The 57,671-nt window shown below is 42.1% G+C and carries 47 protein-coding genes and 1 riboswitch (2 of these 48 running past the window's edge); of the genes, 27 read left to right on the top strand and 20 right to left on the bottom strand.

Features of this window, described 5'->3' with window-relative positions:
- From PSH54_RS09630 to PSH54_RS09620, 3 genes are all read right to left on the bottom strand, one after another.
- On the bottom strand, window positions 1-1,137 hold the 5' portion of the coding sequence (locus PSH54_RS09630) for a TolC family protein (protein ID WP_273606028.1). 126 nt of this gene lie to the left of the window's left edge; only the first 1,137 of its 1,263 coding nucleotides appear in the window; its start codon is at window positions 1,135-1,137; its stop codon lies beyond the left edge, outside the window.
- 148 nt (window positions 1,138-1,285) lie between these two features.
- On the bottom strand, window positions 1,286-1,594 hold the full coding sequence (locus tag PSH54_RS09625; RefSeq protein WP_004586064.1) for a hypothetical protein: 309 nt from the start codon (window positions 1,592-1,594) through the stop codon (window positions 1,286-1,288).
- Between the two features lie 116 nt (window positions 1,595-1,710).
- Entirely contained in the window at window positions 1,711-2,004 is a 294-nt protein-coding gene (locus PSH54_RS09620; protein WP_024033207.1) for an ArsR/SmtB family transcription factor, read from the bottom strand.
- 242 nt (window positions 2,005-2,246) lie between these two features.
- On the opposite strand from PSH54_RS09620, the gene PSH54_RS09615 reads away from it, so the two are divergent.
- A complete protein-coding gene (locus tag PSH54_RS09615; RefSeq protein WP_273606027.1) occupies window positions 2,247-3,233 on the top strand; it encodes a permease in 987 nt (328 codons plus the stop codon).
- Here PSH54_RS09615 and PSH54_RS09610 read toward each other — a convergent pair.
- Window positions 3,230-4,057: an AraC family transcriptional regulator gene (locus tag PSH54_RS09610; protein ID WP_273606026.1), complete on the bottom strand. Its 828-nt coding sequence runs from the start codon at window positions 4,055-4,057 to the stop codon at window positions 3,230-3,232. The two genes, PSH54_RS09615 and PSH54_RS09610, sit on opposite strands and share 4 nt — an antisense overlap.
- Before the next feature lie 112 nt (window positions 4,058-4,169).
- Between PSH54_RS09610 and PSH54_RS09605 the strand changes: the two genes are divergently transcribed.
- Window positions 4,170-7,268 (top strand): beta-galactosidase, encoded by a 3,099-nt coding sequence (locus PSH54_RS09605; protein WP_273606025.1) that lies wholly within the window; start codon window positions 4,170-4,172, stop codon window positions 7,266-7,268.
- Window positions 7,269-7,342: 74 nt separating this feature from the next.
- Here PSH54_RS09605 and PSH54_RS09600 read toward each other — a convergent pair whose 3' ends face one another.
- Window positions 7,343-7,801 (bottom strand): DoxX family protein, encoded by a 459-nt coding sequence (locus PSH54_RS09600; RefSeq protein WP_273606024.1) that lies wholly within the window; start codon window positions 7,799-7,801, stop codon window positions 7,343-7,345.
- Window positions 7,802-8,074: 273 nt separating this feature from the next.
- On the opposite strand from PSH54_RS09600, the gene PSH54_RS09595 reads away from it, so the two are divergent.
- Window positions 8,075-9,682 (top strand): sensor domain-containing diguanylate cyclase, encoded by a 1,608-nt coding sequence (locus tag PSH54_RS09595; protein ID WP_273606023.1) that lies wholly within the window; start codon window positions 8,075-8,077, stop codon window positions 9,680-9,682.
- A gap of 25 nt (window positions 9,683-9,707) precedes the next feature.
- Here PSH54_RS09595 and PSH54_RS09590 read toward each other — a convergent pair whose 3' ends face one another.
- Together PSH54_RS09590 and PSH54_RS09585 are read right to left on the bottom strand one after the other, a co-directional pair.
- A complete protein-coding gene (locus tag PSH54_RS09590; protein ID WP_273606022.1) occupies window positions 9,708-10,493 on the bottom strand; it encodes a hypothetical protein in 786 nt (261 codons plus the stop codon).
- A gap of 153 nt (window positions 10,494-10,646) precedes the next feature.
- A complete protein-coding gene (locus PSH54_RS09585; protein WP_024033213.1) occupies window positions 10,647-11,066 on the bottom strand; it encodes a VOC family protein in 420 nt (139 codons plus the stop codon).
- 271 nt (window positions 11,067-11,337) lie between these two features.
- Here PSH54_RS09585 and PSH54_RS09580 point away from each other — a divergent pair, with 271 nt between their 5' ends.
- Window positions 11,338-11,643 (top strand): hypothetical protein, encoded by a 306-nt coding sequence (locus PSH54_RS09580; RefSeq protein ID WP_036963831.1) that lies wholly within the window; start codon window positions 11,338-11,340, stop codon window positions 11,641-11,643.
- Complete coding sequence (locus PSH54_RS09575; protein ID WP_004586056.1) at window positions 11,640-12,023, top strand: hypothetical protein; 384 nt, start codon at window positions 11,640-11,642, stop codon at window positions 12,021-12,023. Before PSH54_RS09580 ends, PSH54_RS09575 begins: the two co-directional genes overlap by 4 nt.
- Before the next feature lies 1 nt (window position 12,024).
- Here the strand turns inward: PSH54_RS09575 and PSH54_RS09570 are convergent, their stop codons facing one another.
- Together PSH54_RS09570 and PSH54_RS09565 are read right to left on the bottom strand one after the other, a co-directional pair.
- Window positions 12,025-12,852: a sterol desaturase family protein gene (locus tag PSH54_RS09570; RefSeq protein WP_273606021.1), complete on the bottom strand. Its 828-nt coding sequence runs from the start codon at window positions 12,850-12,852 to the stop codon at window positions 12,025-12,027.
- Window positions 12,849-13,295, bottom strand: coding sequence for an SRPBCC family protein (locus tag PSH54_RS09565; protein ID WP_273606020.1), 447 nt, complete (start codon window positions 13,293-13,295; stop codon window positions 12,849-12,851). Before PSH54_RS09565 ends, PSH54_RS09570 begins: the two co-directional genes overlap by 4 nt.
- 97 nt (window positions 13,296-13,392) lie before the next feature.
- On the opposite strand from PSH54_RS09565, the gene PSH54_RS09560 reads away from it, so the two are divergent.
- The 4 genes from PSH54_RS09560 (at window position 13,393) to PSH54_RS09545 (ending at window position 17,467) form a co-directional block, all read left to right on the top strand.
- Window positions 13,393-14,388 (top strand): AraC family transcriptional regulator, encoded by a 996-nt coding sequence (locus PSH54_RS09560; protein WP_273606019.1) that lies wholly within the window; start codon window positions 13,393-13,395, stop codon window positions 14,386-14,388.
- 94 nt (window positions 14,389-14,482) lie between these two features.
- Window positions 14,483-15,253: a substrate-binding periplasmic protein gene (locus PSH54_RS09555; protein ID WP_273606032.1), complete on the top strand. Its 771-nt coding sequence runs from the start codon at window positions 14,483-14,485 to the stop codon at window positions 15,251-15,253.
- Window positions 15,254-15,299: 46 nt separating this feature from the next.
- Window positions 15,300-16,250, top strand: coding sequence for an alpha/beta fold hydrolase (locus tag PSH54_RS09550; protein ID WP_273606018.1), 951 nt, complete (start codon window positions 15,300-15,302; stop codon window positions 16,248-16,250).
- 128 nt (window positions 16,251-16,378) lie between these two features.
- Window positions 16,379-17,467 carry a polysaccharide lyase family 7 protein gene (locus PSH54_RS09545; RefSeq protein WP_029772936.1) on the top strand — a complete coding sequence of 363 codons (1,089 nt, stop codon included), beginning with the start codon at window positions 16,379-16,381 and terminating at the stop codon, window positions 17,465-17,467.
- Here the strand turns inward: PSH54_RS09545 and PSH54_RS09540 are convergent.
- Complete coding sequence (locus tag PSH54_RS09540) at window positions 17,457-17,861, bottom strand: nucleotide triphosphate diphosphatase NUDT15 (RefSeq protein WP_029772935.1); 405 nt, start codon at window positions 17,859-17,861, stop codon at window positions 17,457-17,459. The two genes, PSH54_RS09545 and PSH54_RS09540, sit on opposite strands and share 11 nt — an antisense overlap.
- A 184-nt stretch (window positions 17,862-18,045) precedes the next feature.
- Here PSH54_RS09540 and PSH54_RS09535 point away from each other — a divergent pair, with 184 nt between their 5' ends.
- The 3 genes from PSH54_RS09535 (at window position 18,046) to PSH54_RS09525 (ending at window position 22,271) form a co-directional block, all read left to right on the top strand.
- The gene (locus tag PSH54_RS09535; RefSeq protein ID WP_138611454.1) at window positions 18,046-19,929 is read left to right on the top strand and encodes an AMP-binding protein; all 1,884 of its coding nucleotides are present in this window, start codon (window positions 18,046-18,048) and stop codon (window positions 19,927-19,929) included.
- Window positions 19,930-20,358: 429 nt separating this feature from the next.
- On the top strand, window positions 20,359-21,216 hold the full coding sequence (locus PSH54_RS09530) for an MBL fold metallo-hydrolase (RefSeq protein WP_029772934.1): 858 nt from the start codon (window positions 20,359-20,361) through the stop codon (window positions 21,214-21,216).
- 107 nt (window positions 21,217-21,323) lie between these two features.
- On the top strand, window positions 21,324-22,271 hold the full coding sequence (locus tag PSH54_RS09525; protein WP_273606017.1) for an alpha/beta hydrolase: 948 nt from the start codon (window positions 21,324-21,326) through the stop codon (window positions 22,269-22,271).
- A gap of 104 nt (window positions 22,272-22,375) precedes the next feature.
- Here the strand turns inward: PSH54_RS09525 and PSH54_RS09520 are convergent, their stop codons facing one another.
- Genes PSH54_RS09520 through PSH54_RS09500 form a run of 5 tightly spaced genes read right to left on the bottom strand, consistent with a single transcriptional unit; the run spans window position 22,376 to window position 30,030 of the window.
- Window positions 22,376-23,662, bottom strand: coding sequence for a sensor histidine kinase (locus tag PSH54_RS09520; protein WP_029772932.1), 1,287 nt, complete (start codon window positions 23,660-23,662; stop codon window positions 22,376-22,378).
- Window positions 23,659-24,342, bottom strand: a complete 684-nt coding sequence (locus tag PSH54_RS09515; RefSeq protein WP_273606016.1) for a response regulator transcription factor — start codon at window positions 24,340-24,342, stop codon at window positions 23,659-23,661. The genes PSH54_RS09520 and PSH54_RS09515 overlap by 4 nt, the downstream gene beginning before the upstream one ends.
- Window positions 24,342-27,527, bottom strand: coding sequence for an efflux RND transporter permease subunit (locus PSH54_RS09510; RefSeq protein WP_273606015.1), 3,186 nt, complete (start codon window positions 27,525-27,527; stop codon window positions 24,342-24,344). The genes PSH54_RS09515 and PSH54_RS09510 overlap by 1 nt, the downstream gene beginning before the upstream one ends.
- Complete coding sequence (locus PSH54_RS09505; RefSeq protein WP_248451231.1) at window positions 27,527-28,672, bottom strand: efflux RND transporter periplasmic adaptor subunit; 1,146 nt, start codon at window positions 28,670-28,672, stop codon at window positions 27,527-27,529. Before PSH54_RS09505 ends, PSH54_RS09510 begins: the two co-directional genes overlap by 1 nt.
- Window positions 28,669-30,030: a TolC family protein gene (locus PSH54_RS09500; protein ID WP_273606014.1), complete on the bottom strand. Its 1,362-nt coding sequence runs from the start codon at window positions 30,028-30,030 to the stop codon at window positions 28,669-28,671. The genes PSH54_RS09505 and PSH54_RS09500 overlap by 4 nt, the downstream gene beginning before the upstream one ends.
- A 153-nt stretch (window positions 30,031-30,183) precedes the next feature.
- On the opposite strand from PSH54_RS09500, the gene PSH54_RS09495 reads away from it, so the two are divergent.
- The 11 genes from PSH54_RS09495 (at window position 30,184) to atzF (ending at window position 47,526) form a co-directional block, all read left to right on the top strand.
- Entirely contained in the window at window positions 30,184-30,876 is a 693-nt protein-coding gene (locus PSH54_RS09495; protein ID WP_273606013.1) for a hypothetical protein, read from the top strand.
- A gap of 194 nt (window positions 30,877-31,070) precedes the next feature.
- Window positions 31,071-33,815 (top strand): Ig-like domain-containing protein, encoded by a 2,745-nt coding sequence (locus tag PSH54_RS09490; protein ID WP_273606012.1) that lies wholly within the window; start codon window positions 31,071-31,073, stop codon window positions 33,813-33,815.
- Between the two features lie 16 nt (window positions 33,816-33,831).
- Entirely contained in the window at window positions 33,832-36,510 is a 2,679-nt protein-coding gene (locus PSH54_RS09485) for a porin (protein ID WP_273606011.1), read from the top strand.
- Window positions 36,503-37,570, top strand: coding sequence for a cytochrome-c peroxidase (locus PSH54_RS09480; protein WP_273606010.1), 1,068 nt, complete (start codon window positions 36,503-36,505; stop codon window positions 37,568-37,570). The genes PSH54_RS09485 and PSH54_RS09480 overlap by 8 nt, the downstream gene beginning before the upstream one ends.
- Window positions 37,571-37,805: 235 nt before the next feature.
- Window positions 37,806-37,969: riboswitch (guanidine-I (ykkC/yxkD leader) on the top strand.
- Window positions 37,970-38,025: 56 nt separating this feature from the next.
- Window positions 38,026-39,060, top strand: a complete 1,035-nt coding sequence (locus PSH54_RS09475) for a putative urea ABC transporter substrate-binding protein (RefSeq protein WP_054982803.1) — start codon at window positions 38,026-38,028, stop codon at window positions 39,058-39,060.
- A 69-nt stretch (window positions 39,061-39,129) separates the two neighbouring features.
- Window positions 39,130-39,897 (top strand): ABC transporter permease, encoded by a 768-nt coding sequence (locus PSH54_RS09470; protein ID WP_273606009.1) that lies wholly within the window; start codon window positions 39,130-39,132, stop codon window positions 39,895-39,897.
- Window positions 39,894-40,673 (top strand): ABC transporter ATP-binding protein, encoded by a 780-nt coding sequence (locus PSH54_RS09465; protein WP_024033241.1) that lies wholly within the window; start codon window positions 39,894-39,896, stop codon window positions 40,671-40,673. The genes PSH54_RS09470 and PSH54_RS09465 overlap by 4 nt, the downstream gene beginning before the upstream one ends.
- Complete coding sequence (locus tag PSH54_RS09460; RefSeq protein ID WP_031289807.1) at window positions 40,670-41,389, top strand: urea amidolyase associated protein UAAP1; 720 nt, start codon at window positions 40,670-40,672, stop codon at window positions 41,387-41,389. Before PSH54_RS09465 ends, PSH54_RS09460 begins: the two co-directional genes overlap by 4 nt.
- Before the next feature lie 2 nt (window positions 41,390-41,391).
- On the top strand, window positions 41,392-42,030 hold the full coding sequence (locus PSH54_RS09455; RefSeq protein WP_138684867.1) for an urea amidolyase associated protein UAAP2: 639 nt from the start codon (window positions 41,392-41,394) through the stop codon (window positions 42,028-42,030).
- Window positions 42,031-42,131: 101 nt separating this feature from the next.
- Window positions 42,132-45,734, top strand: a complete 3,603-nt coding sequence (uca, locus tag PSH54_RS09450) for an urea carboxylase (protein WP_273606008.1) — start codon at window positions 42,132-42,134, stop codon at window positions 45,732-45,734.
- A gap of 4 nt (window positions 45,735-45,738) precedes the next feature.
- A complete protein-coding gene (atzF, locus tag PSH54_RS09445) occupies window positions 45,739-47,526 on the top strand; it encodes an allophanate hydrolase (protein WP_273606007.1) in 1,788 nt (595 codons plus the stop codon).
- A gap of 37 nt (window positions 47,527-47,563) precedes the next feature.
- On the opposite strand, the gene PSH54_RS09440 is transcribed toward atzF, so the two are convergent.
- Together PSH54_RS09440 and PSH54_RS09435 are read right to left on the bottom strand one after the other, a co-directional pair.
- Window positions 47,564-48,091 (bottom strand): acyloxyacyl hydrolase, encoded by a 528-nt coding sequence (locus PSH54_RS09440; protein ID WP_024033246.1) that lies wholly within the window; start codon window positions 48,089-48,091, stop codon window positions 47,564-47,566.
- Window positions 48,092-48,258: 167 nt separating this feature from the next.
- Window positions 48,259-49,596, bottom strand: a complete 1,338-nt coding sequence (locus tag PSH54_RS09435; protein ID WP_273606006.1) for an MATE family efflux transporter — start codon at window positions 49,594-49,596, stop codon at window positions 48,259-48,261.
- Window positions 49,597-49,768: 172 nt separating this feature from the next.
- Here PSH54_RS09435 and PSH54_RS09430 point away from each other — a divergent pair, with 172 nt between their 5' ends.
- From PSH54_RS09430 to PSH54_RS09420, 3 genes are all read left to right on the top strand, one after another.
- Window positions 49,769-50,665 (top strand): LysR family transcriptional regulator, encoded by an 897-nt coding sequence (locus tag PSH54_RS09430; RefSeq protein WP_039972407.1) that lies wholly within the window; start codon window positions 49,769-49,771, stop codon window positions 50,663-50,665.
- Between the two features lie 306 nt (window positions 50,666-50,971).
- Window positions 50,972-52,267, top strand: coding sequence for a YHYH protein (locus PSH54_RS09425; protein WP_273606005.1), 1,296 nt, complete (start codon window positions 50,972-50,974; stop codon window positions 52,265-52,267).
- A 437-nt stretch (window positions 52,268-52,704) separates the two neighbouring features.
- Entirely contained in the window at window positions 52,705-53,472 is a 768-nt protein-coding gene (locus PSH54_RS09420; RefSeq protein ID WP_273606004.1) for a DUF6515 family protein, read from the top strand.
- Window positions 53,473-53,503: 31 nt separating this feature from the next.
- Here the strand turns inward: PSH54_RS09420 and PSH54_RS09415 are convergent, their stop codons facing one another.
- Window positions 53,504-53,977, bottom strand: a complete 474-nt coding sequence (locus tag PSH54_RS09415) for a VOC family protein (protein ID WP_004588872.1) — start codon at window positions 53,975-53,977, stop codon at window positions 53,504-53,506.
- A gap of 169 nt (window positions 53,978-54,146) precedes the next feature.
- Here PSH54_RS09415 and PSH54_RS09410 point away from each other — a divergent pair, with 169 nt between their 5' ends.
- Window positions 54,147-55,163, top strand: a complete 1,017-nt coding sequence (locus tag PSH54_RS09410) for a substrate-binding domain-containing protein (RefSeq protein ID WP_096042272.1) — start codon at window positions 54,147-54,149, stop codon at window positions 55,161-55,163.
- A gap of 66 nt (window positions 55,164-55,229) precedes the next feature.
- Here PSH54_RS09410 and PSH54_RS09405 read toward each other — a convergent pair whose 3' ends face one another.
- Together PSH54_RS09405 and PSH54_RS09400 are read right to left on the bottom strand one after the other, a co-directional pair.
- Window positions 55,230-55,700, bottom strand: a complete 471-nt coding sequence (locus PSH54_RS09405) for a GFA family protein (RefSeq protein WP_273606003.1) — start codon at window positions 55,698-55,700, stop codon at window positions 55,230-55,232.
- A gap of 106 nt (window positions 55,701-55,806) precedes the next feature.
- Window positions 55,807-57,671, bottom strand: the 3' portion of a protein-coding gene (locus PSH54_RS09400; protein WP_004589491.1) for a catalase. Its footprint extends 208 nt past the window's final position; 1,865 of the gene's 2,073 nt are visible here — the last part of the coding sequence; the start codon falls outside the window, past its right edge; its stop codon occupies window positions 55,807-55,809.

The following is a 57,671-nucleotide window of genomic DNA, read 5'->3' as shown; positions in this document are numbered from 1 at the left end:
GAGTAATTGCAATACCGATATTTGCCCTTGTTGATAGCTTTTTAAACTTTGCTTTATAAGCGTTTGCGCTTGTGGAATAACGCGCTGTGTTAAAAGCTGTGCTTGCGCCGCTTTACCTTGGTAATACGCATAGAGCGTGCGTATTTGCTTACGTAACTGAATACGTAATTGCCCTTGTTGCTCATTAAGTAGCGTAAGTTGATGCTGTGCCGCCTCAATATTACCGCCATTAGCGTTACTTAATTGCAGCGGCATTGAAAACGAAAACACTAACGAGCTGGCATCAGTTTGCTGGTTATATCGCACACCACCACCAAGGGTTAAATCACTTTGACCCGTTGATTTTTGCAGTACTAAGTTGGCAGTTTGTTGCATGTATTGCTGCTGTAGTAGTGCAAATTCTGGTGCTGTATTTACCATATCAAGTAACGCTGCCTCACTTTTAATAGCAGCTATTTTTGATAAATCTCCCGCATAGTAATCACTCACTTGCTCCTCTTGCCAAAGCTCATTGAGTGCTAAGCGAGAGCGCTCAAATTCACTTTGTAGCATGGCCGTGTTTAAATCTACTTGGCTTAACGCATAGCGCATGCGGGTTACATCAGCACTTGAGACCGCACCGGCTTTAGCGCGTTTTTCAATTGCGTTGAGTGCCTGCTTAACAGTGTTTTTACGCTCACTGTTTAGTGCAATTAACGCCTGAAATTTTAATACTTGGTAATAACGCTCAGCGGTGGTTGCTAAAAGTGCTAACCGAGTATTTTTATACTCAATTGTTTGCGCTTTTATATTTGCAGTAGCGTAATTAATACGATTTTGGCGTTTATCTCCAAGCTCAATTAACTGGCTCAAAGCCAGCGTGTACTGCGCCCCCGAAAACGCATGAGAGCCATGAGTTCCTAAAAAGTTTTCAGCTTCAAAGCTCAGCTCAGGGTTAGGTGAAAGCGCGGCTTGGCTTTTAAGCGCGGTTAATATTTTTTGATGGTACGGGTAGCGTTTAAGCTGTAAGTTTTGCTGCTCGGTATTTTTAAGCGCTTGCTTTAGCGTTAATACGTTTTGAGGCTCGCTTTTTGCCAAAGCGCTCAGTGTTGGTAATGCACACAGTAGCGCTACCAGCATAAGTAGTTTTTTGTTCATATAGCATATCCGTTTTAACAAACAGAGTTGGCTTAATCACTATGCCTATTTTAAAAACAAGCGCGATTAAGCAACCTAAATATGTACATAATTAGCCTTGTAGCGCACAGGCGCAGGCAGTTATATACAAAGTGTTTAAAATTAAAAACTAACTATAAAAATTGGGTGGCGGAACATCCGGTGGGTAATTTAAACCATTGTAACAAGCATTGTTTGTGGCCTGGCTTTGTTCAGGGCTTATTGAATGATTTATCGTACTGTAGTAACCACAGTGGCAATGCTGATGGGCATGAATTTCGGTAGGTGGTTGCGCGTCTTCATCGTTTGTATCGGCCACAGACTGAATGTGCGAGGCATGATCGACTTCTTCTTGTAAATGATACGCGGCAGCATCACAGCTAATAAAGCTGTGTACAAGCACAAGAAGTATCACGACTAAAAAGTAGTTTGAGCGCATCCATTACCTAATTAAATTTAAAGTAGGTTCCTATTTTACAAACTAGGAACAGCGGCATATTAAACCCGCACGCGTCTTGAGGTCAATAAACAACGCGCAAAACCGTTGATAAAAGTTTACTGCCCTTCGTCTACACAACATTCGTTTTGTAAAAAACCAATTACATCGTCTAAGCGCTGGTACATAGCCACGCAATAAAGCGTGCGCCCTTCGCGCCTTTGGCTAATTAGCCCAGCGTTAACTAAGCCCGATATATGGTGCGAAAGTGTAGAGCCCGCCATGCTTAGCTCTTCTTGTATATTGCCAACACTAATTCCAGTGTGCCCTGCTTTAACTACACGCTTATATATAGTTAAACGCGTAGGATGGCCTAATTCTTTTAATGCTTTTGCAACGTCGATAATTTCCATTACAACCTCGTAATTTCTAAATTATTAGAAATAATAACAATTTGAATCTTTAAATACAGCTTTATTAGCAAGTTACCTTAAAAGTTAAAAAATAAAACATTTAGAAACAAGGGCATAAAAATTACTTCTATATATCTAGAAATAAAGTATTGACGATATTATTGCCCATTAATATACTTCCATAAAATTCGAAATATAACTTACTTAACGTAAGTTATACCTTGTGTACTTTGGAGTGCGTTATGAGTAATGAAATGCTAGCAATGGCAAAAGAGGCGTTAGGCATGTTTGCCTTTTTAGCTACAGAGTTAACTATTTTATTTATTGTTATTAGTTATTTAGTGGGTGTCTTACAGCTATTTATAACACCCGAAAAAATTCAATCTATTTTAAGTTCAAAAAACGGTAAGGGCTACGTTGTTGCTGCTTTATTGGGGGCTATTACACCATTTTGTTCGTGCTCAACCATTCCGTTTTTAAAAGGATTATTAAGAGCGAGAGCGGGCTTTGGCCCTATGATGGTATTTTTATTTGGCAGCCCGCTACTTAACCCGGTGATCATTGGGTTATTTGTAATTACCTTTGGCTGGCAGGTCGCTTTATTTTACTTTTTAGTGGCTGTGGTGGTGTCGGTTGTAGCAGGCTATACCCTTGAAAAGCTAGGCTTTGAAAGGTATGTAAAACCAGAAGCTTACAGCAAAGAATCTACTAGTAGCTGCGTAAAACCAAGCTGTAGTGAGCCTAAAGAAGTTGAGCCAAGCTGTGCAACCACAAACTGCGGCGAACCTAAAGCAATAGAGCCTACTAAAAAAGCGCAGCCTAATCGCTGGATAAAAGTGTGGCATGCAACCTTTAAAGACTTTAAACAGGTGTTTCCGTACTTAATGCTAGGGGTAGCAATAGGCTCGTTTATTTATGGCTTTATTCCTACCGAGCTAATTGCTAAATATGCGGGCGATGGTATGTGGTATGCCATTCCTATTGCAGCCATTATTGGTATTCCACTTTATATTAGAGCCGAAGCCGTTATTCCGCTAAGTGCCGCATTGGTCAAAAAAGGCATGGCGCTTGGCTCGGTAATGGCATTAATAATTGGCAGCGCGGGCGCAAGCTTAACAGAAGTTATTTTGCTTAAATCAATTTTTAAAAACCAAATGATAGCCGCCTTTTTGTTTGTCATTATTACTATGGCTATTGGTGCAGGCTTTTTATACCAAGCTATTTTTTAAATGCTCATTTTTCTAAACTCAGTGGGTGACACGCCCACTGATTTTTTAAACCGTTTTGAAAAATTAAATATATTAGGGTACCCCACGTAAGCGGCAATATGGGCAACCGGCCAGCGGGTATTTAGTAGCAAGTTTTTAGCCCGTTTAATACGTAAATAAATAAGCTGCTGCATTGGGCTTTTACCAAATTGTGCCTGGCATAACCTGTGTAAATGCGGTGCTGAGTAATGTACTTGTTCGCACATAGCCTCTATTGTCCAATCAAACTGCAGGCGCTCTTCTACTTCTAAAAACAAGCTGGTTAATCTGTTTTGCCCGCCTATTTGCGGCTCGCTTTGAAGCGTAGTGTTTAAATAGTGGCTTAAAATAGGCATTACGCCTTCGCGCAAAGTAGCGTTTGCCTCGCTGTATAAAAGCTCCATAGCTAAATGTAATGGCGCTAACTGCTGATTAGTTAATACTTTAGCCTGCGCTAAATTTAAATGCTGCCAACGCTTGGTATTTGCAAGGTTTAGCCAAATCACATCCCACTTTTCGCTCGCTATTTCAACCTCAAAACTTTGCCTTGCAGGCAATATAGCTAAGCTATTTTCGGCAAGTGTATATTGGTTATTAATGGTTTTTAGCGTGCCCTGGCCACCCAAAGTATAAAACAGAGTGTGTTCAAGCGGGTTAGTACGTGCAACACAATAATCACCCAATAAATTTGAGCAACCAGCCAGCTCTATTTCAAGGCTTGGCATTTGCGAAAGCGTGGCTAAATCAATAAACCGCTCTGTACACTCTGGGCCAATATCGAGTAAATCTACAATGGTGTTGCGCATAATTTAAAATGATAGTTTTGGATAAATAAAAGAGAGCTTTAAGCATAACCGCAACGCGCTATTTTAGCTATATTTAAGCCACTATAATTGCCACACATGCAATAGGACACGAATGAACTCACTACAGCACATAATTAACCGCCGCGATTGGGAAAACCCTATTTCGGTGCAAGTTAATCAAATAAAAGCGCACAGCCCACTTAATGGTTTTAAAAGCGTTGACCATGCCCTTACCAACACACAATCACAAAAACAAAGTTTAAACGGCCAGTGGGATTTTAAATTATTTGATAAGCCCGAAGCGGTTGATGAGTCATTGCTAAGTGAGGCACTCGCCAGCGACTGGCAAAGTATTCCAGTGCCTTCTAACTGGCAACTACACGGCTTTGATAAACCTATTTATTGTAATGTTAAATACCCCTTTGCAGTTAATCCGCCTTTTGTACCAAGCGATAACCCAACTGGCTGTTACCGTACTGAGTTTACTATTACGGCGGATCAATTAGCGCAACGTAACCATATTATTTTTGAAGGCGTTAACTCGGCGTTTCACCTTTGGTGTAACGGTCAATGGGTGGGCTACTCGCAAGATAGCCGCTTACCCAGCGAATTTGATTTAAGCAAACTGTTAGTGGCTGGTACTAATCGCATTGCGGTTATGGTTATTCGCTGGAGCGATGGCAGTTACCTAGAAGATCAAGACATGTGGTGGCTAAGTGGCATATTTCGCGATGTTAATTTACTTACTAAACCGCAGCACCAAATACGCGATGTATTTATAACCCCAGATTTAGATGCCTGCTACCGCGATGCAACGCTACATGTAAAAACCGCAATAGATGCGCCAAATAACTACCAAGTAGCCGTACAGGTTTTTGATGGTGAACAAGCGCTATGTGAGCCACAGATTCAAAGCACTAACAATAAACGCGTTGATGAAAAAGGCGGTTGGAGCGATGTCGTATTTCAAACAATTGATATACAAAACCCTAAAAAATGGACCGCCGAAACCCCGACCTTATACCGCTGTGTTGTAAGCTTACTAGATGAGCAAGGCAACACTGTAGATGTAGAAGCCTACAACATTGGCTTTAGAAAAGTAGAAATGCTTAACGGGCAGCTTTGCTTAAACGGCAAACCGCTGCTTATTCGCGGTGTTAACCGCCACGAGCATCACCCAGAAAACGGCCACACGGTGAGTACTGCCGACATGATTGAAGATATTAAGCTGATGAAGCAAAATAACTTTAATGCTGTACGTACCGCTCACTACCCTAACCACCCTCGTTTTTACGAGCTGTGTGACGAGCTAGGTTTATACGTAGTAGACGAAGCCAATATAGAAACTCACGGTATGTTTCCTATGGGTAGGCTTACAAGCGATCCGCAGTGGGCTGGCGCATTTATGTCGCGCTATACGCAAATGGTTGAGCGCGATAAAAACCACCCCTCTATTATTATTTGGTCACTGGGTAACGAATGCGGGCACGGTGCCAACCACGATGCGATGTACGGCTGGTCTAAAAGCTTTGACCCATCGCGCCCAGTGCAATACGAAGGTGGCGGCGCAAATACCACCGCAACCGATATTATTTGCCCTATGTATGCCCGTGTAGATACCCATGTTGCCGACGACGCCGTACCTAAATACTCTATTAAAAAGTGGTTAAGCCTACCGGGTGAAACGCGTCCACTTATTTTATGTGAATACGCCCATGCAATGGGTAACAGCCTAGGTAGCTTTGACGATTACTGGCAAGCATTTAGAGAATATCCGCGTTTGCAAGGCGGCTTTATTTGGGATTGGGTAGACCAAGGTTTATCTAAAACAGATAAAAACGGCAAGCATTACTGGGCTTACGGTGGCGACTTTGGTGATGAGCTAAACGACCGCCAATTTTGTATAAACGGCTTATTATTTCCAGACCGTACACCGCACCCAAGCCTGTTTGAAGCTAAATACAGTCAGCAACATTTACAATTTACGCTGCGAGAGCAAACTCAAAACCAATACACCGTTGATGTATTTAGCGATTATGTATTTAGAGCAACCGATAACGAAAAGCTTATTTGGCAGTTAATAGAAAATGGCCAATGTGTAGAGCAAGGCGAGCAGGTTATTAATATTTCTCCGCAAAGCACGCAAACGCTAACGATTAATACAAAGACGGTGTTTAAAGTAGGTGCGCAATATCACCTTAATTTAGATGTTGCACTGATTAACGACTCAAGCTTTGCAAGTGCCGAGCATGTATTAAACACCGAGCAATTTAAGCTTATAAATAGCCAAAGTTTAAGCGCTGATACATTTTCGCCTGCTTTAGCAAACGCCTCAACGCACGGCGCACTAAATATAAGCGAAACCAACACACAGCTAAATATTGAAGGCGATAGCTTTAAACTTGTCTTTAATAGCCAATCAGGCCTTATTGAGCAGTGGCTGCACAATCAAACCCAAGTTATTAAAAGCCCATTGGTTGATAATTTTTACCGCGCCCCGCTTGATAACGACATAGGCGTAAGCGAAGTAGACAACCTAGACCCTAACGCGTGGGAAGCACGCTGGTTAAGAGCAGGTATTGGGCAGTGGCAGCGTACATGTCGCTCGTTTGAAGTAGTGCAATCAACCTTAGATATACGTATTACCTGTGTATTTAGTTATGAATTTAATGGCGCAGTACAAGCAAAAACAACTTGGCTTTATACACTTTATAATACCGGTGAAATTAGCTTAAATGTTGATGTACAACTAAACGATACTCTCCCGCCCATGCCACGCTTAGGGTTAAGCACAACGCTTAATAAACCAAGCGATACACAAGTAAATTGGCTTGGTTTAGGCCCATTTGAAAACTATCCAGATCGTAAAGCGGCTGCGCGCTTAGGGTTTTACAGCGCACAATATAATGAGCTACATACACCGTATATATTCCCAACCGATAATGGCGTACGTAGTGATTGCCAATTACTTAGCATTAATAATTTAACCGTAACTGGTGCGTTTTTGTTTGCCGCCAGTGAGTACTCACAAAGCATGTTAACGCAAGCAAAGCACACCAATGAGCTGGTAGCTGATGATTGCTTACATGTACATATTGACCATCAACATATGGGTGTTGGCGGCGATGACTCGTGGAGCCCTAGTACCCATAAAGAGTATTTACTAGAGCAAAAGCAATACAACTACTCTTTAAAATTCAGTGCTAAATAAAACAGCGCTTAACCCATACAAAAATAGCGGCTAATTTAGCCGCTATTTTTTTAACACTGAATTGTTATTTATTACTACTGAGGCAGCGATTTATTCGCTAACTTTTTAGCAATTACGTTATCAACCGATAAGCTACCTGCCCCTTGTATAGCCAGTGCAGCCGTTGCAACTAACAAAATAAGTGCGAACTCATAGCCGTTGTTTGCTACAAATAAACCATGACTAATGTGCACGCTAAATATCGCAATCAGCATAGTAAACGCCGTAACTACAGCTGCTGGGCGCGTTAATAAACCAATGGCTAAGGCAATGCCGCCAAAAAATTCAGCGCTGCCTGCCATCATTGCAAGCCAGTAGCCAGGCTCAAGGCCAATGCTTGCCATCCACTGCCCTGTACCTTCAAGGCCGTAGCCGCCAAACCAAGCAAATAATTTTTGTGCGCCGTGCGCTGCTAAAATTAAACCAACGGGTACACGTAAAATAAGTGCTGCCATGCCTGCGTTAGAGCTTAATAATGAGTGTAAGTATTTCATAGTGTGATCCTGTTTTATTGTTAATAAGGCTAGTAACCAATGAGTACAGTTTACTATCATCATTTAAAACAATTAATACGAATATTATTGCCAAATTATCAACATGGTGTTTTTAATTACTTAGTTAAGCTGCGCCTATTTTGTACCTGGCGGGCATAAACACCTCAGGAGCTAATTTAATAGCGCACTTTTAAGCGTTATTAAACAGTAAACTAATAGCTAAATAGTCCGGCTCTGCTAGTATAAAAAAAGTAGTAAAAATTGGATCCGCTTATGAGCTATACAGGTAATAGATTGACGTTTTTGCCACCTAAAAATAAGGGGGCGCTCTTTTTTGTTTTTATTACTTTGCTCACGTTATTTATTACTTTTGATTCTCATGCTGCCGATACATGTAAAATAAAGCACTTAAACTCATCCACGCCTGTCTCTGTGCTAAAGGTAAATACTCCTTCTGAACTCACTGCTCAACGCGGTGTTAATCAATATCAAATAAGTTGCTCTGTTAAAAATGGTGGCGTACTAAGCTTTTTACGCCCGGGGCTAGATAGCTTTACTTGGCAGCAAAACAACACTGTAAAAGCGCCCTTAAAAGCAGGGCAAGTAGCCTACTTAATGGACTCGAGGGCTTTTACAGCCACAATAACATTAGAATCAAAGCTTAATTACACACCGCGGTTTAAATGGCAGCCAACTCATATTTATTTTAAAAAAGCACAGCAACATTCGCTGATTATGGGCTCATTTTATGGGTTGTGCATTACACTTATTTTTTATGTATTAATAATGGGACATAGACTTAACGAAAGTGTATTTAAGCTCTACAGCATTTACATTTTTTGTATTGGCAGCTTTATTTTACTCCAAGAAGGGCAACTGTATTTATTTGTAACGCAGCATGTATCTGGCGTTATTTTTAACTTATACCTACTTAGCATTGGCTTAACCGTACTAAGTGCCACGTGGTTTATGCTTGCGTTACTCGAGACTAATAAACGCTGGCCTAAATTAACTAAGCTGCTCAAAACATTGGCCTGTACTGTAATGCTATGCGCGGTACTTAAAATGCTCGTTACCGACCTGTTATTTTGGACAATAGCAGGGCATATAATGGCTTATTCTTCGCTGTTTATTGTGGCTGTTATTTTTACTTTAGCAGCAATGCAAGCCCTCAAAGGTGTACGCGAGGCAACACTCGTATTTGTAGCGCTTAGCTTTGTATTAGTAAGTATGATTTTTAGGGTGCTGCTTATTAACCAAAGCCCGTTTATGCAGCGTTATGGGTTTGTGTTAGCGTTTGCGGTTGAATCATTTTTATTAGCTGTTGCGGTTTCAAGGCGCATAAGCCGAATGCGAATTGCACAAAAGCGCGCCGAAACCGAAGCAGACTACGACCCCCTTTGTGGTATTTTAAACCGCAGGGGCTGGGCTAAAAAATCATCCGCGCTTATCAATATGCACGCCAAAAAAGGCGGCGTATTATGCTTGATGTATATAGATTTAGACGACTTTAAACAAATAAACGATAGCTACGGCCATGCTGTAGGCGATGACGCTTTATGCAACGTTGCCCGTTGCTTAAAAAGCAGTGTTCGCAGCAGCGATGCTGTAGGGCGCTTAGGCGGTGATGAATTTGTCGTACTTGCACATTTTTATACTAATGCGCAGGTAAATCCTAAAACTCATCATTTAAAAACCGCCTTAAATAGGCTCACAATAAATCACAACAACGACCCTATAGCCATTAAAGCCAGTATGGGTACTACCGTATTTAGTGAACCGCCCCACTCTATTGATGAAATTTTAAAAGCGGGCGACACCGCCATGTACCACGAAAAAATACAACGAAAGGTTAAACCGCTCACGTTAGTAGATGGCTAAATTTAAGCAATACTGCTTATTGCTATTAAACCGTAGCCGCCTTGGCAAATTGTTTACGGTTTACATAGTGGCTCATAATAATGGTAAATAAAGTTGAGCACACTGCAGCCGCTGCATATACCTGCCAAATCACAAATTCAAACTTAAGCGCGAGTGCAATCACAGCAAAAAACACACAGCCCCCTAACGAGCCAATAATGCCGCCGTTAAGCACCTTATACGCCGAGTATTTTTTATCACTTGCATGCGCAATACTGCCCATAACCGCCAAAATTACCGGAAAAGTAGAAAGTAACCCGCTCCACATCGCCCCTATTTTTGCCGATATAAACGTAACTAACATAATAAAGCAGCTGACCAATAACATTTTTAGCGGCAGCTCCCACGCAGCGGTAAAAGGTTTGGCATCGGGCGCAAATTTTAACTTACTCGATGCCAGTGCAAGCACCAATAAAGTACTGAGCGAGAGCACCGATGCAAAGGCAATATTCACCGGCAATAACAAGGTAAATGCACTAAAAGCGCACCATAGTGTTAATGCAGCAAACAACGCTTTAACTACCCCATATTTTGCAAGCATGGCAGCATAACAAAAACAAAATAAGCCTATACCGCTCATGCCATACAACGACGCCACAGCCGAGTTACTCGCAAATAACTTACCTTGCTCAAGCGCAATAAAGTACGAAATAGGGCCCGATGTAATAGGCAAGCCCGGAATAATACCGCTCACAAAACTGCCAAAGCGTTTTTGAGCAAAGTGAATAAATAATAAAAGTAATGGCGCAATGGTGAGTTTTAACAGCAACATAAATAACTATAAAGTATGAGAGTTGCGCGTTAGTCTACGTTTAAAATTCCGTACTGTAGAGTGAATAAATATCACTCATACGGTGTAATTATTTTCATCTATAGGTACAAAAAAGGCCACTACAAAAGTGGCCTATTCTTTAATAAATATTGCTTACGCTTTTTTAAATAAAACCTCAGGGTTTACCATAGTTTTCATTTCAAGCACGTTGCCGTTTGGATCTTCAATAAAAAAGGTTTCTTGTTCAAACTCATCACCAACAAAACGGCGATACGGTTTATCTAGGTATTCAAGCCCCGCATCTTCTATACGTTTTTTTAAACCGTTAAATTCATCTTCAGATAAATGAATACCAAAATGCGGTACCGCCACTGCGCCCATATCTACATCGTGGCGAACAGTGGGTAAGCGCTCTTCGCTTTGGTGTAATGTGAGCTCATTACCCCAAAAGTCTATGTCTACCCAGCGCCCTTCTTCGCTGTTCCCTGTTTTACAGCCAAGCACATCACAGTAAAACGTTTTCGCTACTTTTAAATCGCCAGCGGGTATAGCCAAGTGCAAACAGTTAGACATAAATTACCTTTAATCTTTTAAATTTGTATATTAATAACCCCTATTATACATAAAATATAATTTATGAAACATTAACAGCCACAAATAAGCATAGTTAATACCAATCCAGCTTAAAAAGTAGCCTTAATAACATTTAACGCTAACACCCACATTTTATTTATTAGAGATAGTTAGAAAGCGTAAAAGGATTAGTTTAAAATGCGCTGCTATGATTAAATTCTTATTTTTAAAGTTTATAACCTTCTTTTTAGGCTTTGTAGCCTGCTTTGCCATGCACACAACTTTTGCATTGCCCTTAGTTATTTCGGCGGCGCTTACAGGGCTAATTGGCTCGTTTATTCCTTTTCCTGCTCGGTTTAAAAACCATCCCTATGCGGCTATTTACGCAGGTAGTTTTGCCGGCATGTGCTCTACACACTTAATTACAAGTTATTGGGAAATAGCCATAATTTCTGTTATTGGCGCCAGTTTATATGTGCTTACCATAAATATGTTTACCGGATTTGGCGGTAAGCTTGGCAGTGTTGCCTTTGCCAGCGTGGCTTTATTTATGTTGGCCAAAGGAATGGTTTTATGAATTTAGAATACCCATTTATAGCCTTATTAGGTGCGTTTTTAACGTTTTACTTAGCCAAACATAATCGTTTTGATGGCATACGTGCATCGGCCTCGCTTTCTATTATTGCTTACTTACTATTAAGTGCTTTAAACCTAAACCCCGACTTATACTCAGTCGTGTTTTTTGGCGGCACATTTATAGGCATGAGCGCCCCACACCGATTTGGTATTTATACCGTGGCCAGCTCATCTATTTTATTTTCGTTTTTATTTGAATACCTAGTACCAAAGCTTGATGGTTATGGCGGTGCCTTAGGTGTGAGTGCGTTTTTATCTATTTGTATTTGCCACATGTTTATTTTACTTGGAGCGCCAAGAAGTAAAAAGCCACTTGGCTAAATTACTCGTTTTTAACTTTAACACTACTGGTTGGGTAGCCAAATAGCACTTTGCATTTAGCTTTTAATCCTTTCGCCGTATAGGTACTTTTTAATAAATAAGCCCACTGATGAAACGTTATTATTAGTGGGTTATTACTATTTAGCTGCCCTACTATGCCGTATTTACAGGGCTGATTTTTGTCTTCTTCTACAAATGTGCCAAATAATTTATCCCAAATAATAAGCACACCGGCAAAGTTTTTATCAAGGTAGCGTTTATTAATTGCATGATGAACCCTGTGGTGCGATGGCGTATTAAATACGCTTTCAAACCAGCCTAATTTAGCCACTATTTGCGTGTGCACAAAAAATTGATATGCCAAATTAAGTGCCACTACGCTAAATACGGTTAAAGGGTCAAACCCTAGCAGTATCATAGGTAGCCAAAATACCCACATGCCGGCTACTGGGTACATTATGCTTTGCCTAAACGCAGTGGTAAAATTCATTTTAGTGGAGCTGTGGTGAACCACATGCGCAGCCCACAACCAATGAATATGATGCGACGCACGATGAAACCAATAGTACAAAAAATCTTGCAGTAAAAATGCAAAAGCAACGCTTAATACACTTAGCTTTATATCAAATAAGCGGTACTCGTAAAGCATGTAAAAAAATGGCATAAGTAGCAGCAGTGCCATTGCATCTGCGCCTTGGTGCAACAAGGCTAAAACGGTGTTTGCTAGGCTGTCTTTTATATTGTAATAGCGCTTAAATTTTACAAATTCAAAGCATACAAACACTAAAAAAACAGGGCTTAGGGCAAGTAAAATAATTTCTGAGTTCATACTTTGCCCGCCATAAAGTAATGCTGCAGTTTATTTAATGCCTGGGTTATATCTTTACTAATTAGGTGTTTTAGCAAAGCATTTGGCAGCCACCACGGCGCTTTGCAGCGTATACAATAATTAAGCTCAGTAGTGATACTTTTAGCGCCTTTATTAGCAACTAAATAAATATCACCTTGATGGTGTGCCACAGGCTTATTGCCTACTATTTGGTAGCAAATGTGGCTGGGGTTAGCCATTATTATACGCTCATTAAACGTGGCATTTGCCATTTTCACTTGCCTAATAGCGCCTTTACCACCTTTTAGCTCACCGCTATTTGCTGTTTTTATTAGCTCAAACTTGGCATTAAAAAAACGATCTAACTGCTGATGATCCAACAAGATGATTATTATTTGCAAAGGATCTGCATTAAGCGTTTGTTTTATTGATATAAAGATCATTGTTTACAGCGAAGATAATTACTCATGTAACTAGCATATAAAAATTGAACATGGCAAGCTTGCTCATACACGACCATTTTTTAGCTTTAGACGACAAATGCATACACTGGCTGATCATTACTTTTCGAGCATTTTAGATTACTTGCAAACCCAAGGGATTGATTCTAATACGGCTCTTAAGGCAATCGGGTTTACTGAATTTAGTCGCCAGCATAGTCAGCAATTAGCACCCCGTATTAGTTTACAAAGTTACAATGCGCTGCTTGTGTATGGCCAAAAAGCGCTAAACGATCCGCTGTTTGGTTTTACTTTAGGTATGCACATTCGTCCCGCAGATTACGGTATATTGGGCTATTTAATAGAATCGAGCGATACCCTAAGTAGCGCTATAAAGGCACTGTTAAATTACGACAGCTTAGTGGCAGATATTGGTAAAGCGCAGTTTTTGCAAACTGCAGACACCGCTACGGTGCGCTGGCATGCTCATCCTCATTGTAATGAACAAGTAGTATTACGAAACATGACTGCGTGGGTAAGCGTTATTCGCCAATTAATAAACGCATCGCTTTGCCCAAGCAGTATCAGCTTTATACATAATTGGCCTAAAAGGCACACACAACAGTTAGAGGCCTGGTTTAAATGCCCCGTTATAAGCGGCGCAGCGCATAACCAAATAAATTTTCCGAGCAGTTATTTAAACCTTGCCTTTAAAACCGACAACGCCATTGTAAATGCTACATTTAAGCAGCTTTCACAACAGCAGCTATCGCGTTTTAAAAGTCAGCAGTGCCTAACAGAAAAAGTTAAACAGCTACTTATTGCAAAAACAACATTACAAAATTGCCAGCTTATTGCAGTTGCAAGCGCACTAAACGTAACACCGCGCACGCTACAGCGACATTTAAAAAAACAACATGTAACCTTTGCGCAATTGCTCGAACAAGAAAGAAAAAGCCGCTCCCGCACGTTAATTGGTACGCTCCCACTTAGCGAACTAGCTAACCTGTTAGGCTTTAAAGATCAGAGCTCGTTTAATCGTGCTTTTTTACGATGGCACCATTGCACACCCACACAATTTTTAAAACGTAAATGAACCGCAGTGTTATTCACATTAAATAAACATTTATGGTATACCTTTTAATCAACACTCTTTAAACTAGAGCGCATAATAATTAAAAATGTGGGTTATATTTGTGCGTGTAGTATTAAGTATTTGTGTGTTTATGCTTTATAGCGCCATGTGCAACGCACAAACCATTACCTTTGTAGCAGAAGATCTCCCGCCTTATCATTTTATAAATGAAAATAACGAACCCGACGGCGCATTAGTCGATTTAGCCAAAGCCACCATTAAACATACAAAGCTATCCGCCAAGTTTGAAATAATTCCTATGGCGCGTATTTTTACAATGCTTGAAAACAACCCAAATGCAATTGCGTTGTCTCTTTTAAAAACCCCCATCAGAGCAAGGCAATACACCTGGCTAGGTGAGTCATACTTTGCCGATGCTTATTTAGTTAGCTTAAAAAACCGTACTGATGAAGTTACCCACCTTAATCACGCAAAATTTTACCAAGTGGCCACAATACGTGGCTATTCAAGTGCCACCTATTTAAAAAACGCCGGTTTTACTGAAGACAAAAACCTAGTTCTTGTAAGCTACTATCAGCAACTGTGGCAAATGCTTTATAAAAAACGCATCGACTTTGTACTAACCAACACACTTACGTTAAATAACGAGCTAAAGCGCTCAGGCCTAAATCCCAATTTAATAACTAAGCGAATTCATTTAACCGACTACCCTTCAAAATTATATTTTAGTGCCAACAAAACCCTAGATAAACACACCGCAAGCGCTATTAGCCATGCACTTAACACGCTAAAAGAAAACGGCGAATATCAGGCTATTTTAAACAAGTGGCAACTACCGCTTCCGGCTACTGCCAACAAGTTGTAATAAACAGGGTCTATAATTTTAGCAACGCAAACACTGCTAGTTGGCTATGCGAACAATTAAAACACCTCAGGGTATAAAACTCAGTTACCAAGACGAAGGCGATAAAAAAGCCCCCGCAATTATACTTATTATGGGTTTAGGCGCACAAATGACCGTGTGGCCGGACTCGCTTTACTACACCTTAGTAAAAAAAGGCTTTAGGGTTATACGCTTTGATAACCGCGACACTGGCCTTTCTACCCATTTAGAGCACCACCCTAGCCCGAGTTTATTTAAATCGTGGTTAAGTAAACGCCTGCCCATACGCACGCAAACCCCCTATTTACTTGATGATATGGCAAACGATGTATTGGCGCTTATGGCGGCGCTTAAAATAAAAAAAGCGCATTTTGTAGGTGCTTCTATGGGCGGTATGATTGCTCAGCTAATTGCAGCTCAACATAAAAAAAAGGTGCTAAGTTTAACCACTATTATGTCAAGCTCTAGCCTGCCAAGGCTGAGTGCCAAAAGCATTGGCGTATTTATAAAGCTTGCCAAATTAAAGCCCAAAACATCCAGCCGTGATGAGGCAATAAACTACAACATTAAACTTAACCAACTTATTGGCAGCCCCGCTTACCCTCAATCAGAAGACGCACTTCGCCATCATGCAACGCAAATTGTAGAGCGCTCGCATAATCCAAGTGGCTACAAACGCCAACTTATTGCTATGGCCGCGAGTAAAGATAGGCAACATTTAATTCGTAAAATTAAAACGCCTACTTTAGTAATTCACGGCAGCGACGATGTGGTAATACCCGTAAGTGCAGGCAAAAAAACGGCAAGCCTTATAAAAAAAGCCAAGCTAAGAGTAGTCCCTGGTATGGGCCATAACTTTGCGCCAGAACTTATGCCCCTTATGACAAAGTGGATAGTTAAGCATGTAAAAAAAGCGCAGCGCAAACACCTAAATAAAAAACGCAAAAAACAACAACAACAAAAAACCGCATTGGTATAACCAAAAAGGCACTACAAAAACTACACAAACAAAAAATTGGTAATGTTGATATTTTAAATTGGTATGTTAGATTAAAGTTAAGCGAAGTTAATATCGCTCATTTTTAATATCATCACACAGAGACAACAATGAAAAATCTAACATCTACCTTTAAACTCACAGCACTGGCTGCTGTTACCCCTTTGCTATTTATGGGCTGTGCCAGCACAAGTACACCTGTTGATAGTAATGTCGCAGTACCTGCGTCAAAATTTGATTTATCGCAATGGAAAATAAACGTACCTGTAGATCTCAATAACGATGGAAAAATAGATACCGTAGACGTAGAAGAAATTCAAACCTACGCGCACCCTGATTTTTTCTACCTTGATGATCAAGGTTATATGGTATTTACCTCGCCAAACAAAGCGCTTACCAGTGCCAATTCAACCAATACCCGCAGTGAACTAAGACAAATGATCCGCGGCACCAATACCAAAATAAAAACTAAAAATTCAAAGAATAACTTTGCCCTAGCTGTACACCCGCTATCGGAGCGCTTTGGCTCGGTAGGCGGAAAAATGGAAGCCACCCTCAAGGTGGATCATGTTGCACTTCGCGCTAACGATCCTAATAAAAAAGCCGCTTACTCTGTGGTGGTAGGGCAAATTCACGCAGGTAAAGATCAAGCCTTAATAGATACAAAACTGGGTTTTGGCTGGGGTAACGAACCACTTAAAATTTATTATAAAAAATGGCCTGGCCATAAAACCGGATCTGTTTTTTGGAATTACGAACGTAACTTACCAAAAAAAGATCCTAACCGAACCGACATTACATACCCTGTGTGGGGTAATACCTGGGAAAACTCGGACGATCCCGGTGTGGCGGGCATAGCGCTTGGCGAAGACTTTAGTTACACGGTAAACGTGCATAAAAACATGATGTACTTAACCTTTAGCGCCCAAGGCAAAAAAGACGTTAACTACGCAATTAACTTAGGCAATAACGTAGATGCCTATGGCAAGGTAGATGAAAAAGATCACCCTAATGGCTATGCTGCCGATTGGCATTACTTTAAAGCGGGTGCTTATAACCAATGTAGCACTAAAAGCGCTAAAGGCATTTGGTACCCAGGTTGTTTAGGCACTGGCGATTGGGCCACCGACAAACAAAATGGTGATTACGCCCAAGTGAGCTTTAAAAAATTAGTATTAAGCCCATCAACTAAGCCGTAAGCGTTGTTGTAGTTAAGTAGTTTTTAAGTGATGTAAACAGTGGCGATGGTAAATTATTAATGTCGCACCAGCGCCACTGCATACATTTATTTGGCTCGTTTAGCACAGGCTCGCCGCCCTCGTAATCGGCTTTTACATATAAAGTAATGTAGTGTTTATTCTCAGCACTAAAAATATCGTTAGTAAAATCAAGCTTAGTAATTTTACTCACATTTAGCCCTGTTTCCTCAAATACCTCGCGTATTGCGCACTGCTCAACACTTTCACCAAATTCTAAATGTCCACCAGGCGTTGCCCATGTATTTGCACCATGCGACCCTATTCGCTCACCTAATAAAATAGTGTTTTGGCGCATTATAATAACCGCAACCCCTACTCTTACTACGTTACTCATATTGCGTATTCTCTTATTTTAATTGCTCGCCATGCTGAGCCACACGCTTTGTATTGTCAATTTTGTATTTTAAAACCCAAAGTGTTGCTTAACTTTTAGCCGACCATAGTCGAATACCTATCGGTTAAAAAAAAGCCTACCTTTTGTAAGGTCTCTCACACACATTTAGTATTAGGAGCCCACTATGTTAGGCCCATATAAACAACAATACGAAAGCTTTAAACAAAACCCAGCACAATTTTGGCTTGAACAAGCAAAGCGCTTACCTTGGTATAAAAAGCCTGAACACGCCTACACACAAGACACTGACGGCCTTTACCATTGGTTTGATGATGGCCAACTAAACACCAGTTTTTTAGCGCTCGACCAACACGTTATTGCCGGTTTTGGCGAGCAAACCGCGCTTATTTACGACTCCCCCGTAACCAATACGCAGCAGAAGTATAGCTACTACCAGCTACAGCAAGAGGTAGCTAAATTTGCCGGTGTAATGCAATCGTTAGGCGTTAGTAAAGGCGACCGCGTTGTTATTTATATGCCCATGATCCCCCAAGCTGTAATAGGCATGCTGGCCTGCGCCCGATTAGGCGCTATACACTCTGTGGTATTTGGTGGTTTTGCAGCGCATGAACTCGCCGTACGTATAGACGATGCAAAACCTAAACTCATACTGAGCGCTTCGTGCGGTGTAGAGGTAGATAGCGTAATAGAATATAAACCGCTGATTGATCACGCCATAGATCTTGCCAATCATAAAATAGATCACTGTGTTATTTACCAGCGCGAACAAGTAGCTGCCACGCTTATCCCCTCAAGAGATATTAACTGGGATGAGGCAATGCAAACAGCCACTGCAGTAGAGCCAGTACCTGTAAGTGGGCGTGATCCTCTTTATATTTTATATACCTCAGGCACCACAGGCACGCCTAAAGGCGTAGTACGTGAAAACGGCGGCCATGGCGTTGCTATGCACTACAGCATGGAAACCGTTTACGGCATGCAGCCCGGCGAGGTGTTTTGGGCTGCCTCAGATATAGGCTGGGTCGTTGGGCACTCCTACATAGTGTATGCCCCGCTAATTTATCGCTGTACAACAGTATTATTTGAAGGCAAACCAGTTCGCACACCTGATGCCAGTGCATTTTGGCGAGTAGTAGAGCAATACCAAGTAAATGCATTATTTACAGCGCCCACTGCGTTTAGAGCCATCAAAAAAGAAGACCCAAATGCAGAGGGCTTTAAGCAGTACAACACCAGTAGTTTAAAACGACTATTTTTAGCGGGAGAGCGGCTCGACCCGCCAACGTACAACTGGCTAAAAGAAAAAACCAACCTGCCAATACTCGATCACTGGTGGCAAACAGAAACCGGCTGGGCCATTGCCTGTAACCCCGTAGGCATAGAAGAATTAGTAACAAAACCAGGTAGCTCTACCGTGCCAACACCTGGGTTTGATGTGCAAATATTGAATATGCAAGGCGGGCAATGCGCACCAAACGAGCAAGGCGTGGTGGCTATAAAATTGCCGCTGCCGCCAGGTTGCTTACCCACCATTTGGCAAAACACAGCGCGCTTTAAAACCGGTTATTTAACTCAGTACCCGGGGTATTATCTTTCCGGCGATGGTGGTTACATAGATGATGATGGTTACCTATTTATAATGGGCCGCACAGACGATGTTATAAACGTAGCAGGCCATAGGCTTTCAACTGGCGAAATGGAAGAAATAGTCGCATCCCACCCTGCCGTTGCAGAGTGCGCGGTGTTTGGGGTTACCGATACACTAAAAGGCCAATTACCGATGGCCATGATCGTACTTAAAAACGATTTTACCGGCTCCCCTACCGATGTAGAGCAAGAGCTTGTGCAAACAGTACGCAACCAAATAGGCGCTATAGCGTGCCTTAAAACGATAGTAAGCGTAGAGCGATTACCAAAAACTCGTTCAGGTAAAATACTACGCAAAAATTTACGTCAACTGGTCGATGGCGACGAACTACAAATTCCTTCAACCATAGACGATGCCGGTATTTTTGAAGAAATAAACCAGCAGCTCACCCTGCGTTAAATCCAACCTAACAAAGCCATTTTATATTTAAAATAAAATGGCTTTTACTTTGACTGAAATTTTATACTCATTAGCACTTTCCTACTTAATGCTAGGGTCTGTTGATCTTTTAAGGTTAAATTTGCAGCTGTCTGTTTGGTATTTAGGCAAGGCAGAGCCTATATAGTGTGGTTGTTCCCCACAAATAGGCGATAACGTAGCATTAATGCCAAACAGGCGCTGCCCAAAGGGTTCTTCCTAGGGGCTATTTACTCTTTGTTGCCTACATGGATGTAGGTAAAGGGCGTGAGCAGGACGCGGAAGCTTTGCTCGGCTTTTACTTAGCCCACTAGGTTACAAACCTCGCGCCGCGATTAAATAGCCCCTAGTTTGAACAAATTTTAATCCGCAAAGGTCAACAGACCCTTAGAACATTAAACAGGATTGTGCATGCTTCGCTTATTACAAACACTACTTGCCACCAGCCTACTATTTACAGGTTTTATGGCGCAAAGTTACGAAATTGAAGATTTAGGCGATGGCCTCCACCGCTTTATTGACGACAGACACCGCTCGGTATTTTTAATCACCCCACAAGGTGCAATAGTTACCGACCCACTTAATAAAAAAGCCGCCACTTGGTTAAAGGAGCAAATTAAAACTCGCTATAACGTACCCGTTAAATACGTTGTATACAGCCATAATCACAGCGACCATATTTACGGCGCAGAGGTATTTAAAAGCCCGCACACAACCTTTGTTGCGCACAAACTTACCGCGCAAGATATTAAAAACACGAAAATAAAAACGGTTATGCCTAACCTTACTTTTGATGATGAACTAATACTTAGCCTTGGCGGCTCAACCTTAAAACTTAACTACCACGGCCCTAACGATGGCCGAGGCTCAGTAAGTATGCTGTTCGAAAAACAAAAAACACTATTTGTGGTCGACTGGATAGTCATTGGCAGAATGCCATGGCAAAAACTGTGGAGCTACGATATTCAAGGTATGATTAATTCAACCCAAGCGGTATTAAATTACGACTTTAATACCTTTGTGGGCGGCCATGCCGATATGGGTAATAAAGCCGATGTAGCACGTTACTTACGCTATATAGAGAAGCTTTACAGCCAAGTAACCGCAGGCGCACTTGCAGGGCAAAGCCTAGAGCAAATAAAACAAAACGTTAAGCTCGATGAATTTTCAGATTTAAAGCAATATAAAGCATGGCTGCCACTTAATATTGAGGGCGTATACGAGCGCCTTATGGAAGAGTCGGGCATGGGCTGGCGCAGCGATTTATAAATTGTATGTGTATGCATTTATAGCTTAAATACAAGTGCATACGTATTCACATTGAATTAACAACGCAAGCTTGTGATAGTGCACTTTTTGTATGCTAAGGCGCCACCATGAAATTAGTTGCTTTACTGTTTAGCTTATCAATATTTGTAGTGCATACCAGCTATGCAAATACGCCCACAGTGCAAGTAAGCAAGGGCCACATTGAGGTGATCGACAATATAGAATCACAGTTTGTAAAAAACCGTTTTTTAAATGTATGGCTACCGCCAGGTTACAACAAAAACACCACCTACGATGTACTTTACATGCACGATGGCCGCATGCTGTTTGACGCCAATAGCACATGGAACAAACAAGAATGGCGCGTAGATGAAGTAGCCGGCTCATTAATAGAGCAAGGCAAAGTACGCCCATTTATTGTGGTAGGCATTCCAAACGCCGTTGAAAACCGCCACAGCGAATACTACCCACAACAACCGTTTGAGGCCTTGAGCAAACAAAAGCAAAATGCCCTATACCAGTTAGAAAAATACCCAGGCCACAAATTATTTGCCTCTAAGGTGTACTCAGACAACTACTCACGCTTTTTAGTTAAAGAAGTTATTCCTTATATAGAGTCTAACTACAACGTAAATAAAGGCGCGCAGCATCGCTATATTGGTGGCTCTAGCATGGGTGGGCTTATATCGTGGTATACACTACTTAATTATCCTAACGAATTTGCAGGCGCTATTTGTATGTCGACCCACTGGCCAGGTATTTTTAGCCACGACGACGAAGTATTTGCCGAGTTTAAAAATTACATTGCCAACAACATCGAAAAGCTGAGTAACCAAAAAGTGTATTTTGATTATGGCGACAGCACTTTAGATGCCATGTATCCTAGGCTACAAGCGCAAATTGATGATTTATTTATGGCGCAACAATACCCAGCAAAGCTATGGCAAAGCCAGTATTTCCCGGGGGAAGATCACACCGAAAACGCGTGGGCAAAACGCTTACACATTCCCCTTGAGTTTATGTTTAGAAAAACCAAGCAAGCTGCCCCCGAATAATCATTTACAAGTATTATCCTATCAGCAATCACAAAAAAGCGGCTTAACGTTTACTACGTTAAGCCGCTTTTTTAATAGACTTTTAAACCTAATTAACCTAATAACTAACTAAAATCAACCACCACTTCATAGCGCCCTGGCATGTCGTTTACATCGTAAACCCAGCCGTGGCGTTTAATTATTTTTTCGCTTAATTGCAAGCCTAGTCCGTACCCTATGCTGGCGTGTTTTGCTGAAGGCGAGCTCGCTTTAGGGGCATCGTCTTGCTTACTACAATTAACAATAGTCACTTTACTGCCTTGCTGCGTAATATGTACTTGGCCAAATTGGGTATGTTGGTAGGCATTACGAATTAAATTAGTCAGTACTATGTGGCACGCAGTAGCATCGGTGGTAATAACGCTCTCTTGCTGGGTGTTTAAAACCACCTCAACGTGCTTAGCATTAAGCAAGTAGTTAAGCTCATTACTCAGGGTCGTTATTTTATCACTAAGGTTTACAGGTTCTGGACTACTTTGCTGATCTTCGTTGCGGCTTAGCCATAATAACGTATCGGTTAAATCGCTCATGGTTAAACCGGCGCGCTCTATACGCTCAAGTGTAAGCTGTTGTTTATCACTTAACGGGGCTTTTTCGCTCAGCCGATTGAGTAACTCAACGTTACTGCGAATAACCGAAATTGGCGTACGCAGCTCGTGGCTGGCATAGCTTAAAAAGCGCTGTTCACGCTCTACGCTTTCATTTGCCGAAAGTAAGCTGCTGCGTATTAATGTGGCTAAAGTGTTTAGTTCGTTATATGTAAAATCGGGCGGTGTTTGCTGCAGATTTGTTTGGTTTAACGATTTAGCCCAACCCCTTAACGACTCCACTGGCTTGGCTATTTTTTTCATTACCATAAACAAAAAAAACGCAAATAATACAATGGCAGCAATGCCTGTAATGGCAATCCATAGCATGCGTTGTTCGGGCTCTATATTAGCGAGCAATTTTGGTTTGTCTTTTTCGAGCATAATGCGCGATATATAACGCGGCTCGCCTTCGGGGTTTGGATAATACACCACAAAAAATAAATTTTGCGGCATAGAAAACATCGATGGCCTGTCTTTTGTTTTATGTAAAAGCCCCACCTCTGTTGGTTTTTTAAAACGCTGCTGAATTGACGCAGGCATGTCTTCCCAGCGACTTGCTATATTAAAACCCACCAGCTCTTTTGTTTCCCCAGGCTTTACTTCTGTGGTTTGCGAAAGCTTTAACATAACTCCGTTTAAGCCTTTATCTAGCCCATCAATAAAGTAATTTACACTTAAAAACGAAAAGCCAATGGCCATAGCAGAGCTAAGCACCACCATACTGGCAAAAAAGTAGAGCCTTAAACTAGGCCTTATTTTCATTGTGGTTGCCCTTCATTTGCTGTTATTGCAAAGCCCACACTAGGAATGGTTTCAAGTGTAACTTGGTGTGTGGTGGCTTCTAATTGCTTACGTAAATGATGCACATGCACTTTTAAACTGTTGCTGTCGGGCTGCTCTTCGCCCCATATAGCTTGCATAATGCTACTGCGCGTAACAGGCTGCGGCGCATGGCGTACTAAGGTTTCTAGCAATTTAAATGCAATGGGCGATAACTTTAATGTTTGCCCCTCTACATCGGCACTGCGCTTTGCTAAATCTAAATTTAAATTAGCTAAAGTGAGGCGTTTTGCCTCACCACTTTTGCGCTTTGCCAGCACTTGTACCCGCGCTACTAGCTCTTTCATGGCGAAGGGTTTTACTAAATAGTCGTCGCTACCGGCGGCAAAGCCCTCAAGTTTATTATCGAGGCTATCGCGTGCGGTCAACATTAATACCGGAATATCTTTACCTTGTTCACGCAATGTTTTGCACATTGTTAAGCCGTCCATTTTGGGCATGTTTACATCTAAAATAATCATTTGATAATCATTAACTTGCAGTAAATTTAAGCCCAAAACGCCGTTGCTTGCATGGTCACACTCAATGTCTTCTATATCAAGGTAATCAACAATTGTTGTTGCCAGGTCTATGTCGTCTTCAACCAGTAGTACGTTTATCATTAAGAGGCAGCTCCTTCGGTGCGTTTACCACTTAAAAAGTCTAACACATTGGCAAGTAAGCGCTTAATGTCTATTTGAATCATTAATAATGCCGGAATAAGGATTAATGTAATAACCGTGGCAAACAAAATACCATAACCAAGTGATGCCGCAGCAGGGATTAAAAACTGTGCCTGCATTGAGGTTTCGCTTAATAACGGCACTAAGCCCGCATAGGTGGTAATTGAGGTAAGCATTACCGCGCGCAGGCGGCTTGTACACGACTCTACAATGGCATCGTGCGTGCTCATGCCTTCATCTTTTACCAGCTCGTTAAAGCGCGATACCAATAATAGGCTGTCGTTTACAACCACCCCACTGAGCGCCAAAATTCCATTTAAAGAAAGTATGCTGATGGTTAAGTCGTTCCACCAATGGCCTAAAATAGCCCCCACAATACCAAAGGGAATCGCCACCATAATCAACATAGGTTGAATGTACGATTTAAGCGGAATCGCCAGCAATACGTAAATAACTAATAACGCGGCTATAAACATAGTGGCCATTGAGCCTGTTGTTTCGTCTTGCTCTTCGGCTTCTCCGGCAAAGTGAATACTTAAGTTAGGAAATTGCGCGTTAAGCTCAGGTACTAAATCGCGGCTTAAGTTAGCAACTAATTCGTTAGATGCCACAATGTTTTTATCTACTTGTGCGCTTAAGTAAATTGCACGTAGGCCATCAATGCGGGTTATTTCATCTTGCTGATATTCGCTACTTATATTGGCTACGTTAACCAAAGGTACTACGGTGCCATCGGGTAACCTAATACGCGATTGCATAATATCGGCTGGCGTTTTACGGGCGTTTTCTGGGTAACGCACACGTACTTTTACTTCGTCTTTATCGCGCTGGTAACGCTGTACAATTGCTCCACCAAAAGCTTGTAAAACCTGCTCTGATAGGCTCGCCGTATCCATACCTAAAGCGCGCCCTTGTGCATTCAAGGTAAATTTAAGCTGTGGCTGACCTGGGTTTAAATTATCATCTATGCCATTAACACCAGCAGTATTTTGTAAGCGCTCTTTAAACAGTGCGCCTGCGGCCATTACGGTTTCGTCATCCCAGGCTTTTAGCTCCACTTTAAAGTTATCGACCATTTTACGTGTAGCCAATACTTGTAGCTTTTTACTGCCCTCTGGCATACCGGCAAGGCGCTGCCATTCTTGTGCAAATTCGCTTGCAGTAAAGTCGCCCTCGTTTAATAGCTCAACACTTACCGTACCGCTAGTATCGCTACTGCTCACTAATTGTAAGCTCGTTATTTCGCTCTCTTGCGAGTCAAACTTATCCATTAAATTTTGCTGGGCTTGTAGTGCACTTTGCTCAAGCGCTAACAAGTTTTTATTAGTTTGCCCATACGCTGCATCGTTTTGCATAACAAGCTCAGCGGTTACGGTATCGCCGGCAATACTTGGGAAAAAACCTACTTTTACTGCACCGGTCATAGGCATACCAACAACCAGAATAAAAAAGGCCACAAATGCAGCAACAATGGCGTATCTAAATCGTAACGAGTATTCAATAACGCGGCGGTACACTTTATCGCTAAACCAAGTTAGACCGCTGTCGGCGCCGTGCTGCACCTTTGACCACAAGCCACTAAGACCCGACTTTAACTGGCGTTTAGTGCTTACGTGGGCTAAATGCGACGGTAAAATAAGTTTTGATTCAACAACCGAAAGCAGTAAACAAATCGTCACTACGGTCGCAAACTGTGAGTAAATTTTACCTAAGTTGCCAGATACATTCGAAAGCGCAACAAACGCCGCTACCGTGGTTAATACCCCAAATATGGTGGGTACAGCCACCTTCATGGTGCCTAAAATCGTGTTATTAAGGGTGTCGCCGTGTTTTTTGCGAGTGGTGTAAATACTCTCCCCCACAACCACGGCATCGTCGACCACGATCCCCAACGCCATAATAAAACCAAAGGTGGTCATTTCATTTATGGTCAGCGCGGTGTAGCTGTCGGTCATAAAGTACAGTGTGCCAAAAAATACAAATGGCAAGCCACCTGCAACCCATAGCGCAACGCGTACATTTAAAAATATCGCTAAAATAACAAACACCATAATAATACCGGTTACGGCATTTTTAGTAAGCAGCGATAGGCGCTCGGTGATCATGGTGCTTTTGTCGTGCCAGCTTTCAAGCTCTACATTTTGCGGTAATAAGCCGCGCTCGTGCCATGTATCAATTACGCTTTGTGCTTGCTCAACTATGGTGGTTATATCGCTATTTTCATCCATTAAAATTTCAATGCCTACGGCATTTTGTTGGTTATAACGACTTAGTGAGTTGGTATCTTCTGCGAATGTGTCGGTAACGGTTGCTACATCACCTAATTTAATTTGTGTGCCTGATTGCGTTGTAAATAACACAATATTGGCAAAGTCGCGCTGCCAGTAAGCTTGGTCTGCCGCTTTTAGGCGCATAATTTTATTGCTATCGCGCAAGCTAGTAGAAAGCGGGCTCGATGATTCGTTGTTAATCACCTCACTTACATCGCTAATAGTTAAACCGTAGGCTTGTAGTTTGCCTTCGTCGATTTCTACCGACATCATAGGGTCAAGCACGCCCGATTGCTCTACATCGCTAATGCCCGATTTAGCTAATAAATCTGCTTTTAGTTTTTCACCTAGGTTTTGCAACGTATGGCGGTCGGCATCACCAAATAATTGTAAGGTTAATGCGTGATCTTGCCTGCGCGCTTTGTCGATCACCGGTTCTTCGGCATCTGCCGGAAAGTTATTTATGGCATCAACTTGGTTTTTAACATCGGTGAGTAGCTCATCAAGCGAGTAATCGGTTTTTTTCTCAATGCTTACATGACTGCCGCTGGCATCGGATGTAGAGGTAATGCGCTTAATACCCGGTACGGTTTCAAGGGCTTCTTCTACTTTTAGGGCGATGCCTTCTTCTGCTTGTAAGGCATCGCCACTGTCGTAAACCACCGATACCGAAATAGTATCTGGCTCAAGGCTTGGAAACGCCTCTTTACGCAAAGTAGAAAGCGACATTATGCCCATTACTATTACGCTAATGAGTAATAAATTGGCGGCCACTGAGTTGTTAGCAAACCAGCTAATAATGCCGTGCAAAGGGTTAGTATTATTAGGTAATTGCGGTGCTTGATGCGGGCTCATTATGGCATCTCCTCAACAATTGGGTTTACTAACATATCGTTTAAGTAGCTTACGAGTGGGCGAGCCACCACACGTAAATTAGTGTGCCCTTCAATAGGAGAGATATAAACGTAATCACCGCGCTCAAATAGTTTTTGCGCTTGAATGCTCATTAACGTGTTTTGATCGTTTACGTACCAAATTAAGCCTTCTTGCGATACTGCTGAGGCGGGTAATTTAATTACGTTGTTAAGCGCTTTACCGGCAATTTGTACCGCTAAAAATGTACCTGGTAACAATGGTGTAGCTTGCTCAAAAGGTTTGTCTAGCGCAACCACTACACTGCGCTGGCGAGAGCTATCGTCAAGATGCTGCTCAAAACGAGCAATGTAACCTTGCCACTGATTCTGTGTTGTTACATCACTTAAAATAACCTCGCCCGACTTATCGCTTGCCAGGTTTTGCCATTGGCTTAATGAAAGCGGTACGCTAATTTCTACTTTGTCGGTGCTGTTTAATGTAGCAAGTGTATCGCCGATGCTTACGTAAGTGCCTAAATCTACATCGCGCGATAAAATAACAGCATCAAACGGCGCACTTATATGGGTGTTTTTTTCATCACGCTGCGCAGTTTGTAGTGCGTATTGGGCGTTATCGGCCGTTGCTTGGGCGGCTTCTAGCTGTAGCGTTCTAAATACTAAAGGTGAGCTTGGCGCTTGTGTTACACCCGAGCGCTGCCATTCGCGCTTTGCTTGGTTTCCTAAGTCTTGCTCTTCTTGTAGGGCAAGTTTGGCATCTGCTAATGTGGCTTTAGCGCTCGCAACTGCTTGTAAGTATTCGGTGTTATCTATTTGTGCAAGCACTTGGCCCTTTTTAACTACATTACCGGTAGCAAATTGCTCGCTCATATTCGTTATTTCGCCCTTAACTTGTGCTTTTAAGCTAAGCGCCCAGTGCGCTTTAGCCTCACCGTGGCCACTAACATAGGCTTGATACGTACTTGGCACAGCGTTAATAACCGATACATTGGGTGCCACAGATTTAGCCGGCTCTGGCTTTGGGCCATTTGCTTGCTGCGCCATTTTTTGGCCGTTATATGAAATAGCAAGCCCTATACAAACAATGGCAACAAGAGTTACAACAACAGGTACTGGCGAAATTTTCATGACGATACTCCAAGGCCCAAGGCAAGGCCTAAATCTATACGGTTAGTTAAAAGGGTGTAATTTATTTGGCTAAGCTGAGCTTGTAGGTCGTACACCTGCTGCTGCACGGTTAGTAAGTCTAAAATATCAACCAAACCTTGCTGGTATTTGCTTTGGTAGTTGCTATAACTGCGCTTAGCACTGGCAAGTGCTTTACTAATTTGTAGCTGCTGCTGTGTTAATGATTGCTCTTGGCCTAGTGCGTTTTCTACTTCGTTTACGGCGCTAAGTAGCGTGTCTTGGTATTCCCAAAACGCCTGTTCGGCATTTAATTTTGCAATATCAACTTGTGCACGAAGTGCCCCGCCTTGAAACAACGGCGCACTTAAACTGCCTAGTAAGTTCCATACTGGGTTGGTTAATAATGCTTGGCTGGGTGTAGTTGCTAAATCGCTAAGCGATGCCGAAAGCGTAATGCTTGGCAGTAAATCTTTGTAAGCTACATCCACTAAATAACGTTTAGATTGAATATTGTAATAGGCACTTTGTAAATCGGGGCGACGCGCTAAATCTTGCTCTGGTAGCGCGCTTAGCGGCTCAATAACCTCAGGTAAAACAGAGGTAGTAGGTAAGTTTTCAAGTTTATCTACACCCACTAATAATACTAAAGCGCGTTTAGCTTGTGCTATTTGCTCTTGGTAATCGGCAATAGTGGCTCGGGTAGAAGCGGTATTTGAACGCGCGGTATCAAGGGCTTCTAAATCACCTAAGCCGTATTGGTAACGCTCAACAATGCTTTGCTCGTTATTTTCTAAAACCGTTAAGCGCTGCTGCTCAATGTTAAGTAAATCTTGCTGCAAAATAATGTTTAAATACGTGCGCATCACGCTGGCTACTAAGGTGTCTTTAGCGCCTTGGTAAGTGGCCAGATTACTGGCTATGGTCATGTCTTGCGCGGCTACGTTATCAGCAATTTTTTGCCATACGTCGGCCTCCCAGCTAACCCCTAGTGATGAGCTGTACTGTGTGCCAGTTGTTTCGTTGCGCTGAGCGTCAAAATCGGCATCTACACTAAACCACTGGCTTGCTGCGGTAACATCGCGCTGCGCATAAGCAAGTTTTAGCGCCACATGCACCTGGTTAAATGAAGGATTATTTGCAACGGCTTGGTTAATAAGCGAATCAAGCCCCGCTATATTCACTAAATCGGTGATATAACTTACCTCGGTTGCATCATCTTGTGTGTATTGCCAATTTGCATGCTGCTTTAGCGATTGCTCGGTGCTATTACCTGTATAGCTTGGCTGGCTACTACACGCAGCAAGCGTGCAGCTAAGTGCAAGCAATAAAACCGTTGAGCGCTTTTTAAAATAAACCATTTAACTGTGCCTAATTTACATCATTACACACAGTTTATTAGGGCAAGGGTTAAGGATGGGTTAAAAGGGGTTAACTTACTTTAGACAAATTAGTATTTGCCTCGTTTAGCCAAATTACGTAGCCTTTGGCAAAAGTACTCACTTAAAACTCATATGCATAAATTAATTTTTACCCTTTTTTTAATACTCCCCACGTTATTGCAGGCTCAAGTAACCTTAAGTGATAAAACCATTATATACAGTGGCCAAATCAACAAACAAAATAACAATACGGCAGCTGAGCTTTTAAAAACTAACCCTACAATTAATACATTTACGATTACCAGCGGCGGCGGAAACATAGATTTAGGGATGGACTTAGCCGAATTAATTTTGGCGCATAAGCTAACGGTAAACATAAAGCAGTTTTGCTTTTCGTCGTGTGCAAATTATGTGTTGCTTGCTGGCCACCCTACTACAATTGAGCCCAATACAATTATTGGCTGGCATGGGGATGCAGCCTCAGCTAAGTGGTTAGATAGTGATATTGATGCCATGGTAAAGCACTTAAAAGAGCCACAAAAAAGCCAAAAGTGGCAGACATTACGCGCCCATTACGATGAGGTAATTGCTAAAGCAAGCTTGCGCGAAAAAGCCTTTTACACAAAGCTAAATGTAAATCACGACCTACTCACAGTAGGGCTAAAACCCGGTTTACGCAGCGCCGCCATAAAGCAACGTGCACGTGGCTGGACGTACTCACCTAAGGTGCTTAACTATTTTGGAATTAGCAATATTAGCTATAATAATTGGCAACCTCGTTCAGTTAAAAACTTTCCGCTGCTTATTATTAGCGACTTAAACTAACAACCATCCTCCTCTTTACTAATCTCATTTTTACTCACAATAAAGCCCTGTTAATAGCAGGGTTTTGTGTTTTAGCTGCCTTATAAGTACTTTGTGGATACTCACTATTAATATGACAAATACTTTACACACTTTAAAATCTAATTGATATGCGTTATCATTCGCAACATCATTAACTTTTAATATTAACAATAATGAACAAGCTAATTAAATTTACCCCAATATTATGCGCGCTTGCGTTGGCAGGTTGTGGCGGGGGCTCTGGTAATGCTGCTCCACAGTTTTCTCAACCTAATTTAAGTTTTACTGTAAACGAAGACACCACTTTTTTAGGCCAAGTAACAGCCACCGACGATGACGCCTTAAGCTATACGCTTGCCAATGCACCAAGCAATGGCATCATAGCAGTTGAAGCAAACGGTGAATTTACCTACACACCATTTAGTAATTATTTTGGAGAAGACACAGCAACCATTAGCGCAAGCGATGGCAGCTTAACGGCAAATGTAGTGATACGTTTTAGCGTAGAAAATGTTAATGATGCCCCGCAGGTACTAACTACTAATGTATTTGTTACCTCTTCAACCACCACTCAAGGGGTTATTACTACACAAGACTTAGATGGCGACACCGTAACTATTAGCTTAATAACACCACCGAGTAATGGCGTAATGAGCATAAATAGCACCACGGGTGAATTTACCTATGAGGCTCAATCTCTAAGCAGCATTGATGAGCAATTTGAAATTAGCTACACAGATGGCCTAATTAGCGAGCCGTTAACTGCAATTATTTCACTAAGCCCTTCTTATGTAACTAACGAAGATAAACTTAATTATTATTACAGTTCTAGTCTGTCGCACTTAAAACAAGCCGACGAGTTGAGCGCAAATATTGCCGATGAACTTTCTCGATATGAGGTATACGCAACCCAAGCTGCGGCCTATGCACGTGCAGGATTTTTAGATACTGCTAACGACTATTTAGCGCTTATAAACGAGCAAACAGCGCGTTCTTCGGCACTAAAAGATGTGGCACAAGCACTAGACGAAATAGGCCAAACAGAACAAGCAAACGATTACCGTGACCAAGCGGTGGCGGCCTACAACCAATACTTAGCTGATAAAGGCTTTGATAACATTGCCTCATCAGACGCATCAGCCCTTTATTCTTTAGTAAAAAGCTATTTAGCTGCTGATCAAGTTTCGCAAGCAAGTAATTTGTTAAATACAATTTCATTATACGCAGAGCAAGTACGCGAAGACGAATACACCTCAAGCTATGGCTACTTTTTAAATGGCGTACGCTTATCAATAGATGACGCCCTACAAAGCTATGCGCAAAGCCTAGATGAAAGCGATTTAACGCAAGCCAAATTGCTTGCTAATAACTACGCGCAACTTGCAGTAAAAACAGGTTACAGGCTAGTACGTAGCGGCGAATACGAAGGCCAACCATACGAGCAATACAAAACGCTACATGGTGCATGGGCTGCGCAATACCTTTATAGAGCTGGTGAATTTGAAGCGGCAAAAGACTATACTAACCAAGTACTTGCCATGTATGGTTCAACGGGTTTTGATAGTAACTACGCATACTCTGCATCGCCTTATAGCGCCGCTACTTTGGATAACTATACTTATCCTATTCAATTTTTAGCAGGCTTAATTGAAGGCCTTTACCAAAGCGACGAAAACCCAGCAATAACGCTATCAGACAGCGAAACCGATATAAACAACGCGCAAGAGCAAGTGTATGGTTTTAATATAGCTAATCGCCTGCTTGGTGGTGAAGATATAACGAGTGCCGCAGCTCAAGCTCGCAGCTTTTTTACAGAAAATGGTGATTACAACGAATTTTTTAGAGCGCTAACATCGCTTGATAACGTCCCTGGCACAGGCCTAATTTTAAGTGAAGCCGGCAGAAACGACCTAGCACAGCAAGTATTTACCTATGCTGGCGACTTTATAGCCTCGGATGACTACATAAGCAAAGAATCCTCAACCACGCTTTTAACCGGTTCCAAGGGCTGTAAATTGTTAGTTGATTTAACTGCCCAAGTCGGTGGCGGTACAGCAAATGCCGCTAATAAATGCTTAACCATGCTTAATACGCTCAATGCAGGCGATATACGTACGCTAAGTAATACCTCATCAATTACAGCTCATAATCAAGTAATAGTATCGCTTATTAAAGGCGGCTTATCGGAGCAAGTAGCTGGTGTACACAATCAACTACTTAGCTACATTGCCCTAGATGAAGATACCGAAGACAGGTTTGAAGCCCGCTTAGAAACCTTAGGTTACTTAGTTAATGCAAACCAAACATCACTGGCAAGTACCACTTTAAATGATGCTATTACTGAAATAACCCCTGAGCTAAATGCATTAACAAGCGATCAGCTAGAAACTATTTTAGCCGCTGTTAAAGCCGAAGTAATTGGCTTAGAAGAAGCTCAAACAGGTGAATTTGAACGTTATTCTATGCTTTCAAGTATGGGCACTAACGCGGCGAATATTAGCGATTTTTCAGCAAACTATAGCAATGCAAAAACACAAGCTAGCACGCTTTTAAATACGCTTGAGCCTCTTATTTTAAACTTTGCCGATACAATTATTGCCGACAACATGGAAGATTTAGTAAACAGTTTTACGCTAATTAACGATACCACTAAAGCACAAAGCTTAATAAATAATGGCGTTAATGGCGAAGCCGATCAGCTTGAGCTTTACATAGGCATGACCAACTTAGTCGCCTCTCGTGATGACTTTAAAGGCATAGCTATTGCCAGCGTAGATACTGACCACGACGGCTTACCTAACTTCTTTTTACCTAACACCAGCGATGAAGATATAGCCTTAGCTGGATTAATTGCCGACCAAGACGCCGATAACGATGGCGTAATTGATAGCGAAGACACTACCCCACTAGGTATTTAACTAAGAGCCGTAATAAATGCAGACACCGACTACCCTCGCGTGTCTGCTTTTGCTTTCTCAGGGTGTATACGCCGCAGAGCAGCAACAGCAGACCGAACCAAAAACACAGCCATGTAACGGCCTTAAAAATGAGCAAAAAGAGCGTTGTGAAGCACTTGAGCACATTGAAGTAAAAGGCCAGTACATAGGCATAGAAGTACCCGAAGTTATTGGGCGTTCTTACTTAAATCGTGACTTTATAAATGCCACACCTAAAGGCAACGGCGATATAAACGAGCTTATTGCATTGCTCCCTGGTGTACAGCTAAGCAACGAGGCTTACTCTATTGGTAGTTTGGCAGAAATCAGCGCACCAGAAATATCAATCTCAGGCGCGCAGCCATGGCAAACTGGCTTTTCATTAGATGGACTAAACTACAATAACCGCATAGATCCGGGTAGCAGCAGCCGCTTAAGCTCTTCATCAAACGATGTATCGGGCGGCGTGCAAAGCATGAATGTAAACTCCGATGTAGTTGAATCAATCACAGTGTACGACCATAACATTCCAGCTGAGTTTGGTGGTTTTTCGGGTGGTATTGTTGATAGTAAAACCAAAAGCGTATTTACCAATGACAGTTTTAGCTTTGGTGTGCGGGGTAATCAAAGTAGCTGGGGGAGTTATCATTATATAGAAGCCGATCAAGACAGCTCTCAGCAAAATGTTGATCAAAGCACACTTGAAACGCCTAAGTATGAAAAAATCAGCTATAACCTGCGTGCTAATAAACAAATTAATAAGCGCCATGGCGTAATGATGAGTGTTAGTTACTTAACCAGCGACATCAGCGATTTGTCGTTAGGGGAAGTCAAAACGCAAAGCCGTAAAAACATAAATGCCATTGTTAAATATGGTTATCGCAATGGCTGGGTAGACGCATTAGATTTAACTCTAATGTATTCACCTTACGAAGTAGATGACTTTATAACCGACGCCAAAGACAGCGACTTCCATTTAGAAGGCGGCGCCGTAGGCGCGGTCGCATCACTTACCCAGCACTTTGATTTTGCAACCTGGCGCAGCAACCTTAATTTTAGTATGAGTGATAGCAGCCGAGAAGGCCCAGCGCACTTTTATAACTGGCTGCAAGCTAAAGGCAAAGATTGGGGACAATATGCCGACCAAGGCGATGCGCAAACACGCTACTCTCGCCAAGGAGGCTATGGCGCTTTAGATAACACCCAATACACCACCAGCTGGAAAAACACGCTAAATTTCAATTCATTTGAATTTGCAGGAACTGAGCATAATATTAAGGCTGGTATAGAGCTTATTCGCCAAGAAGTAGAGCGCGAACGCACACAAAATAGCTACAACTACGACTCCCCTATTATATGGTCTAGCGCTAATACACCACTTAATTGCAGTGGTTACACGCTTGACTGCCAAGCGCTTGAAACCACTATATCTATTGACGAACTTGCAGCGCAGTTAGGGGGCGAAATTGATTTTAACAACCAAGATCACATAACAGCGTACAGCAACAATGTAACAGCCACCGCACAGTATTTTAATGGCCGCTTAGTAACCCCAGCAGAGTATATAAATGTAGCGTTAAATCGCGCCTCGTTTTATGCAACAGATAGCATTACCTTAGGGCAATTAAGCTTAAATTTAGGTATGCGCTACGAATACGATGACTTTTTAGCTAATCATAATATTGCGCCACGTCTATCCCTTGGTTACGATGTATTTAACAACAACCGCACTATTATTAGCGCAGGGATTAACCGCTATTACGATTCAGCCATTATTGGTTATAAAGTAAAAGAGCAGCAGCGTTTTTCATACCGAGAGTACCGCCCAATTGAAAACGGCTACCTTCAAGGGTGGCTGCCGTCTAACTATACCGGCGCGTTTAAATACCGCTTTGATGATGTAAATACCCCTTACGATGACGAACTCGCATTAGGCATTGCGCATTCATTTGAAAAAGCAGGCAATATATCGCTCAAATATGTAAAACGTAAAAAGCATCAGCAATTTTCTCAGGTTACCGATGAAGAAGCAGCTAGTGATGGCTATAAATACATTTATATGACTAACGAGGGTGATGGCAGCTCAGAGCGCTACTCTATCTCGTGGAGTGCACAGTTTGGTAAACACTCTTTATGGGCCAATGCCTCCTACGCTGAAAACAAAGTTTCAAACGACGAATACAGCGCTAGTGCAGAAAATACCCCCCTTGATGAACTCGTTTATTATCTCAATGCACAAGGCGAAGGCGAGCTTGTAACGCTTGGGCAGCTAGAGCAAATACGCACCAACTTTGGCACCCCAGTGTCAGGTGCGCTTGGCTGGAATGTTGATTGGAACAGCTCATTTAGTACAGGCTTAAATGTTACCTACAGTGACAGCTACACCAGCGCGGTAAGTACCGGGGCTAGCGAAAGTATTGGGCTTGAGCAAAGCTGTACAAGTTGCCCTGTAGAATCAAGCTTAGTTGATGTATACGAAGAGCAAGAAATACGCGCCAGAACCATGCTAGGGCTCAGTTTACGCTATAGCCATAACCTCACAAAAACCCAATCTATTGACATAAGAGCGGATATTTCTAATTTATTAAATGCCCGCACTTACACAGTAAACGAAGGAGCATCAGGTATTGAGCCCGGGCGTATGTTTTGGGTAGGAGTTAGCTATAACTATGATTAGGTTATTAAGCATTTTTTTACTGTGCTCATTTAGCTTAAACGCCAAATCAACAAGTAGTATCGATTTACGCTCACTTTATAGTAAAGGCCAAGCTCATTGGCCTGCTATTCAAACCAGTGACGGAAGAAGCGTTGAGCCCATGTCGCTTTTGCCTGTAGCATCGCCTAAACCGGAGCATGTTGCACTAGGCGATAAGCTTTTTCATGATGTGCAGCTTTCACGTAATAATACCGTTAGCTGCGCTACCTGCCATGAACGCGACAAAGGCTTTCATGATGGCCGTACAACTGCCATAGGCATTGACGAGCAAGTAGGCACGCGTAACACCCCCGCTATTTTTGGTATTGATCAATGGCAACATTTTTTTTGGGATGGACGCGCAAGCACCGCTGAGCAGCAAGCACTTATGCCAATAGAAAACCCGATTGAAATGGACTTAGATCCAAAAATAGCCTTAGCCCGAGTAAATAAAGATAAGAGTTACCGTGCATTTAATCAAAGCGCTTTTAATAGCAGCACGTTAACCACCGAGCAAATGGCAAAAGCCTTAGTTGCGTTTGAGCGCACATTAGCAGCGCCAAATAGCCGCTATAAAACTTTTTTAACGCAGCTTAATAAAAATCCACAACAAGCAGTTAGTAGCCTAAGTGATAGTGAGTTAAATGGCCTGCACCTATTTAGAACTAAAGCTAAATGCATGACTTGCCATAACGGCGCACTACTCAGTGACAACCAATTCCATGGCACAGGGCTGCATTATTACGGCCGCCGTTTTGAAGATAAAGGCCGCTACGATGCCACCCACAACCCTGAGCATATTGGCCAATTTAGAACCCCATCGCTATTAGGGTTAATGCAAACATTTCCGTGGATGCATAACGGCTTATTTGACGATTTAGCCGGCATTGTCGCCTTATATAACCATGGTGGAGTAAGGCCCAAACCACGAAAAAATCAACTAAACGACCCACACTTCCCTAAAACTACCGACCTGCTTATAAAGCTTAATTTAACTAAGCAAGAACAAGCAGACCTAGGGGCATTTTTACGCATATTATAACAAGCACTGCTGAGTAAATTTATTCAGCAGTGCCATTGCACCAATATATTTCAATGCACTTAAATATCGCACCAAATTAAAACATTCCACATCGCTTTTATAATTTAAAAAAACACAAAAATAAATTTAGTGCTTTAATTTCATAAACTTAAACCAACACTTAAATATTGGCTAGCTTCATGCTTATTAAAAAGCGTAGGGGTTCAAGGATTTTTGAACCAGCACAATTTAATGCTAAACAGGCGACTAGGGTTCCGGTTCATGTGTACTTAACGAAGTAAAATGAACGACTGGTCCGAGAGTTGCCAACCTAGCTATATAACAAGTAATCACCAAGGGTGTTTAGTTTTTATATTTGCGTATGCAAGGGTTACACGGCGGGACAAAAGCCCGGGAGGTTCAATTAGCTTGGAACTCCTGCGCCCAAAAACCGTGTAAAACTTGGAGAATACGAAATGAAAACGATAAAAACACTTACGTTAGTCCTCGCTTTAATCTGCAGTTCAAATGCGCTCGCTAAAGATAAATTTTCTGTTTGTTGGTCAATCTATGTAGGCTGGATGCCATGGGAATATGGCGACAGCTCAGGCATAGTAAAAAAATGGGCCGATAAATACGATATTGAAATTGATGTAGTACAAATTAACGATTACATCGAATCGATTAACCAATATACCTCAGGCCAGTTTGATGCATGCACCATGACCAACATGGATGCGTTAACAATTCCGGCAGCTAGCTTTGTAGATAGTACCGCGCTTATAGTTGGCGACTTTTCAAATGGTAACGACGGTATCGTTTTGAAAGATAAAACCGATTTAAAACAAATTAAAGGCCAAACAATTAACCTCGTTGAGCTAAGCGTATCTCATTATTTATTAGCACGCGGTTTAGACTCGATTGGCTTAACAGAGCGTGACGTAAATGTAGTTAATACCTCAGATGCCGACTTAGTCGCCGCTTATACAACTGAAGATGTAACTTCTGTTGTTACATGGAACCCACTACTTTCTGAAATAGAAAAACAGCCTAGTGCTAGCAAAGTATTCGACTCATCAAACATCCCTGGCGAAATCATCGACCTTTTAGTAGTAAACACTCAAACCTTAAAAGAAAACCCAAAACTAGGTAAAGCCTTAGTAGGCGCATGGTACGAGATCATGGAAAAAATGAGTGCTGATCAAAATGCGCTTTCACACATGGCCCAAGCATCAGGTACTGATTTAGCCGGCTATCAAGCTCAACTTGCCAGCACCAAAATGTTTTATAAAGCCAAAGAAGCGGTGGAATTTACGCAAAGCCCTCACCTTGGCAAAACCATGAAATACGTTGCTGAGTTTTCATTTAAGCATGGCCTATTAGGAGATGGCGCACCTGACGCTGGCTTTATAGGCATTGAAACTCCAAGCGGCGTAGTAGGTAACCCGCAAAATATAAAGCTGCGTTTTGACCCTAGCTTTATGGAAATGGCCGTTAACAACAGCTTATAAAGCGAACCCACTATGAAAAAATTAATGAACTTAGCACCCTCGCGGTCACTGAAAGGATTTTTGGCTTTTTTGCCGTTTGTAATTTTGTTGCTACTTTACTTTAGCGCTTCTAACGAACGTCTTGAGGCTAACCCTTACGATAAACTGCTGCCAAGCTTTACGCAAATTGCCGATGCCGTCGAGCGCTTTGCATTTACCCCTGATAAACGCAGTGGCGACTACCTGTTTTGGAAAGACACCGCTGCGAGTGTGTATCGTATTTGTTTAGGTATCACAATTAGCGCGGGGCTGGGTTTATTAATCGGCATGTTATCGGGCCTGCTGCCGCTGTTTAGAGCCGGTTTTTCGCCGCTCATTACTATTGTTTCGCTTATACCGCCAATGGCCATTTTCCCCATTTTATTTATTAGTTTTGGCCTAGGAGAGCTTGCCAAAGTAATGCTAATAATTATTGGCACTGCCCCTGTCATTATTCGCGATATTCAGGGCCATGTTCGCCAATTGCCCAGCGAAATTTTAATAAAAGCCCAAACCTTGGGCGCCTCCACATGGCTGGTTGCTATACGTGTTGTTTTACCACAAATAATGCCGCGCTTAATTGCTGCAGTGCGTTTATCGCTTGGCACTGCATGGCTATTTTTAATTGCCGCTGAAGCCATCGCCGCGCAAGAAGGCCTGGGCTATCGCATCTTTTTAGTAAGGCGCTATATGTCGATGGATGTCATTTTACCTTATGTAATTTGGATCACTACGCTTGCCTTTTTGATGGACTTTAGCTTACGTAAATTATCATCACTTTGCTTCCCTTGGTACCACCATCAGGAGGCTGGAAAATGAGCCTATTACAAATAAACAAAGTATGGAAATCGTTTGCTGATGTACAAATATTAGAGCGTTTACAGCTTAACGTAGAGCAAGGTGAATTTGTTTCTATGGTGGGCGCTTCTGGGTGCGGTAAAACCACCCTGCTTAAAATGATATTGGGCAGTGAGCAAGCAACACGAGGCGAAATACTTTTAGACGGCAAGCCTATTTCTAGCGAGCCAAGTGAAGAGCGCGGCATTGTATTTCAAAAGTACTCTGTATTCTCGCATTTAACTGCTTTGCAAAACGTAATGATTGCCGATGAGTTTTCTGCCAGTCGTTTTTTAGGGCGCTGCTTTGGCAAACAAAAACGCGAGATAAAACAAAAAGCGCTTAAATTTATGGAAGCCGTAGGTTTATCTCATGCTATTAATAAATACCCACACGAATTATCGGGCGGCATGCAACAGCGCTTGGCTATTGCCCAAGCATTAATGAAATCCCCAAAAATACTCTTGCTCGATGAGCCCTTTGGTGCACTAGACCCCGGTATTCGAAAAGACATGCACCAGCTTATTCGTAAAGTATGGAAAGAAAACAACCTCACCATATTTATGGTTACTCATGACATTCAAGAAGGCTTTGAGCTGGGTTCTCGTTTATGGGTATTTGACAAAGTACGCCATGACCCACAAGCACCTAACGCGTATGGAGCACAAATTACTTACGATTTACCGCTTAATAGCGAAACCAAAGCTCAAAACCACTCACTTGCTCAGCAATTTACAAAAAAGGAAGTCACTGCATGATTTTGTATCAAGATACTTTAACCTCAGGTAAACACTGGTCTATGCGTATGCGTCGCGGTACTAGCTTACGGTTAATTGATAAAACTGGTGGCGCAAATGTAGGGATGTTGTTTTACAACCCCGAAAATTTACTCGAGCGCTACAACGCCCCCGACACTCTAAAGTGCCAACACACCTTTAAATTAACCCAAGGCCATTGTTTATATTCAGATATGGCACGTGTTTTTTGCGCGATTACCGACGACACGCTCGGTTGGCACGATACCTTAAGCGGCAACAGTAACGCTCAATCAGTTGAAAAAAAATGGGGCAAACGCGACTACCAAAACGAACGTAATAACTTCAAGCAAAATGGCTTAGATGCATTTTTAGTTGAAGCGGCTAAATACGGACTAACTAAACAAGACCTGGCCGCTAACCTGAATCTATTTAGCAAAGTAATTGCCAGTGATAGCGGCGACTTAAACTATCAAAGTGGGCATTCAAAAGCCGGCGATTATATAGAACTACGCTTTGAAATGGACACGTTAGTGCTGTTTCACACCTGCCCTCACCCACTTGATAGCGCCAGCGAATATCCGCAATTTGAAATTGAGTATCAAATACTGCCATCAGAACCTGTAAGCGATGACGATGAATGTAAAAACAGCTGTAGCGAAAACCAGCGCGGCTACGAAAACAACCGAATTTATCACTTAGGGTTAGAAGGAGTTTAATAATGATCACCACAAGCCAACTACTAGAACAAGATGCTATTAATCGCCAAGTTGTTGATGCCGGCGACTATTACTTACATGTGGTAAAAAAAGGCGAAACCATACGCATTTTAGACTTAGAAGGTAACCAAGCCGCCGATACGCTTTTTTATAATGCGAACAAACCAAGTGAGCGTTACAGCGCTACCGATACAATTCGTGAACAAGGTAATGTGTATTTAACAACAGGTACCGTACTACTATCAGATGAATGTAATCCTATGCTTAAAATTGTTGCCGATACATGTGGTCGACACGATACCGTTGGTGGGGCATGTTCATGTGAGAGCAATACAGTGCGATACTCTCTTGATAAAAAAACCATGCATGCATGTCGCGATAGCTGGTTACTAGCAATCAACGAGCAACCAGAGCTTGGTTTAAGTAAAAAAGACATAACCCACAATATTAATTTTTTTATGAATGTACCTGTAACCAACGACGGAAAACTAACCTTTGCCGATGGCATAAGTGGCGCAGGAAAATACGTAGAGCTTGAAGCGCTGATGGATTGCATTGTGCTTATTTCCAATTGTCCACAGCTTAATAATCCCTGTAACGCTTATAACCCAACCCCCGTTGAAGTGCTTATTTGGCAATAACTTATATCAATTATTTAATTAGCCGCAAGGCATGTGTTTGGGACGACCCAATCACTTTTACAAATTTGCTGCGGGACGACCCGCGAAAACGAGTAAAAATTATGTTTAATACCGTTCTAATAGCTAACCGAGGCGCTATAGCCTGCAGAATTATTCGTACCCTTAAAAAGCTTGGCATTAAAAGTATTGCCTTATATTCGCAAGCCGACAAAGAGTCATTACACGTACTCGAAGCCGATGAGGCTTACAGCTTAGGTGAAGGCGGCGCAAGCGAGACCTACCTCAACCAGCAAAAAATTATTGATATAGCCACGCAAGCCGGTGCACAAGCAATACACCCTGGTTATGGCTTTTTAAGCGAAAATGCCGATTTTTCAGAAAAACTAAAACAACATGGCATTAGCTTTATTGGCCCTCGCGCTAAGCAAATGATTGAGTTTGGGCTTAAACACCAAGCGCGTGATATAGCTGAGCAAGCAAATGTACCGCTAGTCCCTGGTAGTGGTTTAATTAACGATTTAGACGAGTTAACTGCTTTTTCAGCAAAAATTGGTTATCCAGTTATGCTTAAAAGCACCGCGGGTGGTGGCGGTATTGGCATGCAGCGCTGCGACTCTCAAAGCGAGTTAGAAAAAGCTTTTGTAAACGTAAAACATTTAGGCGCACAAAACTTTTCAAACGACGGTGTATTTGTCGAAAAATTTGTAGAAAAAGCCCGCCACATCGAAGTGCAAGTATTAGGTAACGGCTTTGGTGAAGTAGTGACACTTGGCGAGCGAGATTGCTCAAGCCAGCGTCGTAATCAAAAAGTAGTTGAAGAAACACCGGCACCAAACCTGCCAGCAAGCACACGTCAAGCAATGCTAGACACAGCTAAAAACTTAATGGCGTCAATTGACTATTTGAACGCAGGAACCGTTGAATTTATTTACGATAACGACCACGACCGTTTTTACTTTTTAGAAGTAAACACCCGCTTACAGGTTGAGCATGGCGTTACAGAGGCGTGTTATAACGTAGACTTAGTAAGCTGGATGCTAAAAATAGCCTATAGCGAATCAATAAAAAATACAGCGTTAGATTTATCCGCTTTAGATAGTATTAAACCTACAGGGCATGCTATTCAGGCGCGTATTTACGCCGAAAACCCAGCTAAAAACTTTCAACCTTCAGCGGGGTTACTCACCCAAGTACAGTGGCCCACGGATAATGTACGTGTAGATAGCTGGATAGAAGCCGGATTAACCGTTTCACCTTTTTTTGATCCTATGCTGGCTAAAGTGATTGTTCATGCAGATACCCGCGAGCAAGCCATTGAGCAACTAAACTCTGCTCTTAATAATTCAAAAGTATATGGTGTAACAACCAATATAAGTTACGTGCAACAAATTTTAGCGCATCAGGAGTTTGTACAAGGCTGTATTTTTACTCGTACTTTAAATGATTTTAAAGCTCATTTTGCAGGATTCGAAGTGCTAAAAGCAGGCACTATGACCACCATTCAGGACTACCCTGCCCGTATTGGTTATTGGGATATTGGTGTGCCGCCCTCAGGCCCTTTTGATTTTTACTCATTTAAACTTGCTAACCGCTTATTAAATAACCCTGCTGACGCAGCCGGTTTAGAAATTACATTACAAGGGCCAAGCCTTAAATTTTACCAAGACTGCCAAGTAGCTATTACCGGTGCGCCTATTGAGCTGTGGCTTGACGAGAAAGCCCAGCAATGTAACCAAATAATTAATATTAAAGCGGGGCAAGTACTAAAAACTGGCAACGTAACGCAAGCTGGCGCCCGTGCTTATTTAGCATTTAGCGGCGGTATTCAATGCCCTGATTATTTAGGTAGCAAAAGTACGTTTACGTTAGGGCAATTTGGTGGACACTGCGGCAGAGCCCTGCGCATGGGCGACTTTTTATCGTTACCAACATTTATACAAGCACAACCGTTAGCCAGCTTAAACGAGCACGTTGTTACTCCTATTACAAACGATTGGACGTTGCGAGTAATGTACGGCCCCCATGGTGCGCCAGACTTTTTTACTAAAGATGACATTAAAACCATACACGCGCATCAGTGGAAAATTCACTACAACTCAAGCCGTACAGGTATTCGTTTAATAGGTCCTAAGCCAGATTGGGCACGCGAAACCGGCGGCGAAGCAGGCCTGCATCCTTCTAATATTCACGATAATGCCTATGCGTTTGGCACAGTCGACTTTACAGGCGACATGCCGGTAATTTTAGGCCCCGATGGCCCGAGCTTAGGCGGGTTTGTTTGCCCGTTTACCGTAATTAGTGCCGATTTATGGAAGCTCGGCCAACTAAAAGCGGGTGATTCACTGCGTTTTGAAGTGGTTGATAACATTAATGCACAACTTATCGAAACAGCACAAAACTCGCAATTAGCCAGCCTAGAGCGTGTTGAGTGTAATTATCAAACCTGTGAGCCAAGCTCCCCAATAATAGATACCTTAGTAACTGATGATGGCGAGCCCGATTTAGTGTTTCGCCAAGCAGGCGATAAGTTTTTACTTGCTGAATACGGCGAGCTTATTTTAGATTTAAACCTACGCGCCCGCGTACAAGCACTTCTTGAGGCATTACAAAACGAGCGGTTAAATGGGGTGCTAGAGCTCACACCTGGTATCCGCTCTTTGCAAATACATTACGATAATCAATCTATTGCAGTACAGAGCTTGGTAAACACCATTAAACAGCTCGACCTAAACTTGGGTGACACTCGTCAGCTGAGCTTTGAATCGCGTGTTGTACATTTACCACTAAGTTGGAACGACAAAGCCTGCCAAGAAGCAATTGATAAGTACCATCAATCAGTTAGAAAAGATGCGCCTTGGTGCCCTTCTAACCTTGAATTTATAAAGCGTATTAATGGCTTAAATAGCATTGAGGAAGTAAAAAACATTGTTTTTAACGCAAACTACTTAGTGCTGGGCTTAGGCGATGTTTACTTAGGTGCACCTGTAGCTACGCCGCTTGATCATTGCCATCGCTTGGTTACAACAAAATATAACCCTGCTCGCACGTGGACCGCCGAAAACTCCGTGGGGATTGGTGGAGCTTACATGTGTATTTATGGCATGGAAGGCCCAGGTGGCTATCAGTTTGTGGGACGCACAGTACAAATGTGGAACCGCTATCGTAAAACTGATGTGTTTAACAAACCTTGGTTACTACGCTTTTTTGATCAAATAAAATACTACCCTGTAAGCCATGAAGAGCTAATGCAAACTAGAGAAGACTTTGTGTTAGGTAAATGGCAACCAAAAATAGAACAAGCTGTTGTCTCTATGCCTGAACTACAAAAGCAGTGGCAACAAAACCAAAAAAATATAAATACATTTACCCAGCAGCGTGAGCAAGCTTTTGCCGAAGAAATGGAACAGTGGAAACGTACAGGCCAATTAAATTATAAATTTGAAGAAAGCGAAACCGAGCAAGGTGAACAAATTAAACTCGCGCCTGGGCAGTACTTAATGGAGGCCACGGCCGCAGGCAGTGTGTGGAAAATAAATGCCGAGCAAAACCAAGCAGTTGACGCTAACGAGTCTATGGTGATTTTAGAGTCTATGAAAATGGAAATTGATTTAACCACCAGCGAAAGTGCAAAGGTAGTACAGGTTTTAGTAAAAGAAGGCCAACAAGTTCATGCAGGCCAAGCTTTAATGATTTTACAGGGGTAATGGAATGTCACAAATTAACTTATCAATTAGCCAATTACATAACGCGTACAGTAGTGGTGAGTTATCGCCAGCCACTCTGATTAGCCATTTAACTGAGCAAGCAAAACAACAAGAAGCCGTATGGCTACATGTACTTTCGGCGCAAGAGCTCGCGCCCTATTTAAAAGCCTTAGAGTCTAAATCGTTAAAAACGCATCCTCTTTATGGGGTTCCTTTTGCTATAAAAGATAATATAGATTTAGCCGGTATTCCCACTACCGCAGCCTGCCCTGAATTTACCTATACACCTGAAAATTCAGCCTTTGTAGTAGAGCAACTCATTGCAGCAGGCGCTATCCCTATTGGTAAAACTAATCTTGATCAATTTGCCACAGGCTTAGTGGGTACGCGCTCTCCTTTTGGTGAAACACCAAACGCGTTTAATCCTGATTATATTTCGGGTGGGTCAAGCAGTGGCTCAGCCGTTGCCACAGCCTCTGGTATTGTAAGCTTTGCATTAGGCACAGACACCGCAGGCTCTGGTCGAGTACCCGCATGTTTTAATAATCTAGTGGGTGTGAAACCGAGTAAAGGGTTGCTATCGAATAGCGGCATGGTACCAGCATGTAAGAGTATTGATTGTATGAGTATATTTGCGTTAAATGCAATCGATGCCAATAAAGTGCTTCAGGTAGCTGCTAAATACGACCCCAATGATTGCTACTCACGTAAAAACCCGCCAGCAAACCAGCAACCAGTATTGGTAAATAGCGCATTTAGCTTTGCTGTACCACTTCCTGAGCAGCTGAAATTTTTTGGTGACGAAGGTTACAAAAGTGAATTTGAAAAAGCAGTTAACGAATTACAAAAAATGGACGGGGTTAAAAAGGAGCTCGACTTTAGTCCATTATTTGAAGCTGCAACACTGCTTTACGAAGGTCCTTGGGTAAGTGAGCGCTATTTAGCCACTCAAGATTTAATGGAAAATAACCCACAAGCACTGTTAGATGTTACCCGCACTATTATAAGTGGCGGTATTAAACCTCTGGCTATTGATTGTTTTAGCGCGTTATACAAACTACAAGCTTTTAAGCAGCAAGCTGATTTATTAGTTGAACAAGCTGACTTTGTTGTTACGCCTACCGCGGGTAGGCACTTTACACGAGATGAAATTCGCGAAAACCCTATTGAGCTTAATTCTCAGCTTGGTTATTACACCAACTTTATGAACTTGTTAGATTATGCTGCAGTAGCCGTACCTACTAGCTTTACAGCCGAGAGTATGCCTTTTGGTATTACGTTATTTAGCTTTGCAATGAAAGATCAAAAACTACTTAGCTATGCCGATAAAATAATGCAGCACAATGCATTGCCATTAGGGGCAACTAAACACCCTTTTATTAGCACCGAGCTGGATACTTCTAAAAATACGGGCTTTATTGATATTGCAGTATGTGGCGCGCATTTATCAGGCATGCCACTAAACAGCCAGCTAATTGAGCGTAATGCTCAGTTAATTACTAAAACACGTAGCGCTAAGTGCTATAAAATGTTTGCTGTTGAGGGCAACATAGAGCGCCCTGCACTGGTTAAAACACAGCAAGATGCTAACGACTTTGAACTAGAAGTATGGCGAATGCCCACTCAACACTTTACAAGTTTTGTACAAGGTATTAGCGACCCGCTCGGTATAGGCCAAGTAACACTTGCCGATAAAAGCCTAGTTACCGGTTTTATTGCGCAAAGCCATGCACAATCGGGTAAAGATATTAGCGAGTACGGTAGTTGGCGAAAATATATAGCCACCAAATAAAACATAAAAGCCCTAAATTTAGGGCTTTTGCTTTTAGTTAAAGTGCGCGTGAGTAGCTTAGCGATATAAAATCGAGGCCTGGGTTGGGCTTTTTAATACCAGCGTTTGAATAATGAAAATACTTAAGCGAGACACTATGTTGCTCAGCCTCACCAAATTTCATGGCAATGCCTAGGCGGTCTTCAAACTGGTAATGTGTGCTTATGTTTTTTCCCGCAAATTTGGTGTCGTCTAATAAGCTTAAACCAATACCAAACTCGGCAAAAACGCGGTTCCCAGCAATACTGCCAATAGGATAAAAAATAACAGGCGAAAGCGATAAGCCTAAATTAGCGTCATAGCGTTTTGGGTCATCGTATTCAAAAAAGTTAGCATTGGCTTCTAGGTAAATCTCTAGCTCTTCAAAGCCTTCTATTTGATAATCTAAGGCATATTGATAAGCCACCTTAATCCCTCGCACGTCTCCTTCACCTTGAATATAGCTCATCGAAAAGTAATCTTGTGCAGCCGTTGCAGCGCCTGCGTATAGCGTTATAGCTATTAAAAACAATTTATAAAGTTTCATGTTATTCACCTCAAGCAGCTCTATTTTTATTGCAATTGCTTGACCTAAACACAGCAAATTTAGCTGCACTAGATTAAGCAATGATTCAATGAGGTGCATACTAATTGCATTTAACTATTTTGATAATTGCAATTTAAGTGGAATAACTTTCTTCAATATATTGATAATTAAACAGTGCTTGAGCGCACGCTAACGTGTGTTGTTAACCGCTTATATTGCTGCTTAAAAAGCTGCCAACCCACAATACCCGATAAGGTATTACCGCATGCCATACCGATAAATAACCCTGTTAAACCGTAAAAATACGAGCCTAACCAAAGTAGTGGTAAGTAACACAAAAATAGCCGCAATATAGAGATAAATAATGCCGTGGTCGCAAAGCCCAGCGCGTTACATACCGATACCGTGATCATACATACACCCAAAGCCGCGTAGCTCAGGGGCACAAATGCAAAGTAATCTGTTAGATTAGCAACTATTTCACTATTATTGCTAAGCGCATTTGCAAGCGGGTTAGCCACACCTAGCATAATAACCGCTAATAAAATTTGTATGCCAATTACAAAACCGCACGCAAGTTTTACTACGCTTAATATTTGCCTAAGCTCGCCCCGCCCTTTTAAATTTCCAACAATGGGGGGCAGCGCCATGGTAAGCGCTAAAATTAAAATAATCGCAATATATTCAATACGGTTTGCAAGCCCCCAAGCTGCTACAGCAAACCCACCATACGCGGCAATCAGTGCCGTTACTATCATGGCTGAAATAGGCGGAATAAACTGTGAAAGTAAAGCCGGTGCCATCATTTTTGCAATGGCTTTTATTGCCTGATCGGTGCGGTTTTTTAAAACGTCAAAGGTTACAAGTTCTCGTTTAATAAGCGTGTAAAACACCACTACTAAGCCTATTGAAAAAGCAACACAGCTTGCCCATGCAGCACCCGCTAACTCCATATCAAAGGTAAACATAAACAATGGATCGAGCGCTATATTTAACACGCTGGTTAGCACCATAATTCGCCCAGGCAATAAGGTTTCGTTATGAGCACGGCAAATGCTGTAACCAAAATAAAGCAGCGCTCCAAGCCAGCAGCTTATTAGCCAAGGCAACCAGTAAAGCTCAGTTAAATTAAATAACGAAGGCGTTGCACCCAGCGCTAAAATTATAGGCTGCTGAAAAAGCCACAACGCCAAGCACAATAGCGTTACTATTACGGTGCCAATAAGTACGATTAAACTACCTAAGTAGCGTGCGTAGTGAACTTTATTTTCCCCAAGTGCAGTAGAAATGGTCGCAGTTGCCGCAATACCTAAGCCTACTTGTACTCCCACAATTACCTGAAAAATAGCAATACTAAAGGCAACTACAGCGAGCGGCTCAGCGCCTAGCTTAGCAATAAAAATACTATCAACCAGCTGGCTTCCCATAATAGAAAACAAGCCAACCAACATAGGCCAAGTTTGCTTAAATAAATACTTTAAAAGTGATGATGTATTACGGCTCATAAGGCAGGCTCACTCTAAACTTAAAAATTTAAACGAGAAAAATACCGAAAAAAAAGGCGCTTATAGTAAGCGCCACAGGAAAAGTCACAATGAATAAGCTGCTAGTATATTTACACAACTAAGTATTGATAATATAGTTGTTTAAATAATCAGTTTATTGAAAAATTTGATAATGAACATTGCCCATTTAAATCTGTTTGTCAGAATCGCAACAACACACAATATTAGCTTAGCTGGCAAGGAGTTAGGTTTGTCGGCTGCGGTTTCTAGTGCCCAAATGAATAAGCTTGAAGAAACTCTCGGCGTTAAACTTATTCATCGTACAACGCGTAAAGTATCGCTAACCGAAGAGGGGCAAGCTTTTTTACCCCACGCCGAGGAAGTGCTTGCCAATGTTGAAATGGCGCGCGCCTCGGTAGGTATTGGCAGTGTAACTCCACAAGGAAAATTGCGCATTACCGCCCCTGCTTCGTTCGGGCGTATGCATATTATTCCTGCATTGGCTGGATTTATTGAGCAATACCCCGACCTGACAATTGATTTACGCTTAAGCGATAGCATTATTGATATGGTCGGCGGTGGTTTTGATATAGCAATACGCGACGCCGCATTAAACGACTCAACCCTTATAGCCCGAAAGGTTGCCCGCGATAAACGCTTAATTTGCGCATCGCCTAATTACCTTGCAAAACACGGCACCCCAACAACACCGCAAGATTTAAAAAATCATACCTGTGTTAATTTACATGGTTTAACTACGTGGTCGTTTATTACACCCGAGGGCACACAAAACATTAAAACCAATAACGTATTACAAGCCGACAACGGGGAAGCGGTGCGCGATGCGTGCGTGCAAGGCTTAGGTATTACGTTAATGTCGAGCTGGTGTGCCTATAAAAAACTACAAAGTGGTGAGCTGGTACAAATTTTACAAGACTACCCACTTGCATCCGACACCGCTATTTGGAGTGTTTACCCAAGTTCGCGTTTATTAGCGCCAAAAGTAAGGGCTTTTATAGACTACTTTAGCGGCTACTTTGGTGACGAACCCTACTGGGAAAAAATATAATTATTTAACCGTAAAATATAAAAGCACAAACCTAGGTTTGTGCTTTTTGCGCTTTAAGCTTTAAATATAAGGAGCTTTATTGGTAAACCTTGGGCAAGTAAAAACAGCAGCTGCTAACTTGTACTTTTATACTTCGTACTTAATCGTGTAAGTTTATTAAATAACTTAATAACAACTCCCAATAATGTTAATTAAAAGCTAGCCATGCATCTCAAACATATCAATAACTCTTTTAAAACTTTCATTTTATTTGCACAATTTATTGCCATACTAAAACCTACGTATATAAATCGTTTTGGGGTAAGTATGAGAACAATTAAACGAAGTCGTTTAAAAGCGCCTAGCGTTAACACTACAAAGACTAAACTCGCATTTTTCCTGCTTAGTGCCACGGTACTTTTAACTGCATGTGGCGAGCAGATAAAAAGCGAAAGTACACCTGCCTCCCCAGAAGCTAAAAGCGCTAAAAACACGCTTATTAATACCGATGATTTTAATATTAAAGCCATGGTAAAGCTGCCACAAACTGTAGAGTGTACGCTTGAAAACGGCCTACAAACTCAGTGTGCTCAAGTGGTTTTAAAGTATCAGCCCGACAATATTGAAGTCGGCCCTTTTTGCCCAGAAACACTCGGCGACGTAGGTGGAATTTGGGACTGGGATGGCACCGATGCGGGGCTATATAGGTTAGATAAAGCATTTTTAACCATGCTTAACGAGCAAGGTTTTACCTTTTACGATGAAGACGGCAACGTGCATATTGTTGATAACGCGACCATTCGCCCAACAGTTGATCATGCATGTATTAATGTATCGGTAGATAAAAGCGTGGAAATTACCGCCCTTTTACCACTGCACCCTGTTATGTCTGAGCAAACAACAGCGCTGGGCACTGTATCTAAAGTGGGTATAGCGCTTGCGGGTGTGCCTATTTTTTCGGATGCGCCAAGTGTGCAACATACTGGGCATTTACCCGCGCTTGATACGTGCGCAGGCCATATTGACCCGGGCGGTTGGTACCACTACCACGGCACCGCCAGTGATATAGACAGCGTATATAAACACGAACATGTTAACGCCAACTGTAATAATTTAGCGCAAAAGCCAAGCGCCCTATTTGGTTATGGCTTTGATGGCTACCCAATTTACGGAAGCCAAGAAATTGATGGTACATCCCCAACCGAGCTTGATAGCTGTAATGGCCACACAGGCCCCGTGGGTGAAAGCGGCATAGTTACTTACCACTACCATGCAAGTAATACATTCCCTAACTTACCTAAGTGCTTAAAAGGCGTGGTTGCACAAAATAATTTTACGACCACAGCACAAGCGGGTGTAGGGGCCAAGCCACCTGAAGGCACTAAAATAACTCGCCATGAACCACCTGGTGGTGGCGGTCCAAAGGCGGGTGGCCCTAACGGCGGCATATCGCCACCGGGGTTTGCTGAGGCAGCTAACAAACTAGGCGTTAGCGAAAAAGTGCTTATGCAAGCAATGCAAGATGCCGGCGGCCCTAATGCCGATTTAACGGTTGTAGCAAAGGCACTTAACGTGACACCGGAGCAACTAAAAGCAGCCCTACCCGAAAAACCTAAACGGTAATTAACCTAAACTCTGGTTAGAGATTTACTAACATATTGAACCATGGTGATATTTAAGTTTATTTTCTCTAGCCAGAGATTTTCAGTGAAAATAAGGTAAATTTACGCGTCAATAGCTTGCCTATTGCAAGTAATTTAAACGCGGTTAGCACTGAAAATAGCTGCTCGAGATAGATTTATTATCCAATAATTCAGGCTAATTATAAATTACGGCAAGTGTTAAAAGCACTTGCCGTAACAATTAGTTACGCGACTTATAGCCTATAAAAGTTCCTAAAATCGTCAAAAATGTGAGAAAACGTTGGCTTGTGTCAAGAACAGTAAACGTTAGTAAAAAGCTGTAAACACGCCCCTATTATCGGTTACATGTCAGTTACCATTCAGTTTAAAGCGCTAGTATTGAACCCAGTTATGTAACAACATACACGAGGCACTAGTATGAAACTGACTCAATTACTCCCTGCTCTACTTGCCATAAGTGCAGTATCTGGCGCTGCATATGCAGCGCCCAATGAGCGAGAAAACGCAAAAAGTTTTAATAATGAGCGCGCAAAACGCATCGAATACAAACGAGATGAGCGCCGCGATGACAAAAAACAGCGTATAGAATATAAAAAAAATGACCGTAAAGAGCGCAAGCAAGCCAAACGCGAGCACCGCAAAGAGCAAAAGCGCAAAGTTGCCCATTACAAACAGCAGCAACGCACTCGTAATTATTTTAAACATAATCGCCACAACGTAGTGACCTACCGGCCTGGGCATTATTTTAATCATTTACCGCGCAATAGTGCTTCAATCAGATTTAATGGCATTACGTTTACATTTAGTGATGGTATTTACTACAGAAAAGCAAAAAGAGGCTACCACGTAGTTAAGCCACCACGAGGCTTAAGAATACGCTCACTACCAAGGCATTATTCACACTTTAAACGCCATAATACCACTTACTATACCTACCAAAATGTATATTACGTGGCAGATAATAATGGTTATAGAGTAGTTGATGAGCCTAAAATAGTGGTTAATCAGGCTATTAAGGTAGGCAGTGCTAAAAATTATGATTTAGGGCAAACCTACGACACCCTCCCTATTTCGGCAGAGGCAGTCACGATTAACGATCAACAATATTTTAAGTACCAAGATGTTTATTTTTTACCGCAAATAAACGGTGACGAAATAAAATATTTAGCGATAAATTTAGGGTAAACAATTTAGCTAAAACGCAGGGCAAGTTGCGCTAAGCATCTTGCTCTTTTGACATTAAGTCGGCCATTCGTTGGTTAATTTCTTGCTCACTTAAATCTTCTTTATGGGTGCCTATGGTCCAAATATGCCCGAATGGGTCTTGTAGGGTGCCGGCTCTATCACCATAAAACTGGTCGTGCACTGGGCGTACTTCTGTAGCGCCAAGTTCAATTGCCTTTTTAAATACGCTATCTACATCTTCTACGTAAAGCATTAAACTTACCGGTGTGCCACCAAGTGCATTGGGGCTTTTAAATGACTCATCCGGGCATGAGTCCGAAATCATAATATGGGAGTCGCCAATTATAATTTCAGCATGGGCTATACCGCCCTCTGGCAGCGGCATTTGCATTACTAACTGCGCATTAAATGCATCACGATAAAAACAAATAGCTTGCTGAGCACCTTCTATAATTAAGTACGGTGTTACCGAACTAAACCCTTTGGGAATTGCTGAAACAGTCATAACGCTCTCCATTATTTTTTATGGGGTATGTATTTAGCCTATAGGTTAAAAACACTTCTTTCAACGTGTTAACTCATTTAAGTCACTATAATTAAATTAGCCAATTTGTGGTCAATAACTATACTAGCTGTAATATATATCTTACTTTTATTTGCTTGGGACTTTTATAATGTTAGCTAAAATTAGCCTAGCCGCTAGAAAGTATAAAGTTCTGAAATATTTAGTTTTAAGCTGGTGTGCTTTATTTGCCCACCAAAGCGTGGCTAAAGTTGTGATTGCCATTGTAGGTAAAACAAAAAACGACTCCTTTTATCAGCAAGCCTTTAAAGGCTGTTTGCACTTTAGTAGTGAGCACCCAGAAATAGAATGCAAGTACGATGGACCAAAAGACTTTCAAGACATTCGTAGCCAATCTATGGTCATTAATAGGTTAGTTGATCAAAAAATAGATGGGTTAATTGTAGCAACAACCGACTCTCAGCATTTGGTCACTCGTTCATTAATGGCGCTTAAAAGCAAAAACATTCCTGTTATAACGTTTGATTCTGACCTGCTAGAAAAACACCAACAGTACCGCCTAGCCTACGTAGGCAGTAACAACTTCGACTTTGGCGTTGCCTTAGGCGAGCAAGTAAAAAAACTGACCAACAAAGCAAATAATACGCTTTGCATGCAGTCGGGGCACCATACAACCCCTAATTTAAACAAGCGTATTGCTGGGGTTAGGTATGCGCTGTCTGATCAAGCGACAGCGCACCTATCAGGTAAAAACGGCTGGCGCGAACATAGTCGCTGCCCCTTATTTAGTTTAGGTAAGCGCGAAGAGTCACTAAAGCAGTTAATGCATTTATTAAAAATGGACAACCCACCCATTTTTTTAGCTGTGGCGGGGTTTGCACAATTTAACCCTCATTACGTAAATGCCTTAGCGCCTTTTAAGCAACGTATTGCCGATAAAGACATTATTATTGTTTCTGCCGATACAGAAGAAATACAGCTCAATGTGTTAAGCAGGGGCCTCTCTTCGGCTAACATAGGGCAAAACCCTTTTGAAATGGGCCGCTTGAGCACCAAGCTAATGCACGACTACATTTTATATAATAAAAAGCCTGCGCAATCTCACTACTACACCGACTTTCATTACTGTACACAAAGTAACGCCTCACAGTGCACTGTTAATCATTAAAATTTTACCCAGTTAACTGGGAGTTATGCCCTTTTAAGTACGATGCAGTGCACTTTAGCCAGCGTATTATTGCTCTAAGTTTAAGCGTTGGTGCCACGCTGCAATGCTTTCATCGGGGTATTCATCAAACTGTTTATCATTCTTTTGAATATGCGGGGTAACCCAATTGGCCTTACTAGCAAGCATTAAGTGGGTGCGCTCTGGCGGTACGGGTAATTCGCTGTCTATTGCGCCAGCAAAGGGATGAACTTGCTCAGGCCATCGCGAATCATATAACCACAAGTTACTGCTGCAGTGCTTACAAAAATGGCGCTCAGCGGGGCTGGTTTTATCACCCACTTTGGCATGATAAACAGTAATATGTTCACGCCCTGTAACCTCAAGCGTGCTGTATTGTGCGTTCAAGTTTATAACAAACCCGCCACTGCCGGCCGTTTTACGACAAATAGAGCAGTAACATAAGTTATAAGGATAAGGGTGTTTAGAGCTCACACTAAACGTTACTTTGCCACAGTGACAAGCACCTTTAAGCTTCATAATAAATCCAATTAGTTACTGTTTAGAGTTAATACCATAACCAGTTAGCCATAAAAAAACCACACCCTTTACAGGGTGTGGTTATTATTTGCTAAAGCGTTTTGTTCTAACGCTGCCAAAACCTTAAATTGCGCAATGTTTCAATAAATTTATCTGCAGAGTGCATGTTTAAATCTATCCAACCATCGTCGGCTTTACCATCAAGCCCTGCGGCTTCAAATAATGCCATGGCATCTTTTGTGTAGCCTATGTATTTCATGTGCGCGAACGCATCGCTCACAAAATCTTTCGCCTCAGGGATACCAGCAAGCTTCTTAGCGCCCTCTTGCGTTGCAAGTACCATCACCGCATCGTAAAGCACCGAAGGGCCGCCATTGATTACTTGATCCGCTGCTACATGCTTACCTTTACTACAACATGCACCCCCTACTTGTGCGGCCACAATTTCGTAGTTAGCACCTTCAGCGTCTAAGGCATTTGTAACCGAATTAAAAATATCAGCATCAAAGCCATCGCTCACTAAAATACCTAACTTACGACCTTTAAAGGTATCTGGCGCATTTTTTAAAATACTTAGCGCATCTGATACAGGTAAATCGTTACGCGTTGGCATAGCAGCTTCAGCCGGCTCTGGCATATCTTGCAGACGCAGGCCTTTTGCAACTTCTTGCGCTAATGTGTTATCTACATTTAATAAGTGCGAAACCACACGCTCACGAATCGGCACGTGCTCTACTTTTGAAAGCTCAAATACAAACGCATATTGGATGTGCGCTTGCTCTACTTCTGTTTGGCTTAAGTAAAATTGGCGCGCTTGGCTGTAGTGATCGCTAAATGTTTCTGAGCGATAACGCAGCTTATCTCCACCGCTTACTTCTGGTTCGCTTGAGCTTTTAAAGCCATGCACTGGGCATTCGCGGGGGTTATGCTCATCGCCGCTCCAGGAGTTTGGCTCGTAGTTAGCACGCCCTTTAGGGTTATGCATTGCCATGTGGCCATCTTGTTGAAAATGACGCATTGGGCATTTAGGCGCATTAACCGGAATATGCGTAAAGTTAGGACCGCCTAAGCGTTTGGTTTGAGTATCTAAATACGAAAAGTTACGCCCTTGCAGTAATGGGTCGGGTGTAAAATCAAGCCCAGGTACAATGTTTTGTGTACAAAAAGCCACTTGCTCTGTTTCGGCAAAAAAGTTGTCAACTACACGGTCAAGCACCATGCGGCCCACAATTTTTACGGGTACTTGCTCTTCAGGTATAAGCTTGGTGGCATCAAAAACATCAAATTCAAATTCATCAGCAAATTGCTGATCAAACACTTGTACACCTAGCTCCCATTCAGGGAAGTCGCCTTTACCAATAGATTCCCACATGTCTCGACGATGAAAATCAGGGTCAGCACCATTAAGTTTAAGTGCTTCGTTCCACACTACTGACTGCATACCGGCTTTTGGTTTCCAATGAAACTTAACAAATTTTTCATCGCCATTTGCATTAATAAATTTAAAGGTATGAACACCAAAGCCTTCCATAAAGCGTAAAGAGCGCGGTATGGCTCTATCTGACATGGCCCACATAATCATATGAATTGACTCAGGCGATAAACTTACAAAGTCCCAAAAGTTATCGTGCGCGGTTTGCGCTTGTGGAAAACCACGGTCTGGTTCAGCCTTAGCTGAGTGAATTAAATCAGGAAACTTCATTGCATCTTGAATAAAAAATACAGGTATGTTGTTACCCACTAAATCCCAGTTTCCTTCTTGGGTGTAAAATTTAACAGCAAACCCGCGAACATCACGTGCTAAATCGGGAGACCCTTTATTCCCTGCCACAGTTGAGAACCGTGCAAATACCGGTGTTTTTTCACCTTTGCGCTGAAAAATATCAGCACAGGTTAAATCTTCAAGCGTATCGTAGGTTTCAAAATAACCATGAGCACCGTAGCCTCTGGCATGTACCACACGCTCTGGAA

The organism is Pseudoalteromonas sp. Angola-30 (genome assembly GCF_028599215.1).
Taxonomy (GTDB): Bacteria; Pseudomonadota; Gammaproteobacteria; order Enterobacterales; family Alteromonadaceae; genus Pseudoalteromonas; species Pseudoalteromonas atlantica.
The sequence above is the reverse complement of the archived record's forward strand: the minus strand, read 5'-3'. Positions and strand labels throughout refer to the sequence as shown.

Bases quoted from the DNA above. Each gene is read 5' to 3' on its own strand.
- PSH54_RS09595 (WP_273606023.1), top strand. From the start codon at position 8,075: ATGAGCTATACAGGTAATAGATTGACGTTTTTGCCACCTAAAAATAAG.
- PSH54_RS09510 (WP_273606015.1), bottom strand. From the start codon at position 27,527: ATGAGCCCGCATCAAGCACCGCAATTACCTAATAATACTAACCCTTTG.
- PSH54_RS09610 (WP_273606026.1), bottom strand. From the start codon at position 4,057: ATGCGCAACACCATTGTAGATTTACTCGATATTGGCCCAGAGTGTACA.
- PSH54_RS09490 (WP_273606012.1), top strand. From the start codon at position 31,071: ATGAACAAGCTAATTAAATTTACCCCAATATTATGCGCGCTTGCGTTG.
- PSH54_RS09505 (WP_248451231.1), bottom strand. From the start codon at position 28,672: ATGAAAATTTCGCCAGTACCTGTTGTTGTAACTCTTGTTGCCATTGTT.
- PSH54_RS09430 (WP_039972407.1), top strand. From the start codon at position 49,769: ATGAACATTGCCCATTTAAATCTGTTTGTCAGAATCGCAACAACACAC.
- PSH54_RS09580 (WP_036963831.1), top strand. From the start codon at position 11,338: ATGCACACAACTTTTGCATTGCCCTTAGTTATTTCGGCGGCGCTTACA.
- PSH54_RS09535 (WP_138611454.1), top strand. From the start codon at position 18,046: ATGTTAGGCCCATATAAACAACAATACGAAAGCTTTAAACAAAACCCA.
- PSH54_RS09420 (WP_273606004.1), top strand. From the start codon at position 52,705: ATGAAACTGACTCAATTACTCCCTGCTCTACTTGCCATAAGTGCAGTA.
- PSH54_RS09475 (WP_054982803.1), top strand. From the start codon at position 38,026: ATGAAAACGATAAAAACACTTACGTTAGTCCTCGCTTTAATCTGCAGT.
- PSH54_RS09620 (WP_024033207.1), bottom strand. From the start codon at position 2,004: ATGGAAATTATCGACGTTGCAAAAGCATTAAAAGAATTAGGCCATCCT.
- PSH54_RS09480 (WP_273606010.1), top strand. From the start codon at position 36,503: ATGATTAGGTTATTAAGCATTTTTTTACTGTGCTCATTTAGCTTAAAC.
- PSH54_RS09525 (WP_273606017.1), top strand. From the start codon at position 21,324: ATGAAATTAGTTGCTTTACTGTTTAGCTTATCAATATTTGTAGTGCAT.
- PSH54_RS09410 (WP_096042272.1), top strand. From the start codon at position 54,147: ATGTTAGCTAAAATTAGCCTAGCCGCTAGAAAGTATAAAGTTCTGAAA.
- PSH54_RS09440 (WP_024033246.1), bottom strand. From the start codon at position 48,091: ATGAAACTTTATAAATTGTTTTTAATAGCTATAACGCTATACGCAGGC.
- PSH54_RS09605 (WP_273606025.1), top strand. From the start codon at position 4,170: ATGAACTCACTACAGCACATAATTAACCGCCGCGATTGGGAAAACCCT.
- PSH54_RS09615 (WP_273606027.1), top strand. From the start codon at position 2,247: ATGAGTAATGAAATGCTAGCAATGGCAAAAGAGGCGTTAGGCATGTTT.
- PSH54_RS09455 (WP_138684867.1), top strand. From the start codon at position 41,392: ATGATCACCACAAGCCAACTACTAGAACAAGATGCTATTAATCGCCAA.
- PSH54_RS09435 (WP_273606006.1), bottom strand. From the start codon at position 49,596: ATGAGCCGTAATACATCATCACTTTTAAAGTATTTATTTAAGCAAACT.
- PSH54_RS09500 (WP_273606014.1), bottom strand. From the start codon at position 30,030: ATGGTTTATTTTAAAAAGCGCTCAACGGTTTTATTGCTTGCACTTAGC.
- PSH54_RS09560 (WP_273606019.1), top strand. From the start codon at position 13,393: ATGCATACACTGGCTGATCATTACTTTTCGAGCATTTTAGATTACTTG.
- PSH54_RS09465 (WP_024033241.1), top strand. From the start codon at position 39,894: ATGAGCCTATTACAAATAAACAAAGTATGGAAATCGTTTGCTGATGTA.
- PSH54_RS09570 (WP_273606021.1), bottom strand. From the start codon at position 12,852: ATGAACTCAGAAATTATTTTACTTGCCCTAAGCCCTGTTTTTTTAGTG.
- PSH54_RS09585 (WP_024033213.1), bottom strand. From the start codon at position 11,066: ATGTCTAACTGTTTGCACTTGGCTATACCCGCTGGCGATTTAAAAGTA.
- PSH54_RS09485 (WP_273606011.1), top strand. From the start codon at position 33,832: ATGCAGACACCGACTACCCTCGCGTGTCTGCTTTTGCTTTCTCAGGGT.
- PSH54_RS09590 (WP_273606022.1), bottom strand. From the start codon at position 10,493: ATGTTGCTGTTAAAACTCACCATTGCGCCATTACTTTTATTATTTATT.
- PSH54_RS09495 (WP_273606013.1), top strand. From the start codon at position 30,184: ATGCATAAATTAATTTTTACCCTTTTTTTAATACTCCCCACGTTATTG.
- uca (WP_273606008.1), top strand. From the start codon at position 42,132: ATGTTTAATACCGTTCTAATAGCTAACCGAGGCGCTATAGCCTGCAGA.
- PSH54_RS09460 (WP_031289807.1), top strand. From the start codon at position 40,670: ATGATTTTGTATCAAGATACTTTAACCTCAGGTAAACACTGGTCTATG.
- PSH54_RS09625 (WP_004586064.1), bottom strand. From the start codon at position 1,594: ATGCGCTCAAACTACTTTTTAGTCGTGATACTTCTTGTGCTTGTACAC.
- PSH54_RS09550 (WP_273606018.1), top strand. From the start codon at position 15,300: ATGCGAACAATTAAAACACCTCAGGGTATAAAACTCAGTTACCAAGAC.
- atzF (WP_273606007.1), top strand. From the start codon at position 45,739: ATGTCACAAATTAACTTATCAATTAGCCAATTACATAACGCGTACAGT.
- PSH54_RS09575 (WP_004586056.1), top strand. From the start codon at position 11,640: ATGAATTTAGAATACCCATTTATAGCCTTATTAGGTGCGTTTTTAACG.
- PSH54_RS09405 (WP_273606003.1), bottom strand. From the start codon at position 55,700: ATGAAGCTTAAAGGTGCTTGTCACTGTGGCAAAGTAACGTTTAGTGTG.
- PSH54_RS09425 (WP_273606005.1), top strand. From the start codon at position 50,972: ATGAGAACAATTAAACGAAGTCGTTTAAAAGCGCCTAGCGTTAACACT.
- PSH54_RS09600 (WP_273606024.1), bottom strand. From the start codon at position 7,801: ATGAAATACTTACACTCATTATTAAGCTCTAACGCAGGCATGGCAGCA.
- PSH54_RS09515 (WP_273606016.1), bottom strand. From the start codon at position 24,342: ATGATAAACGTACTACTGGTTGAAGACGACATAGACCTGGCAACAACA.
- PSH54_RS09540 (WP_029772935.1), bottom strand. From the start codon at position 17,861: ATGAGTAACGTAGTAAGAGTAGGGGTTGCGGTTATTATAATGCGCCAA.
- PSH54_RS09415 (WP_004588872.1), bottom strand. From the start codon at position 53,977: ATGACTGTTTCAGCAATTCCCAAAGGGTTTAGTTCGGTAACACCGTAC.
- PSH54_RS09520 (WP_029772932.1), bottom strand. From the start codon at position 23,662: ATGAAAATAAGGCCTAGTTTAAGGCTCTACTTTTTTGCCAGTATGGTG.
- PSH54_RS09530 (WP_029772934.1), top strand. From the start codon at position 20,359: ATGCTTCGCTTATTACAAACACTACTTGCCACCAGCCTACTATTTACA.
- PSH54_RS09545 (WP_029772936.1), top strand. From the start codon at position 16,379: ATGAAAAATCTAACATCTACCTTTAAACTCACAGCACTGGCTGCTGTT.
- PSH54_RS09565 (WP_273606020.1), bottom strand. From the start codon at position 13,295: ATGATCTTTATATCAATAAAACAAACGCTTAATGCAGATCCTTTGCAA.